The organism is Rhizobium sp. NZLR1b (genome assembly GCF_019685155.1).
In the GTDB taxonomy this organism is placed as follows: Bacteria; Pseudomonadota; Alphaproteobacteria; order Rhizobiales; family Rhizobiaceae; genus Rhizobium.
In genome coordinates, this window is the sequence record NZ_JABDWC010000006.1 from 224,303 (window position 1) to 280,609 (window position 56,307).

A 56,307-nucleotide genomic window follows, 5' to 3' on the forward strand; every position below is an offset into this window, starting at 1 on the left:
CGGGCTGATTCCGTCGCTCAATGCCAAGAAGTTCGACGCCATCATGGCCTCGATGATCGTTACCGAAAAGCGTCTGGCGGTCATCTCGTTCAGCAAGCCCTACGCCCCGACCGCCGCCGCATTCATGGTCGACAAAACCGGTCCTCTGGCAGATTTGCCGGGGACGGGGACGACGGTCGACCTTGCCGCAGACAAGGCGAAGGTCGAGCAGGAATTGCAGCCGCTTCGAGACGCCCTCAAAGGCAAGGCCGTGGGCGCCCAGGTTTCAACGGCGAACGCAGCTTTTCTCGACGCCTATTTCAAGGGCGTTGTCGATCCAAGAGAATACAAGACCGTCGAGCAACATGACCTGGACCTCCAGGCCGGTCGCATCGACGCCGTGGTTGCCCAGAAAACGTCATTGACTGCAACCCTCGGAAAGGACGACTTCAAAGACTACAAGATCGCCGGCCCGACCTTCAAAGGCGGAGTCTTCGGACAGGGGATCGCGGCGGGTATCCGCAAGGACGATACAGTCTTGAAGTCGATGTTCGACGCTGCGATCGACGCGGCGGAAGCGGACGGCACGATCAACAAGCTTGCGCAGAAGTGGATCAAGACATCTCTTGATTGATTAAGCAGTCAAGCTCCCATTCCGGCAGCGATTGGCGGCCGGTGCACCGAGAGGTCGCACCGGCCGCCGGGCAAAGCTTTGCCAAACGTCGCCGTCGAAACACACCTACATCTGGAGAACCATTGTGACCATCCTTCTCAACTCCGTTGAATCCCGCGACGCCGCGTTTGTTCTTCATCCCTATACCAACGCCTCGCAACATCTGAAGGACGGCCCGCTGGTGATCGCCAGGGGTGAGGGGATCCACATCTTCGACAACGAAGGCAATAAGTACATCGAAGGTCTTGGGGGGCTGTTTTGTGCGTCGCTGGGCTTTAGCGAACAACGTCTGGTCGACGCGGCAACCCGCCAAATGAAAGAATTGCCGTTCTATCACAGCTTCGGCGGCAAAACGCATGAGACCGCCGTCGAGCTTGCCGAACGGCTCATTCAGCTTTCACCGGTGCCGATGTCGAAAGTGTTCTTTGCCAATTCGGGTTCCGAGGCCAACGACACGGCCATGAAGCTTGTTTGGTATTATCACAATGCGATAGGCATGCCGGAAAAGAAGAAGATCATCTCACGCATGCGGGCTTACCACGGTGTCACCATCGCTTCGGCGAGCCTGACCGGACTCCCGAACAACCACCGCGATTTCGATCTGCCGATCGATCGGGTACTGCATACGGATTGCCCGGAGTTTTATCGCTATGGCCGCCCGGGCGAAACGGAGGAAGAATTCGCGACGCGCTGTGCCACCGCGCTTGAACAGATGATCCTTGCCGAGGGACCGGAAACCATCGGCGCATTCTTCGCCGAGCCATTGATGGCTTCCGGCGGCTGCATCGTTCCGCCGCCAACCTATTACGAGAAGATCCAGGCGATCCTCAAAAAATACGACGTACTGCTGATCGCCGATGAAGTCATCTGTGGCTTTGGAAGGCTGGGCACGATGTTCGGGTCCGAAAGCTTCGGGCTTCAGCCGGATATGATCGTCATGGCAAAGCAGCTTTCGGCGGCCTATCAGCCGATATCCGCACTGATGATCAACGAAAAGATCCACTCCGCAGTCGTTGCCGAGAGCGAGAAAATCGGAACATTCGGCCATGGTTTCACCTATAGCGGCCATCCCGTTGCGACTGCGGTGGCCCTGGAAACCTTGAAAATCTACGAGGAACGCGACATCGTTGGCCATGTCCGGAACATCGCCCCGCTGTTCCAGCTGCGGTTGAACGAACTTGGCGACCATCCGCTCGTCGGCAACGCCCGCGGTCGCGGCCTCATCGGAACCCTCGAACTGGTTCGCAACAAGGAAACGAAAGAGCAGTTCAAGCCAACGGACGGCATCGCCATTCACGCAGGCAAACAGGCCCAGGTCCATGGCGTCATCACGCGTGCCCTTGGCGACAATTATTCACTTTGCCCGCCGCTTATCATCACTGAAGCACAGATCAACGACTTGTTCGACCGCTCCACTCGGGCGTTAGATGACACGTACACCTGGGCGAGGGCGACCGGCCTCTATTGAGTGAAGGAACCGACGATATGCGAAACTTCGAATTGCCTGGACGATCGATGGCTGTCGGCCGCAGCGGAATGGCGGCAACATCCCACCCAATGGCGACCTTGACCGCCATCGACATACTCAAAGCCGGCGGCAAGGCGATAGACGCTGCAGTGGGTGCCTGCGCCGTGCAATGCGTCGTCGAGGCTGGTTCCACCGGCATAGGCGGCGATTGCTTTGCGTTGCTGTCATCAAACGGAAATGATGATGTCGTTGCCTATAATGGCTCGGGACGCACACCGGCGGCGGCGCATTTCAACTGGTTTCGGGAAAACGGGATCGCTTCGATCGAGCGATCGTCGCCGCATGCAGTGACGGTTCCTGGTGCGGTGGACGCGTGGACGCGTCTCGTTGCCGATCACGGAAGAATGTCGCTGTCAGAAATCCTCGCACCCGCAATTGCACTGGCTCGCGACGGTTATGCAATCACACCGCGGGTCGCCGCCGACCTCTCGAAGCAAACTGATTTGCTGCTGCGCGATCCTTCGACACGCCGCATTTTCCTGGTCGACGATCAGGCTCCGCAGGTCGGATCGGTTCAACGTCAGCCGGAACTGGCACAGACACTGGAAACGATTGCAGCTTCGGGCCGGGACGGCTTCTATCGCGGCGCGGTGGCCGACGACATGGTGACACGGCTGAATTCGCTTGGCGGCCTTCATACACGCGAGGATTTTGCGTCTGCGGCTGGCGAATATGTCAAGCCTGTCAGCGCAACATATCGAGGATGGACGGTGCATGAATGTCCGCCGAACGGGCAGGGCATCGTCGCACTGATGATCCTGAAGATCCTGGAGCGCTTTGAACGCAAAGGCGATCCGCTTGATGTCGACAATCTGCACATCGAAGTCGAGGCCACTCGGCTGGCTTATGCCGCCCGTGATCGTTGGGTCGCCGACGCTGCGGTCTCGGATGTTCCCGTCGATTTCCTCTTGTCCGAGGAACTTGCCGACAGTCTTGCCGCCGAGATCGACATGAATAGGGTCGCCGACGCCGGGGCGGCCATCGACGGCGTCGAGCATTCTGACACCGTTTACATATCGGTCGTCGACAAGGACCGAAATGTAGCCAGCTTCATTAACTCGATCTTCCATCCCTACGGAAGCGGCTTGATGGCTCCGAACTGTGGCGTCTTGTTCCACAATCGTGGACAGAGTTTCAGTTTGAAGCAAGGCCATCCGAACGCGATAGGGCCGCGCAAGAGGCCCATGCACACGATCATCCCAGGCCTGGTCACACGCCATGGCAAAACTGTTTTGTCATTCGGCGTCATGGGGGGACACTATCAGGCGATGGGCCACGCCCACTTCCTCACCAAGCTTTTTGATTTCAATTTGGACATTCAAACGGCAATCGATTTACCTCGTCTCTTTCCGCTTCCTGGCACGGCGACGATCGAGGCCGAAGCACTTCTCCGTACTTCGATCGGTCCTGATCTTGAAGCGCGCGGTTTCAAGGTTACCGCTCCGAATTGGGCGATCGGCGGCGCCCAGGCAATCTGGATTGACGATCAACACAATACGCTGTTGGGCGCCTCCGATCATCGAAAAGATGGCTGCGCGCTCGGCTACTGACAGCAATGGAGAACGAGTATGGCGGCATATCCGGATACCCAACTTTATATCAATGGCCACTGGAGGGACGGCTCTGACGAGAGTCTGACCATCGTCAATCCCGCCTCGGGCGAGGTCATCGGCCGCGTTTCAAATGCCAGCAAGGGTGATCTCGACGAAGCGCTTTCGGCCGCCACCGCCGGGTTTGAACACTGGCGGCAAGTCAGCGCGTTCGAGCGGTCAAAGCTCATGCACGACGCCGCCAAGATCCTGCGGGACCGCTCCCAGGCGATCGCGCGCGTAATGACGTTGGAGCAGGGCAAACCGCTAGTTGAATCCAAGGCGGAAACCGCGGGAGCTGCAGACACCATCGACTGGTTTGCCGAAGAGGCGCGTCGTGCCTACGCCGTTTGATCCCGCCACGGGCGACCCATATCAGGCAGATGGTCGTCAAGGAGCCTGTCGGCCCGGTGGCGGCCTTCAGTCCGTGGAATTTTCCGTTGAATCAGGCCGTACGGAAAGTTTCGGCGGCCCTTGCAGCCGGCTGCTCGATTATCTTGAAGGGGCCGGAGGAGACGCCGGCAAGCTGCGCTGAACTCGTTCGCGCCTTTGCTGATGCGGGCCTGCCCGCGGGCGTGCTCAATCTCGTTTTTGGAGTTCCCGCCGATATTTCGAACTATCTTATTCCGCACCCGGTTATCCGGAAAATCTCCTTCACGGGATCGACCGTCGTCGGAAAGCAACTGGCCTCGCTGGCCGGCGCCCACATGAAGCGCGTGACGATGGAACTCGGGGGCCACGCGCCCGCTCTCGTTTTCGATGACGCCGATATCGACCTGGCGGTCAGATTGTTGGCCGCTGCGAAATTTCGAAACGCCGGGCAGGTTTGCGTGGCACCGACACGGTTCCTCATCCGGGAAAGCGTCTTTGAAAGATTTCTCGCTGGCCTGGTACAGGCGGCCGAGGCAATCAACGTCGGCGATGGATTGAGCGACGGTGTGACCATGGGGCCGCTTGCCAATGCGCGAAGGGTCGAGGCCATGGAAGCGCTGACAGCCGACGCGGTTATGCGCGGCGCAAAGATCGCAACCGGCGGCAAAAGGATTGGCAATCTCGGCAATTTCTTCCAGCCGACAGTTCTGACCGACGTTCCACAAGATGCGCGCGTCCTGAGCGAAGAACCGTTTGGTCCGCTTGCGATTGTCAGTGCCTTTTCAGACTACGCTTCTGCCGTTGCCGAAGCCAATCGCTTGCCATACGGGCTTGCGGCATATGCCTACACGACCTCTGCAAAGACCAGTGCCGGCCTTGCGCGCGAAATCGAAAGCGGCATGCTGTCGATCAATCATCATGGACTGGCGCTGCCAGAGCTACCCTTCGGCGGCATAAAGGATTCCGGCTACGGTTCGGAAGGCGGTACCGAAGCGATGGAGAGCTATTTCAATACAAAGCTCGTAACCGAGGCGGTTGGTTAGCGGACGCCGACCCACGCGGTAACGTTGGGCGCGGGAAGGGCACGCCGCTCGGCAAACCTTCCGCCCCATAACTCGGTTCAGCTTTGCACAATTGCCTTTCGGATGAGCCGGTCTTTGACGATTTCAAACACCGCTCAGTCGGCCGATCGCGCCTTATGCCGCATCGACGCTGCGCCGCCAGTCCGGATCCGATCCAGCAGCCGGCGCGCACCTGCCGCTCGCTCAGGTCGAGAACATGCCCGGCCGACACCATCGTCATGCGGCCGGACATCACCTTCGACAGAATCTCGATCCGCTGCAGATCGCGCTCGCTCATCGCAATCAGTTCCATCTGCAATCTCCCAAGCGTCAATCAGACCCGGGGAGTGTGACATTCCAACTTTGCAAAAACAGGACACTTCAACTTTGCGGCTACATACGAATATCGCATAAGATGGATTATGGAACAAAAATATGCCGTTTGATTACAATGGTATACCGTCGTCATCCATCTCAACGTCCCACTCTTTCAAACCAATCCTCGCGAATTTGCCTTTTGAAGCACATCTTCGATTTCATCTCCGGACCTTCCCTCGTAAAGCGGCGAAGCATTGCCCACAGACTGTTTCGAGACCCATGTCTCTGACGATGCGCGCTTGGCGACAACGGGGTCAGCGATTGCTTCGATAGCATTCGATGGAAAGCCGCCCGTGGCTCAACGCGGTTACTCCTCAGGTGTTGGGATGACTTTTGATGGCCGTTGTAGTTCCGCGGCGGCGGCGGAGGCTATTGCATCTCCCGTCCCGCTGGAAACATGAACCGTCGGAGTTGCAAACTGGATGCCTTTTTCCGCGAATGTCTTCCTGAGCATGGCAAGGGCCTTCCGGCGAACGCCGAATTGTTCGCCGGGTTTCGCCATGAACTTCAGCCGAATTTGCACACCGTAATCGGCCATCTGCTCGATCCCCTGCATTTTCAAGGGCTCGATGATGTTGGGCCCGAGTTCGGCATCCTCCAGAAGCTCGACGCCGATGCGCTTGATGGTCTTGCGGACCTCCTCAAGGTCGCTGTCATAATTCAGGGTAAGAGTAATGATATCGATCACCCAGTCGCGGCTCAGATTTTGCACCGCGCCGAGTTCGCCGAAGGGAACGATGGTGACTGGACCGCGATGATGTCGCAGGCGGATGGATCGTAGCGAGAAACCTTCGACCGTCCCTTTGTATTTTGCTGCCTGAATGTACTCACCGATGCGAAAGGCATCGTCGAACAGATAAAAGACGCCGGAGATGATGTCCTTGACGAGTGTTTGTGCACCGAAACCGACGGCTATACCGACGACGCCAGCGCCCGCCAGCAACGGTCCGATCTGAATGCCGACCGCATCCAGGATCATCAGGAAACCGACAGCACCGATCGCCAGAAACAGCACATTGCGAAGGATCGGAAGCAGGGTATTCAACCGCTGACGCCGGCGCACTTCGGGTCCGTCGTGATGCCCAGCCTCCGCACTTCGCGACGCCACCGCCATCTGACTGTCGATCAGCGTGCTTGCGAGCTTCCAGATGACATCGGTCACCAGCAGCACGATAACGATACGGATTCCTGCACGGATCAAACGTGTGGTCACCGTCTCGGCTGCGGCAAGGTCACTGAGATTGACATCCCACGAACGGGCAATGAGCAGCGCGGCGACCACGATGAGGCCGTTACGCAGCGTTTGCATGATGACCACCGACCATCCGACGATGGCCGGATCTTCGACGGCGTGCTCGCCGCCGGATCGTATAATGCGACCAATGATATCACGAGCCACGGAAACAGTAAGCGGCAGAAGCGTCATGACGATCACTGTCCAGAATGCTCCGCGGAGCCCGGACACCCATAACAGCCACGACAGCATGATGCTCGCGCTGAAGCCGACACAGACCAGCCGGTTCACCGGCGGCCCATCAGAACGGAAATGCCGAAACCAAATCATGACGATCAGCGTGATTGAAATGACACCGAGCCACGCCGCGGTAAAGAGGTCGACCAGGATGGGTAAAGCCCCGATGGTCTGAAACACTTCAATGATTGCCCACCCAGCCGCCAGCATCGCGACGATTGCGAGGAGCCAGTAATACCAGAACCACGCAAGCGAGGTGACAAGCGTCAGAAGCCGCATATGCGGCAGCCGTGCGCCGGGCGCGATGACGATGCGGCCCACAAGCACGCCGAGGCGCACTATCAGCGCCGCTGATAGCAGAATGAGCGCAATATCGCGAAAGACGACCGGCCAAGGAAAGAGGATAAACGCGCCGAGGCTGCCGATCAGGTAACCGACCAACGCAAGAAGACCCATTGAAAGCCGGCTGGCATGCAGCTTGATCCGCTGCCGGACAGTGTCGGCAGGCGCGGTCAGGACAAAATGAAGAAGCCCTCGCCCGGACCACCAGGCAAGGCGCTGCGCAGCGAATCCGCCTGCAATGAAGAGGGTAACCGCCAGGATCAGTCCGACGGCATCGATACGATCATCCGTTTGGAAGACCCGGATCGCCGTTTGGATCTGTCCCGGAAGGGTCGGGACTGCATCGACGAGTATGAGCAACCTTTGGCGCAAATCCTGTAATGCAGTGGCAATCGACGGCGGTGCCGCCTCCTGCGGTGCCGCTGCCGGTTGCGCCGGTTCCTGAGTGCCGGGGACGATCCGATTGACCAGCGCGCGTCCGGCATCATCATTCGGCAATTCGATGATAACCCGGATCGGTCCCGAGGAACCGGTCGGTTCGGCCGCTGTGGCGGCCGTTACGCTCGCGAGCAGAAGCGTCGAAAATACCACCGTCAGGACTATGGACACTCTGCCGAAAAAATGACGGTTGTCGTTGATGCGCATGTAGCCGTGGTCCCCGCGACGTTGGCGTCGCTTCTGCTTGGTTGGTAGAAACTTCGGACGTTGTGAAGCGTTGCACAATCAACGTCAATCGACGAACCCGTCTGACGGACGAAAGCCTAACGTTTGCCCCCGCGCGCAAATGGCCGCCGTTACCCGGAGATCCCTTCGACGGTGGCCTAAGCCCATGTTTTCAGGCTTGCAGAGGGGTGATGCGAGGATCAGCCACTGGCCGTCCGTGAACTCGTCGCATGATCACCGGCGATCAACGTTCCCTCGCCCCATCGGCGGCTCATGACCGCACCGTCTTGAACCCTGCCCTGATCTCCTGACTGAAGAGTTCCGGTTCTTCCCAGGCAGCGAAGTGGCCGCCCTTGGCGACGCGGTTGTAGTAGACCAGCTTCGGATAGGCTTTCGACAACCAGTGCTTGGGCGGCTTGTAGACCTCTCCGGGGAATACGGTGACGGCGACCGGTATTTTGACCTCCGTGAGCTTCGCGCCCGCCATCGCATTTTCCCAATAGATGCGGCCACTCGAGGGGCCCGTGTTCGTCAGCCAGTACAGCGTGATGTTGTCGAGGATGGCATCTTTGCCGAGCGCCTGTTCGGGGTCGCCTGGGGTGAACACCCAATCGGCGATCTTGTCGTAAAGCCAGGCGGCGAGGCCAACGGGAGAATCCGCAATGCCGTAACCGACCGTCTCCGGACGTGTGCTCATGATTGCGGCGTAGCCGAAGCCATTGTTGAGGAAGTCCCGCGCCTCGTCGAAGACCACTTTCTCGTCCGCAGACAGGGTACCGGGAGCCGGTCCTCCATTTTTGAGAGCTTGGGCTGCGTCCGATGGGAACGTCGTGGCGCGCTCGACCCTGTTGACGTGGATCGCGAGCAGCCCGTCGGGCGCCTGGCGACCCAGGGCGTCGCTGATGATCGCGCCCCAGTCGCCGCCTTGCGCGACGTAGCGGTCATAGTCGAGCCGCTTCATCAGCACGTCCCAGGCAGCCGCTATTCGCTGCGGGTTCCAACCCGTCGCCGGAGGTTTCCCGGAGAAGCCGAATCCCGGAATCGAAGGGATCACCAGGTGGAAGGCGTCCTCCGCCGAGCCGCCGTGCGCCGTCGGATCCGTGAGTGGTCCGATGACATCAAGCAGTTCGAACACCGAACCCGGCCAGCCATGGGTCATGATCAGCGGCAGCGCGTTTTCATGGCGGGAACGGGCATGGATGAAATGGACGTCCAGTCCTTCGATATTGGTGAGAAATTGCGGAAAGGCATTCAGCCTGCTCTCTGCCTTGCGCCAGTCGTAGGACGACTGCCAGTAGGCCACCAGCTCCTTCAGCCTCGCGGGCTGGACGCCCTGCGAACGATCCGTGACGGTTTCGCCGTCGGGCCATCGGGTCTCGGCAAGTCGCCGCCTGAGATCGGCGAGCGCTGCCTCGGAAACCTCGGCCTTGAACGGTCGGATCTCCGCCGCTGCGGCGGTGACATCGGCAGCCTCTGATGCGAGCGGAAGGAGAACCGCGGATATGCCGGCGGCGGCACTTCCCCACAGCAGCGAGCGTCGCGACATAGGCCTGTGGTTCAAAGAGGTCAGCAGCGCCATGACGTGTGTCCTTTCCTGACATCGAGGGTCAACGGACAGGTTCGACAAGGGCTGTTCCCTTGATGGGTTCAATTCGGTCAGTCATATCAGTTCTTCCTCATGCTGTCGCCCGACGCTCTGCCTCCCGCCTCGATACGCTAACGAGCTTTCTCAAATCGGCGGCTGGTAGCGATTTGGGTCGGTCGAAGCAGACCCAGCACCTTGAGAAATTAAGAGGCAGCCTCTCGATCGAAAAAGCATTGCGCAGCGGCGTCGCAGCGACATCGAGAGGGTTCCTCTCATTTTCCCCGGCTACCGCGCGGCGACGGCGTGGCCACTTAATTGCGCAGACAGAACCATTGACCCGTCGTTCAGGAAAGGACCTCCTATGTCTGAGAACAAAACCGCAAATAGCGCCGCATCGGTCGCCGCAGCTTCATCCATCCCCCTCGGAGAAGTCTTAGCGTCCGCGGAAACCCGGCACGGCGCCGTCGACTTCATCGAGATCGACGAGATGCTCACGCTGAGGAGAATGATTGTTCGCGCCCCGGCGCCAAAAGGCACCGTGCTTTTCCTGCATGGGTTTCCGGAAACGCTGACGGTCTGGAAGCATATCGCGAGCACGCTTGCTCGCGACTATGACGTTCATGCCTTTGATTGGCCGGGCTACGGCCGGTCGTCGCGCCCGATCCTGCAACGGTTTTCCTACGCGCCGCAGGCCTACGCGGCGGTGTTGAAGGCCTATATCGAGAGGGCCGGCATCGACCGGTCGAACCTCGTGATCTATGCGACCGATATCGCCGCCCTCCCCGTTCTGCTGCTTGCTCTCGATGAGCCGGCGATCGCCAGGCGGATCATCGTCGGAGACTTCGCGCCGTTCGACCGGCCGCAATACATGTGGGAGAGCCTGCAGAACCTCAAGGCCGAGCCGACGGCCTCGCCGACCCGAGCGTATATGAACAAGACAAGCGACGAGATCCTTCAGAACGTGCACAGGCGCGGCCTGTCGCCCGCTGAGCAATTCGATTTGCCGACCGACGTCCAGCGGGACATGGTCCGTTCGTGGAGCCTCGATGGGATGACGTCAGCGGACGCCTTTGCCCACTACTACGCGAGTTTCACGCGCGACCAGAACGTCCTCGAGGCCAACCTCGAGCGACTGAAGACGCCGGTCAAGCAGATCTGGGGCGAAAAGGACGTCTACATAAGAAAGGAAATGGGCATCGAGTTGGCCGCCAAGATCGGTGCGAAAATCGATATCCTGCCGGGTATCGGCCACTTTCCACATCTTCAATATCCTGAACATACAGTTGAAGAAATTCGCGCATCATTCAGATAAAGCTGGATTACCTTCTTTCTTCGATCGCGCGCCTAATCTTGGCGAAGCCCAGTCGACAAAAGCGCGTACCTTCAGCGCCAGAATCCTCTGGCGCGCGTAAACGATATGAATCGGCTGTGGTGCTCCATCGAAATCCCGCAGGATGGGCACGAGCGCGCCAGACGCCAGCTGGTCCGGAACCTGGTAGTCGAAGAGCCGCGCGATCCCCGCTCCGCCGACGGCTGCTGCGACGCAGTTCGCCGCTGTATTCACTTCTAGCCGGTTGCGGGGCGCCGCCTCCATCGGCCTGCCGTCGACGTCGAATGTCCAGAAGAATGTCCGCTTGTTGAAGAATATCCCCTCGCGATCGATGAGATCGCCCGGACCCTGAGGTTCGCCATGTCGCGCGAGATAGGCAGGGCTCGCGCAGGTCAGCAAACGGAATTCGCCGATTTTGACCGCATGGAGGAAGCTGTCGGCGAGGTCGCCGAGGCGAATGGCGATATCCACCTGCTCGGACACGAGATCGACCGTGCGATCGAGCGATAGAAGGTTCAGCGACACCTCCGGGTATCTGTCCATGAAACCGAGCGCAACGGGCAGCACGTACCGGTTCCCATATTCGATCGGCATCGTGATCGTGAGCACGCCTCTGGGCGTCTGGTATTCGCCGGACGCCCTTCGCTCCGCCTCCTCGAGATCCGCTATGATCTTTCGGGCGGCGTCGACATAGTCGCGGCCGGCATCGGTGAGCTGAAGATTGCGGCTGGTGCGGACAATGAGGTTTGCGCCAAGATGGCGTTCAAGGTCGGTTACCTTGCGGCTGACGCTGGGCAAAGGCGCGTTCAGCCTCCTGCTGCCGGCCGAGATGCTTCCGGCGTCGACAACGGCCAGCAATATGCGCATCGCTTCGAAACGATCCATTGGCCACCGCCCGCAAGATAGCGCTTCTGCTCATCATCGGCCAGCAGACTATGACGTTGCCCTGAACCGCAGGCAATCCTAATCCAGCAGTTTGCGTATGGCCATGATCCCCTTTGCAGCATCCGACCAGGATTGCCGCCAGATCAAAACGCCGACGCTGAGGACGGTCGCGACAAGGAAGGGTATTGGCCCAATGAACCAGAATGCGGCAGCGACGGTGAAGTAGTAGGATCGGACGCCGACGCTGAACGATCGAAGAGCCGGGTTCAAGACCAGGGTCAGGGCGTTCGTCCAGCTGACGATGTCCCTGTCTTCATCGCGCGACGGGCTCGCCCCGATCGCCGCAAGGCAATAGTTGATCTGCCGGACCGCCCATATGAAATCGGACAGGCCGCGCAACAGCGTCGCCATGATCAAGAGCACCTTGCATTGGAAGAACCAGGCGGGATCCTGCGCCGCAAACATCGCGATCAGCCCGCCGCCCGATCCGTAATTCGGCTCCATGAACAACGCACCGCTGAGCCCGACGATGACGATGAGGTTGGCCGATCCGAAGAAGGATGCCGAATTGATCGTGTGCCCGAGGATCGCCGCGTCGCCGATGAAGTTGTTGTCTCGAGTCAGCACCTCGCGCATCCAGGCCGCGCGAATGCGCACCATGTCGACGGAAAGACTGTCGTTCCGCCGCGGCCATCCCATTGCCATCAAAGGCTCGAGTGCCATCCAGACGAGAAGGAAGAATACGATCGCCGCGACGTTCAAAAAATCCATGGTGTCCCCCGAACTGAATGGCGTTTTTCCAGACACTACTTCGAGGGAACGGCGGCTCCAAGCGTCTATCGTCGTCCCCGGGTTCCTTCGGTGCGCACAAGCGCCAAGGCGCTACCAGCGGCGCGTCGCGAGCTTCTATGGCAGTCTCGGGCCTCGTGCACGAGGAAGATCAAAAAAGTCGATATTGCGTCCGGTCGAAAGGCGACTAAGATTGAGTGGCACCAGCCGCGTGACGTGGTCAACCGGCAGCGCTGGCGGTCAGACTGGGGATACGGAATGGACCTTGCCGAAGAGCCTGGCATCTTCACGTGGGACTTGGCGACCGACACGGTTTATGCGGATTCGGCGCTGGCAAACCTCTTTGGGCTTGATCCGGAGCAGACCATCTCGGGGCTGCCGATCATAAAATACCTCGACAGGATTCACCCGGACGACAAGCCATCCGTGGCCAAGGCGATTTCAGACTCTGTGATGACAGGAGATCCCTACCGCCATGACTATCGGGTATTTGATGGAAGCGGGCAAATGGTGGCCGTGGCCGCTTTCGGCCGCTGCTTCCGGGATCAAGCCGGAAACCCATCGCAGTATGCGGGCATCGTATTTCGGACGACTGATCACGTCCAGCAAGACGAATTGTATGCTCACTGCAGGGAAGCGCTGAAAATCGCGCAGTCATCCGGCCTGCAGACGACGGCCGATGCGCTTGAAGCGATTCTGAAAGAGCTTGCCAAGCCGATGCCTTCGGACGTTGTACCGCTTCATTGACTTCCTTCCAAGCCATGGTGTCGATGGGTCTGCTCTTGCCGCGCTGACCGCTCGTCCCTCAGCCGGTCACCGCCGCCTCGCCTCCCAGGCATGGCCGGCAGAGCCCGCAAGCAGCACGTCGAACGGCAGGCGCCGAACCAGCCTGGCGGCAACGAAGGTCGCGCCGATCGCCGCGGCTAGCTTTGCCCAAGGGTAGTCGCCGAGCTGAACATGGGCGTTTGCATCGACCGACGTGGCCTTGGCTTTGAGTGCCGCTTCGGCATCCTCGCGCAGCGCGGATATTCGGACCCGCAGCAGCCTTAGCTCCTGCCGCAGGGCGTTCAGGTCCTGATCGGCTTTTTCACGCGCGGTCTCGGCGGCGGCATCCGCAAACGGCGGCTCACCTTCGGCGATCAGTTCATCGGGGTCGAGCGGAAGGTGGCCGTCCCGGTTGATGGATGATTGCATGGACATGTCCTCCAATGACAGGCGAGAGAAAATAGGGCCCGGCATCGCCACCGGGCCGTGGGTTACGGCAGGTACTCATCAGTGGTCGCGTCGGAAACCCTGGCTCTGGTTGGATCCGCCTTGCGACTGGGTTTGCGATTGGCTATTGGCATCTTCCGACGGCGCGGCATCCCTGCCGCTCAATGTGTAGGCACGCACCTTGGCGCTTCCATGCGCGCTGTCGCGCATTGCGACCGGGCGTGCATCATCAGAAGCCGACGCCTCGAAGGCACTTTCGGACACAGCGAGGTCTTCTGACGCTTTGCCGCCAGAGGACTGGCCGGCAAAACCGGTATTGGATGCGCCTTGCTGCCGGTCCTCTAACGACCAGAGGTCCGCCCGGTCATCCATATCGATGCTGCCCTCGTCGTCGAGAATGTCGTGGACGGTCTCATAGAGCGCGTCATCGATATCATTGACCTGGACGAGGAAGCCGCCTCGCCGCAGCCCTTCTGCGTATACCGCACGATCCTCATCGGGAAAGAAGAAGTCCGCCAGCGCGTCGAAGAAACCGCTGCGGTCGTCGCCCATCGTGCCGGCGGTTTTTCCATCCGCCTGATTTCCCGGCATCAACCTGATTCTGGCAACCGGCACACCCGCGTCCTCAAGACGAGACACGGCGGATTCGGCTTCCGAGCGGCTGTCGAAAAATGCGGTGAGGCTGCCGCCCCCTGTCGGGCCTGAGAAGGCCGGATTGGTATCGTTATAAATGCTGCTCATGGGATTGTCCTCTCGATGCATAGACCCACGCCGTCGATCCGCCGGCTGGTTTCCTGTTCAGAAAAACAGGTGGACGACAGGAATGTTCCAAGCGAATGCGGAGGATGTAATGGCGGCTCCCCGATATCGAAATGAGGAACGTTTTGGCATCGAGGATCGTTGTCCGGCGCCGCCGCAATTCCAAGCGCTGTAGCGGTTGACGTCAAACCTTCGAGACGCTAGCACGGCTCTTGACGCATCGGGGATAATTCATATGGACATCTTTACGGCAGCCGGTCTCACGGCTTTGCTGCAGGTCATTGCTATCGACCTCGTTCTCGCCGGCGACAACGCCGTGGTTATCGGTCTTGCCGCTGCCGGCCTCGAGGCCACGCAACGCCGCAAGGCGATCATCGTCGGCATTCTGGCAGCGACCGTCCTGCGTATTCTCTTTGCCAGCGTCGCGGTCTATTTGCTGGCGGTTGTGGGCCTGCTGCTTGCCGGCGGCCTGCTGCTCCTGTGGGTCTGCTGGAAGATGTGGCGCGAGATTCGTGCCGGCCATGGCGACAATCACGATGCGGCGAGTGCCGAAGGCGCGCCGAGAAAGACCTTCTTTCAGGCGGCGACCCAGATCGTCATCGCCGACGTCTCGATGTCGCTCGACAACGTGCTCGCCGTTGCCGGTGCCGCGCGCGAACACCCGAGCGTGCTGGTCATCGGTCTTGCCCTGTCGATCGCGTTGATGGGCATCGCTGCCAACCTGATCGCCCGGTTGCTCAACAATCACCGCTGGATCGCCTATGTCGGCTTGCTTATCATTCTCTACGTTTCGCTCGACATGATTTATCGCGGCGCCGTCGAGGTTATGCCCTACGTATAGTGGCCCTGGAGCAGAATGATTTTAGGCCGGACCGGCCTGAAATCTGAATTCTGTTCGAGGTGTTCAGTCCCGGCAGCGTGCTCTGGAGGCGGGGCTCAAGCCCCGATCCTCACTTCGATTTCGAAACTCATCTGGTCATAGGCCGGCACCACGTGGTCTGGCGTTTCAGCCATCACCGTGTCGTAGTCGAGCGGCGTGTGCATATGCGTGAGGATCGCCCGTTTCGGCTTCAGCCGGCCGATCCAGTCGAGCGACTGTTCCAGCGACAGGTGGCTCGGATGGTAGGTATACTGCAGTGCGTCGATGATCAGCACATCGAGATTGTGAAGCTTGTCGACGGTCTGCGGCGGAAAATCGCTGATATCGCTGCAATAAGCCACATCGCCGATACGGAAACCGAGCGAATGAATATCGCCGTGCTGCTGGATATGCGGATGAAACTGTATCTTGCCGCCGGGACCGCGGATTTCGACGGGTTCGTCGAGGTTTTCGATGACAATGGGCAGCACGATCGGCGGATAATTGCTGCCCGGCGGCGTTTCCAGGCAATAGCCGAAGGCCTCCCGCAGCCTGTCCATCGTATATTGGTCTGCAAAGATCGGCACCCGGCGGCGGGTGTTGTGAAAATAGCCCCGCAGATCGTCGATGCCATGAATATGGTCTGCATGTGGATGGCTGTAGAGCACGGCATCGACATGGTCGGCCCCCGCCCTGATCATCTGCTCGCGAAAATCCGGTCCGGTGTCGACGACGACGGTGGTGACACCGCCATCCGGCGCAAATTGCTGCACCATGAAGGCGGCGCGCGTGCGCCGGTTCTTCGGATTGTCGGGATTGCAGGCGCCCCAGTCGCCGGTAATACGTGGCACGCCGGGTGACGACGAACAGCCGAGAATGGTGAAGCGCCGCCGGTAGAGCACGCGCTAGACCCTCGGCATCTTCGTAAACAGGCGCAAAGCGTTCTCCGTTGTGATCCGTGCGACCTCTGCGTAGGAAAGGCCGATCGTCTCGGCGAGCACCTCGGCGGTGTTGACGACATAGGACGGTTCGTTGCGTTTGCCCCGCCAGCGCTTCGGCGCCAGATACGGCGCGTCGGTTTCCACCAGCAGCCGATCCTGCGGGATTGTCTTGGCGATCTCGCGCAGCTCTTCCGACTTCGGGAAGGTCAGGATGCCGGAAAAGGAAACATAGCCGCCGAGTTCGACGCCGGTCCGTGCCAGTTCCGCGCCTGCCGAGAAGCAGTGCAGGATGAAGGGGAAGGCCCCCTTCCCCGTTTCCTCGGTCAGGATCGCTGCCATGTCCTTATCGGCGCTGCGGCTGTGGATGACGAGCGGCAGCTGCGTCTCGCGCGCCGCCGCGATATGGCGCAGGAAGCCGGTCTGCTGGTCCTCGGGGTTCTGCGTGTCGTAGAAATAGTCGAGACCGGCCTCGCCGATCGCCACCACCTTCTCATGGGCATTGGCAAGCCGCACCAGTTCTTCCGTCTGGATATCCAGCTCTTCGTCGGCATTGTTCGGATGCGTACCGACCGAGCAGAACACCGATGGATATTTTTCGGTGATCGCCAGCAGCCCGTCGAGCTTGCGCACCCGCGTCGAGATCGTCACCATCTGCTTAACACCGGCCTGGTGGGCGCGCGCAACGATTTCGTCACGCTCCGCCTCGAAGTCGGCGAAATCAAGGTGGCAATGCGTATCGATCAGCACGGCCTCAAGCCTCCGGAGCCACGTAGCGCGGGAAGACCGGCGTCGGCGCTTCGAGCGGCGTTCCGGCAACGAGACGGCCGGCTTGCCCGAGAGCAGCGAAGTCGCGCTTGTCTTCCGATGCCGCGACGAGATCGAGCAACTTGCCTGATGAATCAGGCATGAATGGCTGTAGCAGGATGGCGATCTGGCGTACGACTTCGGCTGTGACATAGAGCACCGTGCCCATACGCTCGGGATCGGTCTTCTTCAGCGCCCACGGCGCCTGCCCGGCGAAATAACGGTCGGTTTCGGAAACGACCGAAATGATCGAGGCGAGCGCCCGGTGGATCTGCTGCTTGCCCATGTCGTCGCGTGTCGAGGCATGCAGCGCGTCGGCCTGCGCCAGCATTGCCTTGTCCTCGTCGGTCAGCGGCCCGCATTCGGGGATCTTGCCGTCGCAGTTCTTGACGATCATCGACAGCGAGCGGCTGGCGAGATTGCCGATGCCGTTGGCGAGGTCCGAATTGATGCGGATGCCGATCGCCTCTTCGCTATAACTGCCGTCCTGGCCGAAGGACACTTCGCGCAGGAAGAAGTAGCGCACCGGGTCGAGGCCGAAATGGTCCACCAGATTGACGGGATCGACGACGTTGCCGAGCGACTTCGACATCTTCTCACCCTTGTTGAGCAGGAAGCCATGGGCAAAGACCCGCTTCGGCAGCGGCAATTTCGCCGACATCAGGAAGGCCGGCCAGTAGACCGCGTGGAAGCGGATGATGTCCTTGCCGATAATGTGCACGTCGGCCGGCCAGTATTTTGCCAACGGACCGTTCTTGTCCTCGATATAGCCAGTCGCGGTGATGTAGTTGGTCAGCGCGTCGACCCAGACATACATGACATGGGCGGGATCGTTCGGCACCTTGATGCCCCAGTCGAAGGTCGTGCGCGAAACTGAGAGGTCCTTGAGGCCAGACTTGACGAAGGAGATCACCTCGTTGCGGCGCTCGGCCGGGCCGATGAAGTCGGGATTTGCCTCGTAATGGGCAAGCAGCTTCTCCTGATATTCGGAGAGCTTGAAGAAATAACTTGCCTCTTCCACCCACTCGACCGGCGTGCCCTGCGGCCCGTAACGCACGCCGTCGGCGCGCAGCTCCGTCTCGTTTTCCTGGTAATAGGCCTCGTCGCGAACCGAATACCAGCCGGCATAGCTGTCTTTGTAGATGTCGCCATTGTCGGCCATCAGGTTCCAGATGTTGCGCGATGTCTCGTGATGACGCTCCTGCGTGGTGCGGATGAAGTCATCGTTCGAGGCATTGAGCAGCTTGGCCATTGCCTGGAATTCGCCCGAATTGCGATCGGCGAGCGCCTGCGCGGTGATCCCTTCTGCGCGCGCCGTCTGCTGCATCTTCTGCCCGTGTTCGTCGGTGCCGGTCAGGAAGAACACGTCCTTACCGTCAAGGCGCTGGTAGCGCGCCATCGCATCCGTCGCGATCAGCTCATAGGCATGGCCGATATGCGGCTTGCCGTTGGGGTAAGAAATCGCGGTGGTGATGTAGAAGGGTGTCTTGTCTATCATGGCGGCCAATGTCCGGCTAAGTCTATAAAAATGGTCAGCCGCTCTTAGCGCATGTCACCGCCAAGCGAAACATCAAGTTTTACCGCCGCCAATGATTTCCGGGACGTTAGCGTGGTGAACTTGACTCAGCTTCTGCCGCAATCTACCCGTCATGGAAAAGAGGGCGGGACAGAACGAAGTGCCAATTTTCATCTATCCGGTTTGTCGTGGCCGCGCGCCGTCGGAGGCGCTTGATTGACATTCGAACCTCTCTATTCACTTTCGGGCCTGTTTGTCGGCGCGCTCGTCGGCATCACCGGCGTTGGTGGCGGTTCGCTGATGACACCGTTGCTGGTGCTGCTCTTCGGCGTCCATCCCGCAACCGCCGTCGGCACCGATCTTCTCTATGCGGCGATCACCAAGACCGCCGGCACCGCCGTTCACGGCATGCACGGGCGCGTCAACTGGAAGATCGTCGGCAGCCTCGCGATCGGCAGCGTGCCGGCCGCCTTGCTGATGCTCTGGATGCTGGCAGGCGTCGATCGCAAAAGCATCGGCGTCACCAATACGATCACCACGGCGCTTGGCTGGCTTCTTGTCATGACCGCGATCATGCTGGTCTTCCGAGGCCCGATACTCGAGCTGGCGCGCCGCGCCATCGGCGACCGTACGCCGCCGCAGCCGAGAACCATCCTCGCCCTCACCGTCGTTCTCGGATTCCTCCTCGGCGTCCTTGTCACCCTGACCTCCGTCGGTGCCGGCGCCCTGGGCGTGACGATCCTGCTGGTCCTTTATCCCAGGCTCGACGTGCGCGAGATCGTCGGGTCCGATATCGTCCATGCGGTCCCGCTGACCCTGATCGGCGGCACGGGCTATTGGTTGATCGGCGAAATCGACTGGCCGATGCTGTTTGCCCTGCTCATCGGCTCTATCCCCGGCATCATCATCGGCAGCTTGCTGGCGCCGAAGTTGCACGAACGCACCATCCGCATCGTCCTTGCCTTGACACTCGCCGTCGTCGCCTGGAAGCTGTTGACCGGCTGACCGGAGCATCGGCATCCCAAGGTTAGCGGCCCGGCTGCTTGATGTCGGCGAGAATGCTGATGATCGTCTGTTTGCGGTCGAGGTTGTAGGCATCCGAAATGGTGAGCCGCTCGGTGATCTCGGAATAGAGCCGCGCCAGCCGTTCCGCAGCTGCGATCTGTCCCTCGCCTGCCGCTACGCGCGCCCGGTTCATGATGTCGTCGCCGACATGGCTGACGAAGAAATCGAAGATCGTGTCACTTTCCCTGCCCGAAAGCGCGTCGGCCAGCCGATGCATGGCCTTGCGGGCCGTCGCTCCTTCGGCCGCCAGCATCTCGTCGTAGGCGGCGATAATCTCGCCGCCGCCGTAATTCAACAGTTTCAGCGCCTCGCCGACGCTGCCCTTGGCGGCCGAAAGCACCGCCCCACCCTCGCCTGACATGCCGAGATGGGCAAGCGCCGCCATGAGCGCATCGTCGGCCAGTGGCGCCAGTTTCAGCGGCAGGCAGCGCGAGCGGATCGTCGGCAGCAATCGTCCAGGCGCATGCGAGAGCACCAGAAACAGCGCCCGCTTCGGCGGTTCCTCCAGGATCTTCAGGATGGCGTTGGCCGCATTGCGGTTCATGTCGTCCGCCGGATCGATGATGACGATCCGCCAGTTGCCGGTGCCTGATGTCTGCGAGAAGAATTTGCCGGCGCGGCGCACTTCGTCGACGGTGATCGACGACTTCACCTTGCCGGTCTTTTCATCGACCGGCCGGGCAAGATGCAAGAGATTATGCGAGGCGCCGGAGGCGATCTGCCGGCTGACGGGAGAGGCTGGATCCGGATCGCCGATCGTCTCCGGCGCCCTCTCGGGATCGGGATGCGAGAGCACGTGATTGGCGAAGCGGAAGGCGAGCGTCGCCTTGCCGATGCCTTCCGGCCCCTCGATCAGGATGGCGTGGTGGCCCTTGCCGGACCGATAGGATTGCGCAAGGAAGGCTTCCGCCTCCTCATGGCCGAACAGCCTGGTATTTTCCCCCGGCCAAATGGCGCCGTCGAGCAGTCCGGGCCGGTCTTCACTCATAACGGGCTTCACTCATGATGGGCGGCTTCCGGCGTCCGGGCACGGTCCGCAGGCGACATGAGCTGCCGGACGATCGCCAGAATCTCGGCGGCGATCGCCTCTTCGCCCTGCATGGCGTTGATCACGTGACAGCGCTCCGGCTCGCGGGCGGCGATATCGAGAAAGGCTTCGCGCCGTTTCTCGTGCGTTTCGAGGCGCTCTTTCTCGAAGCGGTCGGGAGCGTCGGCGGCGGCGCGCTTCTGCGCCCGCTCCAGCCCGATTTTGGCGGGGATATCGAGGATCACTGTGCAATCCGGTATCACGCCGTTGATGGCGATGCGCTGCAGGGTTTCGATGAAATCGGGCTCGAGATTGCCGGTGATGCCCTGGTAGACGCGGGAGGAGTCAATAAAGCGGTCGCAGAGCACGATCTTGCCGGTGGCAAGTGCGGGCCGGATCACCTCTTCGACATGGTCGTTTCGCGCCGCTGCAAACAGGATCGCCTCCATCCGCGTGCCGAAGGCTTCGGCAGCCCCTGACAGCAGCACGTGGCGTACGGCCTCGGCACCCGGCGATCCGCCGGGTTCGCGCGTCATCAGCACGTCGCGACCTTCGCCCTTCAGTGCCTCGGCGAGGCGGCGGATCTGCGTGGATTTCCCAGCGCCTTCCCCGCCTTCAAACGTAACGAATAATCCCGTACCGGATGACAATGACAACTTCCCGCATTCCGGGCGCCGCGCGCGCTCCATCTCTTCTATCTATCCGAAGATATCAGGGAGGAAAACCTTTCGCCGCGGCGACATATTCACCTTTCCCGGCAAATTGTATCAGAATGCCGGGTGTTCAAGCCCAGGCGTTCAGCCGGGCGCGGACTTGTCCCAGAGCCAGGAGAAAAACAGCGATTCGCCGAGTTCCAGCATGGCATCAACCGCCCGGCTGCTGAGCGAACCCTCACCGACCGCCTGCATGGTGTAGAGCGGCACTTCCCTGAGCAGCCGGCTGCCCGCGAGAATCCTGAGCGTGCCTGCCTGGGTATTCGCCGTCACCGGCGCCGTCAGCGGCCAACGATAGACGATGCGTGCCGACAGCCTGTCGGGATTGCTGATCGGAATGTAGACGCTGACCGGCGCCTTGGCGATGAGATCGACGGTGCGCGCCGTGCCGCCATAGACGCTGGCGGCTCCAATCACTTCCTTGTCGGCGAAGATCTGCCGGCTCTCGAAGGCGGTCAGCCCCCATTCGAGCACCCGCTTGGCCTCCTCCGTCCGCTCCTTGTCGGAAGCGATTCCGGCAAGCGCCAGAAACAGCCGCCTGCCGTCGCGCTCAACCGACGCGACGATCGAGTAACCCTCCCCCTCGGTAAAGCCGGTGGCCAGCCCGTCGGCGCCGAGATCGAGCCCGAGCAGTGGATTGCGGTTGCGCTGGAAGATCTTGTTCCACTCGAAATCCGGCTGCGCGAAATAGGGATAGAGCTTCGGATAGGATTGCTGCAGGGCCGTGGCCAGCGTGACCATCTCGCGCGCCGTCACCTTGCTCTTTCCATCGGGAAGGCCGGTGGAATTGCCGAACTCGGCCTTCTCCATGCCAAGCTCACGGGCGCGCCGCGTCATCGACACGGCAAATTGCTGCTCGCTTCCAGCCATGCCTTCGGCGAGGATGATGCAGCTGTCATTGGCGCCCTGGATGGCGATGCCCTTGATCAGATCCTCGACGCGCACGCGCGATTTAAGGCTGGCAAACATCGTTGCCGTCCTCGACGGAGCGCCACCGGTTCTCCAGGCATACTCGGAAACCGGATATTCGGTATCGAACGTGATCTGGCCCTTTGTCACCGCCTCGAAGACGAGATCCATCGTCATCAGCTTGGCGAGCGAAGCCGGCGAAAAGCCCTGGTCTTCGTTTTTGGCGAGAAGCACCGTGCCGGTGGCGGCCTCGATCATATAGGCCTGCGTCGCCTTGGTGACGAAACCGGCAGCACCGCTATCGGCCGCAAGCGCCCCGGTGATGAACGGCATAAGGCATGCCAGAGCAATTCCAGCAAAAGTGCGTAGCGAAAAGGTTAGAGCGGTTCGGCGCTTCGATGGGAAGCTGAACCGCTCTAAAAGGCAAAGCACAGGCTTCAGCATCAACAGTTTCCATCGATCGAGCGGCGTGTCGTGAGGAAGTTAGAGCGAGAGGAAATCCGATGCAATTGCCGCGCTCAGCGCGCGGCGAATTTGGCCTGCTGGCGCTTGGCCGAAGCAAGGATCGACTCCTGCGTCAGCCCGTCGTTGCGCACCATCACCGCGTCGAAGGCGAGATCGACGGTTACCGTCTTCACGTCCTCGTTCTGGTAACCGAGCGCGAGAGAGCCAAGCGGCCGTTCGTAGGGCATGGGACCAATCTCCGGCAGCACGACCATCTGGTCGAAGGCCTGCGGGGCATTGTTGACGGACGGTGCCGGCGGCGCCACCAGAATATGCGCACCCGGAGCAAGAGCGGGTGCCGCATTATAGCGCGCGCTCGGCGTCGAGCCGGCATAGGAGGTCGCCGACATCGGTACCGGCACGTTGGCCGGCGTCTCGTAATCTTCCGAACTCTGCAACTGGTCGCGGGTGATCTTGCGGTTGTTGGAGGCGACCATCACGCCGGTTGCGATCTGACCTTCCGGATTGACGCCGGGAATACGGCTGCCCTTCGGCGCGTAGGAGGCCATCAGATAGGGCATGTCGTGTCCGTCCATGCGGGCGCGACCGACATATTGCACGCGCACCTTGCCGGTGCCGCTGTGCTGCAGATCCAGCATGTCGGCTGTCTTGTTCGAAAGGTCGATAATGCGGCCCTCGTGATAGGGGCCGCGATCGTTGACGCGCACGATGACGGAGGAACCGCTTTCGAGATTGGTGACGCGCGCATAGCTCGGCAATGGGAAAGTCGGATGCGCCGCGGAAAGATGCATCTGGTCGTAGACTTCGCCGTTCGCCGTCAGGCGCCCATGAAAAGCCGAGCCATACCAGGAAGCGACGCCGACTTTGCTATAGGCAAAGTCTTCCTTCGGATAATACCACTTGCCCTTCACCTCGTAAGGGTTGCCGACGATATAGCGGCCGCCGCCCTTGGGGATATTGTTGCCGGTGGCGACCCGCGGGCTCGCCTTAACGCCATATTCGGATTCGGAGAAATATTCTTTGCCGTGGGATTTCTTCTTCGGCACCGCCTGCGTCGTGCCGCACGCCGCAACCGTCGCACACATCGCCGATACCGCCAGCCACCGTGCTGTCGTTGCGAAAGACGCCGCCCCGTATCCCAATGTCATATGCCCCACGCCGCTCAACGATCGTTATGGTTAAGGAACTTTGCCCCATACTGGGCCAATAACGCCTTATCCCCACCCGCCTAACGAGGATTTAATCTTGCTAAGTTCGTGGCAAATTTACGAACGATTTCGCAGCGATAGCGACAATTCTAATGATTATGGTTTATAAATCACTAACGCGAGCCTTGCCGCCCCGCCCTTCCGCTGCCGCAAAGAGGCCTGAAATTCCCGTGCCGATGCGGTGAATATGGTAAACATTCGGCCGCTTCAAAACGCTCGAAAAGCTTTATATTGAGACGCTGTCGGCGATATGACGCTATGCACACGCAGTGTCTCGTATTGACCCTCCGCAACTGCGCGGGAACGAAATGTCCGCCACCGGCTTTGAAGGTTTATGCCTTTGGAGGATCACCATGAACGATGAAATCATTATGCAGCTCGAGACGGTCAGCCAGCAGTTGCATGCCCGGTCTCGCGCGCTTTCTCAGCCAGATCAAGACAACGACATCGCAATCCTGATGTCGGCACTCGCGGTGACGATGGCGGCAGTTCGATCTCTTTGCGAGGATATGAACCAACTCAACGGTCCAAAGGGCCTCGGATCTGACGGACGTTAGATCTGATGTCTCCGGCGCAATTCACACAGAGCTTGCAGCGGCAACGAAATATGCGCCAAACGCAAACTCCCACCGGCGTCCAAAGCTTGCCGGCAGTATCTGAAAGAACAGCGCTTTCTTCCGTTGGATTGTCGCGCGGCGTTCATCGAAAAGTAGATTTTAGCCGCTATTCCAACCCCGCTTCTCATCTCATATCGGGTTCCGGCAATGGATCTTGCGACAGTCCTTCTTCTACACAAGTCTTCCTTCATCGTGGGGGCAATCTGCTTCTTTTACGTGAGATGGCGTTCTGGAGCGACGCCAGGGCTCGGCGTACTTGCCGTCGGTTTCTCCTTGCTCGCGATCGCCTCAACGCTCGCCGGTCTGGATGAGCGCCTTCACATGTCCAATGATGCCAGAACATTCTGGAGTTTTTCGCTTGGCGCCAATGGTTACGGGCTGATGGCGGTGGGTCTTTTCGGCCTCAGCCGGCGTCATAGCTCTCTTCGAGACTGGTGGCCGTTGCTCCTGCCCGTCGTTCTGACGCTGAGTGCCGCGATCACGCCGTGGTATTTGGACAACGGGCTCAGAGCATCCGTGTTCAACGGCAACGCCGCCATTCTGCTTGCCTTGTCAGGGTTCGTGATCGCCCGCGACTTCTTCGACGAGCGTCTGACCGCGCGGCTCGGTCTTTCCGCGGCTATTTTTGTAGCGACGTCTCTCTCCGCGTTGGTCGTGGTCGGTTTCATCTTTCCCAACGATGCGCCTCTTCCCCCGCGCTACGCATTCTTTTTGCTGATCATCTGTCATTTCGCAGTGGCTCTATTCGTGCTCGTGCTCGTGCAGGAACGAGCCGAAGAGAAGCTAACCAGACTTGCCAATACCGATATGCTGACCGGCGTTCCCAACCGGCAGCATTTCTTCAATTCGCTTCCTAAAGGCCTCGGACCCGGAGACGCATTCGTCCTTATCGATATCGACTTTTTCAAGAGTGTGAACGATCGGTTCGGACACGACAAAGGTGATGTTGTTCTCGTAAATGTTGCTCGGACGATTGCTGACAGCATACCCCAGTCCAGCGTCTTTGGTCGGCTGGGCGGCGAGGAGTTCAGCCTCTTCCTTCGCGGCGAAACCGAGGCCTCTGCTTTCGCACTCGCGGAGCAGATACGTGAGGCGGTCAACGCCTTGAGTCTCGTCTTCGACGGAAAACAGGTCTCACTGACCGTCAGCGCAGGTGTGGCGCTGTGGGAAGCGGGCCTCACGGAACAGGACGTCCAGAAGCGTGCGGATCAGGCGCTTTACAGTGCCAAAAATAACGGTCGCAACCGGGTGGAGTTGTTCACCGGCATCGGGTTGACCAATAGCACCCCTGCACTGGAACTGCGATCGGCCCGCGCAGGCTGACAAACACTGGAGCTCGGTCACGCTCAGACTGACTGGCACGCCATAGCGGAATGCCGGCATATGCTACAGAGCAAGTTGACGCTGCGATCAAAGCTGCTAAAACCCAGCCATCGAGTGATTGGGTCGCAAACCGGCACTAACAGCCGGTTGGAAGAAATCAACGAAATGTGATTTCTTAACCTTTCAATCAGATGGAAGAGTGTCCGAGTGGTTTAAGGAACCGGTCTTGAAAACCGGCGTGCGGGAGACCGTACCGTGGGTTCGAATCCCACCTCTTCCGCCATACCGCCAGTCGGCAGGATTTTACTCCCTCGCATGATCTCAGAATGACGGTCCATCCGGCCTGAAATCATAGATTGCTGGAAAAGCTTGCAAGCTGACGGCCGGCAATAGCTCTTACAATGCCGGAGGGCGTGTCCGAGATGTTTTGTAGGGTCGCGGTGCGACCCGATTAAAGGGTTTACGGCCTGGATATAGCGTGACCGGCAGCTGAAGACGCCGCCCCACTCACGAAAACAGCGAGTAGACCCAGAGGCCAACAGAACCCCAGAAGATAACCGGCATCAGTATCATTCCCAAAACGAAAATCTTCGTCACCGCAAAACCCCGCAACTCCACCAATGCCGCAAAATCTATTACGGTGACCGTGAGTTGCCATGGGCACGAAGTCCGGGATCGATCGGACCTTGGTCTAAGTTTCGATCGCTTATTGCATAGTTAAATCGGAATTGGTTCGGCGCCGGTAGGTCGCCGCCGCGATGGCAAGCGCCGTAGCGATCAATGCCGCTGCGACAGCGAAGGTGATCTGCATGCCTGAATGCACGGCCTCGGGACGCGCCGCGGCGATCTCGGATGCTGCCGATCCGTACGCGAACACGGCTCCCATGACGGATGCGCCGGTGATCAGCCCGAGATTGCGCGACAGGTGGAGCACGCCGGAGATGACGCCGCGCTGGTCGGCGCGGACATCCGCCATAACAGCCGTGTTGTTGGCTGCCTGGAACAGCTGATAGCCAGGCGTCAGCACAGCGATGGCGGTGATGTAGCCGGCGATTCCGGGCAGCACGGCGAGAGCGATGGAACCGGCGGCCATGGCGACGAGCCCTGCGGCAATGACGAAGGGCGCGTCCAGACGATCGACCAGGCGACCGGCCGGGACACCGCTGAGGATGGAGATGACGGGACCGATCGACATGACGGCTCCGACCAGCGCTTCGTTGAGCCCGAGCGCACGGGAGAGATAGAAGGGCGCGACCACCAGCGTCGCCATCATGACCGTCGAAACGAGCGCGTTCATCACCAGACTGGCGGTGAGCACGCGATTGCGGAATAGCGCCACCTGGATCAGCGGCGATGCCGTTCTGACCTCGGCGAAGACAAAGAGAGCGGCGCCGAAGCCGGCGGCGAGCAGCAGTGCCAGGTTCAACAGGCCAAAGCTGCCATGCCCGACCGTCATTGCCAGCGCATAGGCCGAAAGCGTCAGGGCAAGCAGTAGCGTGCCCAATGTATCGAAGCCGGCCCGATCCTTCTTCTTCTGTCCGCCGATCTCGTCCGGCAGATAACGATAGGCGAGAACGAAGGTCGCAATGCCGAGCGGTACGTTGACGAGGAAGATTGCCGGCCAGCCGAAAGAGGCGATCATGAGCCCGCCGAGCGACGGCCCAAGAGCCGTGCCGACCGCCGACATCGTTCCGAGCAGCCCCATGGCGCTCCCGGTCCTCGCCTTCGGCACCGTATCACCGACAAATGCCATGGTGAGCGCCATCATGATGGCCGCGCCCAGACCCTGTAGAGCGCGCGCCGCAATCATCAGCCACAGCGTCGGTGCAAGGCCGCAGACGACCGAGGCCAGCGTGAAGAGCAGGATGCCGATGAGCAGCAGCCGGCGGCGGCCGGTAATATCGCCGAGCCGCCCGACGCTGACGATCAGCGTGGTGATGGCAAGGAGATAGGCGAGCACGATCCACTGGACGTCCTGGAAGGAGGCGTTGAACGCCCGCGCCAGGCTCGGCAGGCCGACATTGGCGATGCTGGTGCCGAGCGATGGCAACAACATGGAGAGGGAAAGACTGGTGAGTGCCCAACGGACGGAATATGTGCGTTCGACACCGGCCTCGCCTGGCTCTGCAATGATCGGCTTCACCGTGAACTCCTCGTTACTGCTCCCGAAACGGAGCGAAGGAAACATAACGCTCCGGCCGATATGGCGAAACGCGCAGCATTTGCATTGTATTGATGCGTTTGGCGCCACATCAAACAGTGTTATATCGGATGTATGTCGACACCCGATCTCAACCTGCTTGTCACCCTGGATGTGCTGCTTGCCGAAGGCAGCGTTGCGCGTGCGGCCCAAAGGCTGCGGCTCAGCCCGTCGGCGATGAGCCGGGCGCTGGCGCGATTGCGCGAAACGACGGGCGATCCGCTGCTGGTGCGCGCCGGCCGCGGCCTCGTCCCCACGCCCCGGGCGCTCGAACTGCGCGAACGGGTCGGCCGGATCGTCGAGGAGGCGCAAACGGTCCTGCGCCCTGCCGAGGCGCTCGACCTTCAACGCCTGGTCCGAACGTTCACGCTGCGCGCCAGCGAGGGCTTCGCCGAGAGCTTCGGACCCGATCTTATCGCCCGCCTCGGTGGTGATGCGCCCGGCGTGCGGCTGCGTTTCGTGCAGAAGCCAGACAAGGACAGCGCCCCATTGCGCGACGGAAGCGTCGACCTGGAAACCGGTGTCGTCGGCGACACGATGGGCCCGGAGGTGCGGGCGCAAGCCCTGTTCCGCGACCGCTTCATCGGGGTCGTTCGAACGGGGCATGCGCTTTGCCGGGACGATGTCACACCCTCCCGATATGCGGCCGGCCGGCACATCCATGTCTCGCGGCGCGGGCTCGACAAGGGCGCGATCGATGAAGCCCTTGATGCGCTCGGGCTGGAACGGCAGATTGCCACCATCGTCGGCGGTTTTTCCACCGCGCTGGCTCTCGCCCGCGCGTCGGATTTGATCGCCAGCGTGCCGGAACGGCACACCGGAGCTTTGCGCCAGGGGATGCACAGTTTTCCCCTGCCGGTTCCGACCCCTGAGATCACCGTTTCACTGCTGTGGCATCCCCGGATGGATGCCGATCCGGCCCATCGCTGGCTGCGCGGCTGCGTTCGGGACGCTTGCGCGGCGGGGTGATCGGCGGCCACGTCGAACTGACCGGCGAGTGATCGATCCGTTCGCAATGGTTGACTATCCCTTGTAGACGTGATTTCCCGCGCCCAAGATCATCAGGCGAATTATCAGGCGGAAACATCATGGCCGACGACATCATCGTAAAGGACAGCAACGGAAGCCAGCTTCACGATGGCGATTCCGTGACGCTGATCAAGGACCTCAAGGTCAAGGGAACCTCCGAGACGCTGAAGCGCGGAACGCTGGTCAAGGGCATTCGCCTGACCTCCAATCTCGGCGAGATCGAGTGCAACACCAAGCAGGTCAAGGGTCTGGTGTTGAAAACGGAATTCCTCAAGAAGGCATAGGATCGGCCTCGCCCGCCCCGTCCTGCGGCACTTCCTCGGTGATCACCTCGAAGCGGGAGAGCGTTGCCGGGCCGAAGGCCGTCGACATCGCGACGTCGGTGGCGTCGCGGCCGGTCCCCATCAGTATCCTGCCGATGCGCGGCCTATTGTGGCGGGCATCGACCGTATGCCAGTGGCCGCCGAGAAAAACCTCGAACCAGGCGCTGAAATCCATTGGATTGGGATCGATCGGGACACCGATATCGCCGAGATAACCGGTGCAGTATCGGGCTGGGATATTCATGCATCGGCAAAGCGCGATGGCGAGGTGGGCAAAGTCGCGGCAGACGCCGGCCTTGTCGGTGAAGCCGCCATGCGCGGTTCGCAGCAAATCGGCCTTCTGGTAGTCGAAGGTGATGTGGTCATGAACGAAATCGCAGATCGCCTGGACGCGCGCCCAGCCGAGCGGCGTCGACGAGAATGTTGCCCAGGCAAAATCGCCAAGCCTGTCGGTGTCGCAATAGCGGCTGCCGAGCAGGAAGACGAGCACATCGTCCGGCAGGTCATTGATCGCATGTTGGATGGCATCGTCGGGAACTATGTCCGGTTGCCCGCTGTCATAGATCTCGAATTCCGTGGAAATCGTTGTAAGGCCTGGCGGGGCGACGATCCGGCTGCAGGCATTGCCGAACACATCGGTATAGCCCCAGGCCTCGATCGGCTGGTCGAATGTCAGCACCTGCTCGCTGAGAAGATCGGCGCGACGGGAGGGATGAATATTGAGGACGAGCAGCATCGGTGTCGGCTGCGTACATTCATAGCCCAAATGAAACCCGGCGCGTATCTTCATTGTGGCTTCCTTGTGTCCCACATAGGTGGCGTGACTATGCAACGTGGATCGCGCTGCCCGGTTCCCGCAGCCGCGGCTGTCGCCGCAAAACTCGGGATGTCCGATATTACTTCGTGGTGACGTTGACCTGCACCGTCATGCTGTCGAAATCCGTCCCATCCCCATCATAGCTGCCGCTCAACGGGACTGCCTGGCGCGGATCGCGGGCAACGGCGACACGAATGAGATCGCGGTTGCCGACGATCCCATTGGTCGGATCGAACTCCGTCCAGCCGGCGCCCGGAAGATAAATCTGGCACCACGCATGGGTGGAACCGCCGCCGAGCACGGTGGAGCCGTCGCGATCGGGAACATAGACATAACCCGTGACAAACCGCGCCGCGAGGCCGAGGACGCGTGCCGCCTCCATCATCAGCAGCGCGAAATCCCGGCAGGTGCCGGAGCGAAGCTGCAAAGTCTGCTGCGGCGTCTGCGTTCCGTGCTCCATCCGGCGCGCATAGACGAAGCTTTCCCGAATGGCATAACAGAGCGTCATCAGCAGATGCCCGGTCTCTGTCGGACGTCCCTGCCGCACGAACTGGCGCGCCCAGCGTCCGACATCGTCGTTGGGGTCGGGATAATGGCGCTGCATCGCCGGCGTCAGATCGGCAATTTCGTCCTTGTCGTAGGAGAATGGATAGGTCAGGGCCTGGTCGTCTACCTTGAGATCAAGGGCGACCTGGGGTGTGTGATCGAGCGTGATCCAGGTTTCGAAACGAAGCTCGGACGCCGGCCTCGAAAAATCGATGAGCGCCACGCAATTGCCGAAAACATCGTGGATCCAGCGCACATGACTTTCCTTAGGATATATCGTCAACGACGCTTCGATCAGCCGCTGGTCAAAACTGTCGCGCGGCCGGAACATCAGGCGATGCTCGCCGAAATCGACCGCCCTGACGTACCGATAGGACGTGATGTGGCGGACGGAAAAAATCGTCATCGGCCGCCGTCCGGTAATCTTTTCACTTCCTTGCTCCAAGACGGCGACGCCGCTCTTCCTCTACGGAGGCGCCCTCGCCGCTTCGCCGCTCATCCCGATTTCTTGTCATATAAGCACATTCGAAAAATTGCTATTCTACATCAAGCGATCGACGGCAGAGCCGTCCAACCTAAGAGGATAAAATGCATATCATCTGGGACGTTCTGACGCTTCTGCTGACAATCGGCTCGCTCTATGGCGGTCGCGAATACCGGATTATTCGCGCCCGTGCCCGCGCCCAGAACTGGGGCAACTTCTGATTGGATTAGACTTGAACGCATCGCTGTCGCCACGGTGGCGGTTACGTCGAATGACGTAAAGCCATACGCTTAAGGAAATGCTTCATTAGCCGAGACGGCGTCTATCCGTCCATTCTCCCTGTTATTGCAAGCCCGCCTCACCCCAGGCGGGCTTTTTTCGCCGTTGACCCTTCTTCGCCTGCCGCGAGAATATTGGCGCGCGTCTCACTTCTTGGCACCTGCCGAAAGCACCCGATGTGTCGCATTGTCCATGGCGTGGCTCGCCTCCTGCCCATCCTTCTTCAGCCCGTATGCGGTATTGCCGCAGCCGGAAAGCGTGAGCAGGCAGATGCAGGCGATGGCGATTGCAGCTTTTGACATCGAGTTTCCCCAGATGGAGTGGCGATCAGGGAAAGATGATGCATTTCCTGCCAAAATCAATCCGCCGGCCTTCGGTGCGGATCGCATATGGAACTCTATGGCGCGAGCGGCGTTTACAGAAGCCATCCAACCGGGATCAACGACATGGATTATCAGATTGCCTTCGCCGCGACCGTCGCGACAGCGTCCTTCCTCGTCTTCATGCTCGTCGTTCACCGGACATAATCGCCCGGAGGTGTGTAGCGGTGCCGGCAGAACCCCATGCATTAAAACAAAGCGCTAAAACGCGTTGCATGAATTATTTTGATGCGACGGACTTCAGACGTTCATAGCACCGACGACACGACGGAGATTAAGGTTGGCACAATAAACGCAGCTTATCCGTCAGTGCACCCCCAAATATTAGACAAGAAACGTTTCAATTTATACAAGCATTTAAACCATTATCGAATGTATTTAATTTTAGTTAAATGTCACGTTTAACTATCCATTAACAATATCCTTGCGCGCCGTCCACTTCCGCTTATGCTTTATGCAAAGGGGAGAGGAACGATGTTTAGCAAAAGCCTGATCATGCCGGTGGGATTTGCAATACTTGCCATTGCTGGCCTCTTGTTTCAGATTGCTATCCACGCGTTGGAGTCCCCTGTTACCATGCTGCAGCCGTAAGTCACATAAGCTGCTGAACGCGCGAGCAATCTCGTAACTGGGAGTGGAACTTCCCTTCGATTCGTGCATTCTGTGACTCGTTTTGCCAGGAGGGAGATAATCATGGAAAACGCAGGCGTGGGTTGGATTGCAGCCATCATCATCGGTGGCATCGCCGGATGGCTGGCGGAAAAGGTCATGAGCAGCAGCATGGGCTTGCTCATGAACATATTGCTCGGCATCGTCGGCGCCATCGTCGCCAACTGGATCCTGGGTCTGCTGCACATCCAGCCGCTTGCAGGTTGGCTGGGTTATCTGATCACCGGCTTTATCGGTGCCTGCATCCTGATTTTCATCGGGCGCGTCATCCGCCGCTGAAGGTCGCGCTAGCCTTCAAACATCGAAAGCCGGGCTATCATTGCGCCCGGCTTTTCATTGTCCTGAATTCTTTCTAGCGGCGGCTCAGCAGGCCGAAAACATAGGCAATGCCTGCCGTCACCGCGAGCGCCATCAGCGGTTCTTCACGAACCTTGTCGCGCAGCTGTTCCGTCATCAGCGATGCCTCGTCGGTCACCGCCGACTTTGCCCCCTGGCCGAGCGCGACCACGCTTTCCGTCAGCCGGGAGAGATCGTTGCGAAGGGCCGCGACCTGCGCCGACAGATCGTCTGCTGCGATATCGGCCTTGACCCGCGCAGCGGTGGATTCGGCGGAAGCGGTTTTCAATTCAGCCATGGTCTGCTCCTGTTTCATGGGATGCGGCTTCAACGAAATGGCGGCCCGAAAGGTTCCGCCGCAACCGATCTTTTGTTCGCCGCAGAGCCGCCACGCCGCCGCCGCCGCCCGGCGCAGCTTTTCGCGCGACAAACCCTTCATTTCCTGTCGCGTTTGTTCTAAGGAACGTCAAATGTCCGCCCGCGCGCGGGTTAATGATACTGCGAGGTTTGCGTTTCTATGTTCCATATCCTGAGAAGAGCCGCTCAGACCTGGGTCGCCAAGCTGCTGATGCTTCTGCTGGTCGCGTCCTTCGGCATCTGGGGCGTCTCCCGGTCGCTGATTACCGGCAGCAACAGCACCACGGTCGTGACCGTCGGCGATCAGCATGTGGACGTCAACGAATTCCACCTCGCCTACCAGCGCCAGGTGGCAAGCCTCAGCCAGCAGTTCGGCACGCGCCTCACGCCGGAACAGGCCCGCGCCTTCGGCGTCGAGCAGCAGGTGCTGGCCCAGCTCGTCGCCGGCGCCTCGCTCGATCAGCTTGCCGAAGAAATGAACCTCGGGCTGTCCGAAGATCGCCTCGCCCAGTTGATCGCCGATGATCCTGCATTCAAGGCTGTCAACGGCAAGTTCGACCGTGAACTCTTCATCTCGCGCCTGCGCAATGCCAATATCCGCCAGGATGATTACATCAAGGAGCGCAGCAAGGTCGCCGTCCGCAGCCAGGTCGTCGATGCCATCTCGAACGGCTTTACCGCTCCGAAGACGCTGGTCGACGCCCTGAAGCTCTATGGCGGTGAAAGCCGCAGCGTCGACTATTTGCTGCTCACCAACGCCAATATCGAGCCGATCAAGGCGCCTGCCGACGACGTGCTGGCGGCGTGGTTCGAGGGTGTGAAGCAACGCTACCAGGCGCCTGAGTACCGCAAGCTCGTCTATCTCAAGCTGCAGCCCGCCGATATCGCTGACGCAGCGACGGTCGCCGACGACCAGATCCACGAAGCCTTCGACAAGAGCAAGGATACCTACCGCACGCCGGAAAGCCGCACCATCGAACAGCTGACCTTCACCAGCAAGGATCTTGCCACCGCCGCCGAAACGGCCCTGAAGGGCGGCACCAGCTTCGATCAACTGGTCTCCGACCAGGGCAAGACGGCAAGCGACGTACTGCTCGGCGAGTTCACCAAGGACAAGGTTCCCGACCAGGCTGTTGCCGATGCGGCCTTCGCGGTTTCGCGCGATGGCGGCACGACACCTGTGGTCGAGGGCTCCTTCGGTTCCGTCATCCTGCGCATCACCAACATCAAGCCGGAAACGACCAAGAATTTCGACGAGGTGAAGGAGGACATCCGCAGGCAGCTGGCGCTTTCCAATGCCTCTCAGGAAGTGATCAACGTTCATGACCGCATCGAGGATCTGCGCGCCGGCGGCGCCACGCTCGAGGATATCGCCGGCCAGTTGAAGCTGAAGGCCGTGGCCGTCGACGCCGTCGATATGACCGGCGCAGACAAGGACGGCAAAGAGGTCAAGGATATTCCCGTCAAGCAGCAGCTGCTCGGCGAAGCCTTCAAGACCGAGGTCGCCGTCGATGCGCCGCCGCTGCCGATCGGCAATGATGGCTATGTCTGGTTCAACGTCCGCGAAATCACGCCGACCCGCGAGCGCCCGGTCGCCGAGGTGCGCGAAAAGGCGGTCGAGGACTGGACGGCGGAACAGCAGAAAGCCGAACTTGCCAAGAAGGCCGACGAATTGAAGGCCGCAGCCGCCAAGGGCACCGCGCTTGCCGATATCGCAACGCCGCTCGGCATCGCCGTCGAAAGCAAGAGCGGCGTCACCCGCTCAACCGATGATCCGGTGCTTGGCCGCGCCGGCGTCACCGCCGCTTTCTCCGGCCCCATCGATACGGTCGCGAGCGCTGTCGGCGCCGATCCGTCGACGCAGATCCTGATGAAGGTCACAGAGGTCAACAGCGAGCCGACCAGCGATGCGCTGAACAACCGCGATGCCCAGATCACCGCCATGGCCAATGCCGCCGGCGACGATATTCTCGATCAGATGGTCAACCTGCTGCAGACGCAGTACGGCGCGCAGATCAACCAGACGCTCGCCGAACAGGCGACGCTTCGTTAGGAGGCCTTTATGACCGATCTGAAGCCGTTCCTGGCCAAGGCCGCAAGCCGCGAGCCGCTGACGCGTGACGAGGCTCGCGCCGCCTTCGACATCCTGATGTCGGGCCAAGCGACGCCCTCGCAGATCGGCGGCTTCCTGATGGCGCTGCGCGTGCGTGGCGAAACCGTCGACGAGATCGTCGGCGCCGTCACCGCGATGCGCTCGAAGATGCTGACCGTCGAGGCTCCGGCCGATGCGATCGACATCGTCGGCACCGGCGGCGATGCCAGCGGCACCTACAATATCTCGACGCTGGCGGCGCTGATCGTCGCCGGCGCCGGTGTCCCCGTCGCAAAACACGGCAACCGGGCGCTGAGTTCGAAGTCGGGTGCGGCGGACAATCTGGCGGCACTCGGCGTCAAGCTCGATGTCGGCCCCGAGATCATTTCCCGCTGCATCACTGAGGCCGGCGTCGGCTTCATGTTCGCGCAGCTTCATCATTCCGCCATGCGCCATGTCGGCCCATCCCGGGTCGAACTCGGCACCCGCACCATCTTCAACTTGCTCGGGCCGCTCTCCAGTCCGGCCGGCGTCCGCCGCCAGCTGCTGGGGGTCTTCTCGCCGCAATGGCTGGTGCCGCTTGCGGAAGTCATGCGCGATCTCGGCTCCGAATGCGTCTGGGTGGTTCATGGCGACGGCCTCGATGAGATCACCACGACCGGCATCACCAAGGTAGCCGCACTCGAAAACGGCAAGATCCGCACCTTCGAGCTGTCGCCCGCCGATTTCGGCGTCAGCCCCAGCGTGCTTGCCGACATCAAGGGCGGCGATGGTGTCGCCAACGCCGCAGCGCTTCGCGAGGTGCTCAGCGGCGCGAAGAACGCCTATCGCGATATATCGCTTGCCAATGCCGCCGCCTCGCTGGTGATCGCCGGCAAGGTCGAAACGATTCGCGACGGCATGACGCTCGCGGCGCAGTCGCTCGATAGCGGCGCCACCGCGCTCGCTCTCGACAAACTCATCGCCGTTTCCAACGATATCGACTAGGATTACCCCGATGACCGATATCCTGAAGAAGATCGAACTTTACAAGCGTGAGGAGATCGCCGCCGCCAAGGCTGCGGTGTCGCTTGCCGACCTGAAGGCGATGCAGGCCGGCCAGTCCGCCCCGCGTGGCTTCCATCGCGCCCTTGCTGCCAAGCGTGACGCCGGCAATTTCGGTCTGATCGCCGAGATCAAGAAGGCGAGCCCGTCGAAGGGGCTGATCCGCTCGGATTTCGATCCGCCGGCGCTGGCAAAGGCCTACGAAGCCGGTGGCGCGGCCTGCCTTTCCGTGCTGACCGATACGCCGAGCTTTCAGGGTGCGCCGGAATTCCTGACGACGGCACGGGCCGCCTGCGGTCTACCCGCTTTGCGCAAGGATTTCATGTTCGAGACCTATCAGGTGCATGAGGCGCGCGCCTGGGGTGCTGACTGCATCCTGCTGATCATGGCCTCGCTTTCTAATGACGAGGCCGAGCGTCTGCAGGACGAAGCTTTCTCGCTCGGCATGGACGTGCTGGTCGAGGTCCACGACGCCGAGGAGATGGAGCGGGCGCTAAAACTGTCCTCGCCGCTCATCGGCATCAACAACCGCAATCTGCGTACTTTCGAGGTCAGCCTGACTGTCAGCGAGACGCTGGCCGCCATGGTTCCGGCAGACCGGCTCCTCATCGGCGAAAGCGGCATCTTCACCAATGCCGATTGCAAGCGCCTGCAGGCCGTCGATATCAGCACCTTCCTTGTCGGCGAAAGCCTGATGCGAAAGGATGACGTGACGGCCGCCACCCGCGCGCTGCTCTTTGGCGAAGCCCCCATCGCGGCCGAATGATATGAGCGGCGGAAAGGCTAACCTAACGCATATCGATGCCTCCGGCGAGGCGCATATGGTCGACGTTTCCGACAAGGCCGAGACGCTGCGTATCGCCACGGCCGAGGGCTATGTGAAGATGGCGCCGGAAACACTCGCGCTCATTCGACAAGGCAATGCCAAGAAGGGCGATGTGATCGGCACGGCGCGCCTTGCCGGCATCCTGGCGGCAAAACGTACCGCCGATCTCATCCCGCTCTGCCATCCGCTGATGCTGACGAAGGTGACCGTCGAGATCGAGGAAGACGCCGCCCTGCCTGGTCTGCGCGTCACGGCAACCGCCAAGTTGACCGGCAAGACCGGTGTGGAGATGGAGGCGTTGACCGCCGTCTCGGTCGCCTGCCTTACGATCTACGATATGGCCAAGGCCGCCGACAAGACAATGGAGATCGGCGGCGTCAGGCTGCTCGAAAAATCCGGCGGCAAGTCGGGCAATTTCCGTCATCCGGAGGCGAGATGAACCTTCTCCCGGTCGCCGAGGCGCAGAACCGTCTCCTGTCCCGCGCCAAGCCCGTCGAAGCCTCTGAAACGCTGCCACTTATCGATGCCGAAGGCCGCGTCCTGGCCGTCGATCTCAAGGCAGGCCTGACCCAGCCGCCCTTCAACTCCTCCGCTATGGATGGTTACGCCCTACGTCGCGAAGACGCGCCGGAGCCGGGCGCCTTGCTGAAGCTGATCGGCACCTCCGCCGCCGGCCATGCCTTCCAAGGCGAGGTCGGCAAAGGCGAGACCGTCCGCATCTTCACCGGCGCCCCAGTTCCCGCAGGCGCCGACAGCGTCCTTCTGCAGGAGGATGCCGAGAAGACTGAAGGCGGCATCCGAACCAATTTTCCTGTGCGGCAGGGCCAGCATGTGCGTCCCCGCGGCCAGGATTTTGCCGAAGGCGAAGCCGTGCTGTCGGCCGGCACAGTGCTTGATTTCTCGCGGCTGACGGTCGCTGCCGGCATGAACCGGCCCGATGTCGAGATTCTCAAACGCCCGCTGATCGCCATCCTTGCGACCGGCGACGAATTGCTGCCGCCCGGAAGCGCGCCCGGCCCGTCGCAGATCATCGCATCCAATACATTCGGTATTGCAGCCCTTGCCCGCAAAGCCGGCGCAGAGGTGCTCGATCTCGGCATTGTCCCGGACGACAAAGCCAGGATCACCGCGGCGATCGACGCGGCGCGAGACGCCGAGGCCGATGTCATCGTCACGCTCGGCGGCGCTTCGGTCGGCGACCACGATCTGGTGCAGGCGACGCTGATCGAGGCCGGCATGCAGCTGGATTTCTGGCGCATCGCCATGCGTCCCGGCAAACCGCTGATGGTCGGCAGCTTCGGCGAGACCCATGTGCTCGGCCTGCCCGGCAATCCGGTATCGAGCCTCGTCTGCTCGCTGCTCTTCCTGGAGCCGCTGATCCGCAAACTCGCCTCCCTGCCGCCGGTGCGGCGCGAGACAATGGTGGAGGCAGCCGTCACGCTGCGCGTCAATGACCACCGCCAGGACTATATCAGGGCGAAACTCTCGAAATCCGCCGCCGGGAACTGGCTCGCCGAACCCTTCGACAAACAGGATTCGTCGATGATGAAGGTGTTTGCGCAAGCCGATTGCCTGATCATCCGCCCGCCGCATGCACCGGAGCTACCGGCTGGAGCGCCCTGCCCGGTCATGCTGTTGCGGCCGGATCTTCTGGCATAGTCGCAGCCTTTCAGCCATCTCCGGCAAGTGAAAAGACGCCTGCCGGCACCACCTTGCCCCCCGTACCCGCGCCGAAATCTGCGACCGCATGGGTCGCGATTCGCCTAAGGTGTCCCTGCGGTAGATAAGCGCGCTCGGGATCGCCGATCAGCACCTCGATGCCGCTCGCTTGGCAACGCTGCAAGAAATCCATCACCCGCAAGGCAAGTGCGGGATCGTAGAACAGGTCGCCGACAACGACGAGATCAGTCTCCTCCGGCGGCGGCGCCTCGATGATATCGGCGGCGACGGCTACGATCTTCACGCCGTTGATCGCCGCGTTGAGACCGATTGCGGCGATGGCATTGGCATCGACATCGACCGCCGTGACCGTAGCAGCTCCGGCCTTCGCCGCCGCGATGGCGACGAGCCCGGAGCCGGCGCCAAGGTCGAGGACGCGGCGCCCCGCGACCACCTCGGGGCGATCGAGCAGATGGCGGGCAAGCACGGCGCCGCCGGCCCAGGGATAAGCCCAGTAGGGCGGCGGATCGGTTTCTCCCCGGCCGGCAAGTCGCCAGAGCCCGCTCGCAGGGCCTGCCATATAGAGCAGGATTTCGGAAATGGCCGGAACGGGGGAGATTGGCAGATTGGCCTGGATGAAGGCGGCCGGATCGGGACGCGGAATGCCGGAGCGTTTCATCGTCGTCCTGCTCCTGGCCCGCTATAAAACTAACGATTCAATAGTTCTTCATGGCGAGATGCGGCATGCCGCCGTCGAGAAATTCCGCTTGCGGCTAGCCGTCAGATAAAGCCCTCCGCCTGAACCGGCGAAGGGCCTGCGGCGCAATCAGCCGGGCTTCTTCTTCGAAAACTTGCCCTTCGGCCCGGCGCCGCCCTTGCCTTCATATTTCGGGCGTTCGGATTTGGCGCCTTCGGATTTCCCGCCTTCGAATTTCGGCTTGTCGTATTTTGGCTTGTCGAATTTCGGCCCATCAAATTTAGGCTTATCGGATCTCGGGCCATCGAAGCCGGGCTTGCCCGGTTTCTTGCTCCAGGGCTTGGTGTCCTGTCTTTGCTGGCCGCTATTGTCAGCTGCAGCATATCCGCCGCCCGGAGCCTTGCCGAACTTGTTGTTCGGGCGTTCCTCGCGGAATGTGTCGCCCGGTCGCTCGTCACGCGACGACTTGCCGGCATAGGGCTTTGGCGACGGCGCCCGGCTGAAATCCGGCGTGCCGGAAAGCTTTGTCACACGGATGCCGCGTTCGAGCGCCTTGTTCGGTCCGATCGCTGCCAGGAAGCTTTCGGCACTCGCTGCTGCGATCTCCACAAAGGTTTCCTCAGGCTGCATCTTGATCGCACCGATCTCGCGCTTCGTGACATTGCCGTTGCGGCAGAGCATCGGAATCAGCCAGCGCGGCTCGGCATTCTGCTTGCGTCCGACCGAAACGGAGAACCAGACGCTGGCGCCGAAATCCTCGCGCGGTCCCCTCTGTGCCGGCTCGAACGGCTCGGCATTGTCGCGGCGCTTGCGGCTGCGATCGTCCTGCACGGTAACCTCGAGGAGGTCTTCCGGCGCCGAATGATTGGTGCGGTAGAGGCGCAGGAAGGCGGCGGCTAGCTTCTCGGCTCCGTGGCTGGCGAGTAGCTGCTGTACCAGCCCCTGTTCTTCTTCCTGCGGCGCTTCGCTGAAGATCGGATCGGCGAGCAGCCGCTCGTCGTCGCGCTCATTGACCTCCTCGGCCGACGGCGGCCGCGCCCAGGCAGCCGAAATTCCGGCATTCTCGAGCAAGCGCTCCGCCTTGCGCCGTGCATTCAGCGGCACGATCATAGCGCTGATGCCCTTGCGTCCGGCACGGCCGGTGCGGCCGCTGCGGTGCAGCAGCGTATCCGGATTGGTCGGCAGATCGGCATGGATGACGAGATCGAGGCCCGGCAGGTCGATGCCGCGAGCGGCGACGTCGGTCGCGATGCAGACGCGGGCGCGCCCGTCGCGCATCGCCTGCAGCGCGTGGGTGCGTTCGTTCTGCGTCAGCTCGCCGGAGAGTGCCACGACGGCGAAATTGCGGTTGTTGAAGCGCGCGGTCAGATGATTGACGGCGGCGCGCGTCGAGCAGAAGACGATGGCGTTGGTCGCCTCGTAATAACGCAGCACGTTGATGATCGCATTCTCGCGGTCGCTGGGGGCTACCATGAGCGCGCGATATTCGATGTCGACATGCTGCTTTGCCTCGGCCGCGGTGCTGATGCGCACGGCGTTGCGCTGATAGCTTTTGGCAAGCTTGGCGATCGCCGCCGGCACCGTTGCCGAAAACATCAGTGTCCGGCGCTCGTCCGGCGCCGCATCGAGAATGAATTCCAGGTCTTCGCGGAAGCCGAGATCGAGCATCTCGTCGGCCTCGTCGAGCACGGCGGCCTTTAGGTCCGACATGTCGAGCGCCCTGCGACGAATATGGTCGCAGAGCCGGCCGGGCGTGCCGACGACGATATGGGCGCCGCGTTCGAGCGACCGGCGCTCGCTGCGAATGTCCATGCCGCCGACACAGCTGGCGATCACCGCGCCGGTCATCTCAAACAGCCAGTCGAGCTCACGCTTTACCTGCAGAGCAAGCTCACGTGTCGGGGCGATGACGAGCGCCAGCGGGGCGCCGGCATTGCCGAAACGCTCACTATCCTCAAGCAGGGTCGGTGCCAGCGCCAGGCCGAAGGCGACGGTCTTGCCGGAACCGGTCTGGGCCGAGACCAGCGCGTCGGAAGCGGCAAGCGCCGGATCGAGCATCGCCTTCTGCACCGGGGTGAGTTCGGCGTAACCGCGCTTCTGCAACGCCTTGGCGATCGCCGGAACGACGCCGTTGAATTCTGTCATGAGTTCGATCTTTCGGAGCTGTCAGGCGCGAAATGCGCCATGGCCGGAGCCAGCCGGCGGGTATTTGCGCCGTTCCTAGCCGCTCCCGCCGCGATTGTCAAAGCGTGCGGCTGCGCCACAGCCACGCGTCGATATGCCTTGCCCGGCCGCGCAGCGTCGTTTCCAACGGACCCTCCATGCGGCCCGCCTGCAGCAACGCGCTGTCGGGGCCCGCCGCGCGGACGATTTCGGCGCTCAGCGCCAGCTCGACGCCATGGCGGGCGGCGACCTCCATCAGGCGGCTGCCGACGTTGATGGTGTCGCCTGCCGCGGTGATCTGTTGCCGGTCGCCGGTGCCAAGGCGCGAGGCGACGATCGGGCCGCAATGGGCGCCGACCTTGAAGCCGATCCTCTTCTCCGCGAAGCCTCCGTGCGATCCAAGCCAGGCCCGCGTGCGCTCGCACAGGCTGACGGCGCAGGCAGCGGCCCGGGCGGCATCGTCATCGGCAGGCTCCGGCAGGCCGAACAGGATCATCGCCCCGTCGCCCATGAAGCTGGTGATGGCGCCGCCGTGGGCGCGCGCCTCCTCATCGACCAGTTCGAAGAATCCGCTCAGAACCTCGCTCACCTTGACCGGGCCGAGGTTTTCGCTGAGGCCGGTGAAACCCGAGAGATCGATGAAGATGACGGCAGCGTTCTGGCGCACCGGTGCGGCGAGGAAATTTGGATCGCGTGCCAGCCACTCGCCGAGGCCGGGCGCCTCGATGCGCTGCAGCAACGCGCTCTGCTCGGCAAAATGGCGGGCGCGGCCGCGGTCGCGCCAGAGTTCGGCTGCACCGAAGATCAGCGCCGGCGGCAGCGCTGCGGCGATCGGCAGCGCCGCGCTCAGCCAATAACCATGCGCAAAGGCCGAAAGATTGAGCAGCGCCCAGACGATCAGCGTCAACACGATGATGAGGTAGCCCATAGCACTCCGTCGCCAGGCAATCAGCGAAACGAGCACGATCGGCAGGCCGAGGGCGATGCCGGCATCGATCAGCCTTATCCGGTGGTCGCGCACCATGCCATCGCCGCTGACGAGATGGGTGATCGCCGTCGACATCACCTCGACGCCGGGCATAACCGGATCGAACGGCGTCGGGAAGACGTCGCCGCCGCCGGTGACCGTCGAGCCGATGACGACGATGCGGCCGGCAACCGCATCGGCCGAAAGCGTGTCATCCAGCCCATCGGCCGCGCTGAAGGTGGCGATGCTGCCGTGCCCGCCATAGAAGGTCACCGGCAGCCGCTGGCCGATATCGGTGGGGATACGCAGCTTTCCGAGCATGATGGCATCGGGTTCGATGCTGGGGTCGACGCCGAGCGCCACCGAAGCGGCGCGCAGCGGAAAGGCCGGATCCAATCGATCCGCGGCGCGTGAGATCAGCGGAATGTAACGCGGCGTGCCGGTCTGGTCGGTTGCGACATTGACGATGCCGACGGCGGCGGCCTCGGCAAAGCGGGGAAGCGGCAACAGAAGCTGACCTGCCTCGGGGATGGCGGCGAGCGGATCGTTGGCGGCATCGGTGACCTGCTGGCTGCTTCTGGTGAAGGTGGCTGCGGCCGCAATCACGCTCGGCCCCTGGGCAAGGGCGGTAGCCAGCGCCGCATCGCCCTCCTCCGGCCCGGGATCGACCAGCAGAATGTCGAGCGCCAGGGCCTTCGGCTTCAAGGCGTTGATTGCGCTGACAAGGCGCGCAAGTGTGGCCCGATCAAGGGGGTAACCGTGGGACGCCGCGGTGCGGTCGTCGATGGCGACGATCGAGACGCCGGGAGGCGGCGTTTTCGCCCCGACGATAACGCTGCGGATATCGGTGAGCGAGGCCTCCATCCGGTCGAGAAGGCCGCTTCCGGCAGTGAGATTGGCATAGCCGAGCGCAGCTCCCCAAAGGCCGGCGAAAAACAGCGCGATCACCGTCTGCAGGCGATGGTTCATCGATTACTGGCCGAGGCGGGCAAGGAGAGCGGCGGCGCGCGGCGCCGGCCAGCGACGCACGATGAGGGGTTCCGTTCCGGCACTGACATCGACGCCCTCGCCCGGCGACAGCACCACCTGCTCGCCAGCCGGTCGGCGGACCGCGACGCTGCCTCGCACGACCAGCACCGAGGTCTTGCCGCCTGCGACGTCGACGGCCCATTGCGTGCCGCGCACGGCGGCGATCGCCTGCGGCGTCACCACCTCAAAACCACTCGCGTGCTGGCTGCTGTCGACATCGACGAGGATGGCCTTGCGCCGCAGCGACGCTGAATCGGGGCTGCCGTCACGGTTGCGGTCGGCAAGGCGGAAGGAGGCGCCAGCCTCCGCCGTGATCTTTACTCCGCCGGGACAAGTGAACACCTGGCGGGCGCCGGCGTCGCGCGAGATCGTGCAGCCGGCAGACTGCGCAAAGGCCGCCTCATGTGGAATGAGGCCGACAGCGAGTGCGGCGGCAAGCAGGCTGCGAAGTTTCGTATTCATGGAAAGGCCCCCATGACCGTGCGGGCAGCTTTTTCCAAAGCGTCCGCCAACCGTCTTCTTCCATGGCAGGCATGATAGCCGAATTCGGATAATTCCCTAGGTAAAAAAGCAAACCGCCACAATCGCCAGCATTAGCGGCTGGTGTTGGTATCCGGCGCTGGTCCGGCATAACGCGCCCGCGGCCGGATCAATTCGCCGCTGTCGATCTGCTCCATCGCATGCGCAAGCCAACCGGCGGAACGAGCGAGCGAGAACATGATGATCGGCGCCTCCTTTGGAAGATCGAAGGCGGCGGCCATCGCGGCAAGCGCGAAATCGAGATTGACCTTCTCGCCGACCATTGCTTCGCCCGCATCACGAAGGTCTGCAAATTCCAGCGGCAGGGGGAAATGCGAGAGCAGCGCAATAGCCCTGATATCGCCGTCGGGATAGAGCGGATGGCCAAAGGCCGACAGGCGATGGCCCTGAGCAAGCGTGCGGCGGATCGCCTGCTCGGCCCCGAGGGTGACAGCGGCTTCGATCAAGGCGTCGACACCCTGCCAGGCGGCGCCATGCAGTGGCCCGGTCAGCGTCGCCAGTCCGGAAAGCACGGCGGCCGAAAGCGCGGCACCCGTCGATGCCGTGACCCGCGCCGCAAAAGTCGAGGCGTTGAGTTCGTGATCGGCAAGCAGCACCAGCGCCCGACGCAGGCAATCGGCAGCATCCGGCCGCTGCCAGCTTTCCGCAAGCCGCAGATGCAGCGGCCGATCCGATGGCCCCGGCGCCAGAGCATCGGCGACGGTGGAGAGGACTCCCTGCGCCTCGCGGCGAAGTACCGCCTGCGATCGGCCGAGCGACGGCAGATCCGATGTCACCCGCCCTGCCAGCGCCAGGAAAGCAGCCTGAAGCGACGGAGCGGCGTACCCGGCGCCGGCGCCGGAGAACACCGCTTCCGCACCGTTCCAAAGCAGTGCCGCCGTCTGCTCCAGCGTCGCTGCCTCGGCAAAAACGGCCGCATCGAGTCCGCGATAGGAAAGCCGCCCATTGATAATGGTGGAGATTGCCGACGAGAGAACCGGATCGCCCCACTTTATCGCCTCGGCGGCAACGGTTTCGGTCTTGCGGCGGCCGGCATGACGCTCGGCAAGCCGCTGCACGTCGGTCGCCTGGTAGAGGCTGCGGCGTGGGTCGGTGGGATCGGCCTTGGCACGGATGCGACCGCGGCTGACATTGGCGTAGAGCGTCTGCGGCTTGGTCTTCAGCGCCCGTAGCGCCTCCTCGGCGGTCAGCCACGACATCGGAGCCTCATATTGATCAATTGCGTCAAGATTGACGTCAATGAGACTAGGTCGGATCATCCAGTCCGTAAAGGAGAAAACAATATGAAAAACGGCTTGGAAGATGTCATTGCCGCCGAAACGCAGCTCTCGGATGTCGATGGCGAAGCGGGGCGGCTGATCATCCGCGGCATATCGCTGGATCATCTGGTCTTAGACGGCACCTATGAAGGTGTCGCCGCGCTATTGCTCGACGGGCTGATGGAACGAAGCTTCGGTGAAACAGAATTGCGCGGCTGGCTGGCGAAAGCCCGAACTGGGGTGTTCGATCATATCAAGGCTGCCGATACCGCCCTGCTCGCCCTGCCCCCGGTCGATGCGATGCGGGCACTGATCGCCCGGCTGCCAGACGGTGAGGATTTCGATACAGCGCTCAGCCTTCTGGCAGCGCCCGCCGTCTTCCTGCCGGCTGTTCTGCGCCTGCAGCGCGGCGAAAAACCGATCAGGCCCGACGCCTCGCTGCCGCAGGCGGCCGATATCCTGCGCATGCTGACCGGCAAATTGCCGACCAGGGAGCAGACGGCGGCGCTCGACGCCTACCTCGTGACGATATCGGACCATGGCCTCAATGCCTCGACCTTCGCATCGCGCGTCATCGCCTCGACCCAAGCCGGGCTCACCTCTTCGGTTCTGGCGGCGCTGAGCGCGCTGAAGGGGCCGCTGCATGGCGGCGCGCCCGGTCCGGTGCTGGACATGCTGGACGCGATCGGAACGGCCGAGAATGCCGAGCCATGGCTAGGCGAAGCGCTTGATCGCGGCGAACGGCTGATGGGCTTCGGCCACCGCATCTACCGCGTCCGCGATCCGCGCGCCGATGCGCTGAAAGACGCCCTGAAGCCGCTGATATCAACCGGGCAGGTCGACAGCGCCCGCGGCGCGCTGGCGGAAGCCGTGGAAGCTACCGCCTTGGCGATCCTGAAGCTGCGCAAGCCCAACCGGCCGCTCGACGTCAATGTCGAGTTCTACACGGCGCTGCTGCTGGAAACGCTCGGCTTCCCGCGGCAAGCCTTCACCGGCGTCTTCGCGATCGGCCGCACAGTCGGATGGCTGGCGCATGCCCGCGAACAGGCGCTCGACGGTCGGCTGATTCGCCCGCGCTCGATCTATATCGGCCCGCTGCCGGCCGCTGCTTGACGGCAAACTTTGGCGGCGGGGCGTGTCCCCGCCACCAACCGTCAACCGCCGACGAAAGCAGCCAGGTTGTCTAGCGTCAAACGGCACCCTTCCTCATTGTCTTCAAGGCGGATGCCGGAGGGAATGTTGTCGCAGGCCATCGTCACATCGGTGCCACCATCCACCGGTGACAATGTCGTGCTGACCATCATCTCGCCGGAAAAGCCTTCATCTTCGGAATCGAAGACCGTGGCCCAGACGATCCGCTCATCAGGCACGAGTCTTGCGAAACGGCCTTCGAACCTTTCGGTCTTGTCGGAGGTCTTGCCCGGCTGCGACGCCTCGTCATCAGGATAGACGAGCGACATGCTGAATGCGCCGCCTTCCCTGCCTTCGAAAGCATGGACGATCCCGCGCATCGAACCGGGCGGAAGCCAGGTGGCGACCGCCTCCGCATCCAGGAAGGCACTGTAGATGCGCTCAGGCGGCGCGGCGATGAAGCGTGAAACGGTCGTGCTGCGTTGGGTGGCCATGCCGGCAAAATAGAGCACCACAAGCACTTGCCCAGATCGCGCTTGAAATCGCGCGATCTGGATCATCATTGTGATTAGACGAGACGGCTCTGTTCCGTCGCCGCTTCGATGAAGCTGGCAAACAGCGGATGCGGGTCGAGCGGCCGGCTCTTCAGTTCCGGGTGATACTGCACGCCGATGAACCAGGGGTGATCGGCATATTCGATCGTCTCCGGCAGCACACCATCCGGCGACATGCCGGAGAAGACGAGGCCGCAGCTCTCGAGCCGGTCCTTGTAGTCGACATTGACCTCGTAGCGGTGGCGATGACGCTCGGAAATATCGGTAGAACCGTAGATATCCGCGATCTTCGTGCCCTTTTTCAGCGCCGCCTTGTAGGCGCCGAGACGCATCGTGCCGCCGAGATCGCCGGCTGCCGTGCGCTTCTGCAACTCGTTGCCCTTGACCCATTCGGTCATCAGGCCGACCACCGGCTCCTTGGACGGGCCGAATTCGGTCGAGGACGCGCCGGACACGTCGGCGAGATTGCGCGCCGCCTCGATGACGGCCATCTGCATGCCGAAGCAGATGCCGAAATACGGCACCTTGCGTTCGCGGGCGAAGCGGGCTGCGTGAATCTTGCCTTCCGAACCGCGCTCGCCGAATCCGCCCGGCACGAGGATGCCATGCACTTTTTCGAGATAGGGCGCCGGATCTTCCTTTTCGAAGACCTCGGACTCGATCCATTCGAGCTTGACCTTGACGCGATTGGCGATGCCGCCGTGATGCAGCGCCTCGATCAGCGATTTATAGGCATCCTTGAGGCCGGTATATTTGCCGACGATCGCGATCGTCACCTCGCCCTCCGGCGTGCGGATGCGGTTGCAGACCTCTTCCCACGGGTCGAGACGCGGCTTCGGCGCCGGCTCGATGCCGAAGGCAGCCAGCACTTCGTCGTCCAGGCCTTCCTTGTGGTAGGCAATCGGCACATCGTAGATGTTGGCTACGTCGAGCGCCTGGATGACGGCGGACGGGCGCACGTTGCAGAACAGCGAGAGCTTACGGCGCTCTGCTTCCGGAATTTCGCGGTCGGCGCGCACCAGCAGGATATCGGGATGAATGCCGAGCGCCTGCAGTTCCTTGACCGAATGCTGGGTCGGCTTGGTCTTGAGTTCGCCGGCGGCCGGAATGTAGGGCATCAGCGTCAGGTGGACGTAGACGGCGGTGCCGCGCGGCAGGTCGTTGCCGAGCTGGCGGATCGCCTCCATGAAGGGCATCGCCTCGATGTCGCCGACCGTACCGCCGATCTCGCAGATGACGAAGTCGTAGTCGTCATTGCCCTCGATGACGAAATCCTTGATCTCGTTGGTGACGTGCGGGATGACCTGCACCGTCGCGCCGAGATAGTCGCCGCGCCGTTCCTTGTCGATGATGTTCTTGTAGATGCGGCCGGTGGTGATGTTGTCGGTCTTGGTCGCCGAACGCCCCGTGAAGCGTTCGTAGTGGCCGAGATCGAGATCGGTTTCCGCGCCGTCGTCGGTGACGAAGACCTCGCCGTGCTGGGTCGGGCTCATCGTGCCCGGGTCCACGTTCAGATAGGGGTCGAGCTTGCGAAGCCGGACCCGATATCCACGGGCCTGTAGCAACGCTCCGAGAGCCGCGGCCGCAATTCCTTTTCCGAGAGAGGAAACCACGCCGCCAGTGATGAATACGTATCGCGCCATGGGATTCACCGGATACCTTTTCAAAAACGATTCCACCAGCCCCAAAAATTCTTTTCCGGAATTTTCGAAGCGTGGCGAAGGAATCTGAACAAAAGAAAACCGGCAGACCCGAGGGCCTGCCGGCGGTTTATGTCGAAGACCGGCTTACTGTCCCGTCGGGACGCCGGCGGGCTGAGCCGGTGCCGGCGCGGTTGCGGCCGGAGCCGTCGTGGAAGGTGCGGTAGCCGCGGGGGCCTGCGCTGCCGGAGCCTGAGTTGCCGGCGCTGGTGCGGCAGGCGTTGCCGCCCCGCTGCTCGGAACGCCGTTGCCGGCCGGCTGACCTGCCGGCGCCTTCGCACCGCCGCCGAGCGAATCGAGAATGCCGTTGCCCTGCCCGCCCGTTGCCGGAATGCGGTCCAGAATATCGCTCGGACGGCCTTGGTAACGCGTCAGTATCCCGAGGCCGAGCGAGGTCAGGAAGAACAGCGTCGCCAGGATCGCGGTGGTGCGCGTCAGCGCATTGGCCGTGCCGCGGGCCGACATGAAGCCCGAACCGCCGCCGATGCCGAGGCCGCCGCCTTCAGAGCGCTGGATGAGCACGACGCCGACGAGCGCGAGCACGATCATGAGATGAATGACAATCAATACGGTCTGCATGGGTCCAGTCCTGCCCGCCTGGAGACGGACATAAGTAAGAATTCTGGCGGCTCTTTACATGAGGCTTTGATCTATTCCAAGCCCTTCGGCCCGGAATAAACTTGGGAATTCACAATGCCTCAGGCGAGCAGCGCCTCATAGGCCCGGTAGATGGCGAGGAAGTCGGCTGCTTTCAAGCTCGCCCCGCCGATCAGCGCACCGTCGACATTGGCGATGCCCATCAGCTCGCCGGCATTGGCCGGCTTGACCGAGCCGCCGTAGAGAAGGCGCATCTTGCGGCCTTCATCGCCGAAGCGGGCCACTAGCTCGGCGCGCATGAAGGCATGCGCCTTTTCGACATCGCCTGATGTCGGCGTCACACCGGTGCCAATCGCCCAGATCGGCTCGTAGGCGATGACCGTGCTCTCGGCGATGGCGCCGTCCGGAACCGAGGCGGAAAGCTGACGCTTGATGACGTCGAGCGCCTGGCCGGTCCGGCGTTCATCCGCCGTCTCGCCGATGCAGATGATCGCCGTCAGCCCGGCGGCGAAGGCAGCCTCCGCCTTGGCGCGGACCAGATGATCCGTTTCAGCATGGTCGGTGCGCCGCTCGGAGTGGCCGACGATGACATACGTGCCGAAACAATCGGCAATCATCTCGGCCGAGATGTCGCCGGTATGCGCGCCTGACGGGTTCTGATGGCAGTCCTGGGCGCCGATCGCCAGCGGGCTGTCGGTGCAGAGCGCCGTCGCCACGTAAAGCAGCGTCGTCGGCGGGCAGATCAGCGCTTCGACCTTGTCGGCCAGCGGCGAGGAAACACCCTCGGCGATCGTCTTGATCTGATCCAGGGAGGCACGCATGCCATTCATTTTCCAGTTTCCCGCCACGAGCGGGCGCACGTCAGGTGTCATGCCAGCCTTCCAAATTCTGCATATGCCCAAATTCTGCATATGCATTGGGCAATATCAAAAGCGCGCGGCAAAGAAAAGCATCATGCCCTTGACGTAAGGGGAATCTCGGCGATCCAGCCTATATTTCTGCCGAAAAATGCTAGGGAGCCCGCTTCAGCCGGCGAGAATCCAGTTCAAGACCCGGCGCCAGTCGATCATCCGGATCGGCGTGCCGTGATTTCCGGTCTCAAACAGCGTGAACCGTGTCGGATATTTTGCCTTGTGCAGGCTTTCGAACAGCGCCTGCTGGTCGCTGGCGGCATAGACCGGGTCGCGGCTGCCGTGCGCGAACCAGAGCGGCAGCTTCGCCTTGTAGAAGGCGCTCCTGGTGAAATCGGGATCGGCGACGCCGCTCATAACAAGCATGCCCTTCAGCCGCTTGACGCTGTCGCCGTCGCGCGCAATGCCCCAGCAGACCTGGCTGCCCATTGAGGCGCAGGAAAGGATGACCGGCCGGCCCGGCGATTGGGCGCTGGCATAACGGATGAGGCCGGTGATTGCCGCAACGCCATTGCTGTCGAAACTCCTGACCGTCGGCGAATAATAAACGCCGCCATTGCCGGCGACGAGGTTCTTCAGCCGGTTGAAATTGCCGCCGAAGCTGTAATCGTTGGCGCCCAGCCGGCGATCGCCGTCGCGGCCATGGATGAAAATTACCGTGAAGGCGGCATTTTCGGCCGGTCCCACCCTGGTGACATCGAGCCTGATGCCGACGAGAGGCAGCGTCTCGTCGGCTTGAGCCTTGCGGATGCCAAGCGCCACATATTTCTGCTGCACTCGCTTTTGCGGGATCTGGTCTCGACCGTTGATATCGCGCATCTCGTTATAGTCGATGACCTCGAATGCACCGTCATCGCCTGTCTGCAGCGTGGCCTGCTTCGAAAACAGATCGTCCTTGAAAGGCGGCAGCGCATCGGCCGCCCGCGCCGGCCCGACAGCAGACAGGATGGCCGCGGACAAGAAAAACGCCGCAATTGCGGTGATGATGGTGCAATCACTTGTGGACATTCGCATTCGGATGGCTCCTGAAGCCTGCCGCCGCTTGCCATTCCGCGCCCGGCAACGCAAATCATTTGGGAAAAGCCGCCAAAACCGGCGGTGTCGCGTATAGAGGTGCTTTCTGGCAAAATCTGCCTGATTCGCAAACGTGACATGAAATGCGGTGATTTTGGGTCGGCGGCGGATGCCCGCCCAAGACAGGATGAAGATCTGAACGGATCCATGGACGATAGCAACGACCTCTTTTCCGGAATGCCCCTCTCTGAAAAACGCGAGGAGGCGCAGAAGCCTGCCGCGCCGGCCGAGCGGCCACCGGTCACGGCTGCGCCCGCCCCTGCCCCACCCGCCGCCGCACCCCCTACTGCCGGAGCATCAGCCCGGCCGGCGCCCGCTGCGTCGAATTCGGACGAATACGGCGCCTCGTCGATCCGCGTCCTCGAAGGCCTCGAGCCGGTGCGCATGCGCCCGGGCATGTATATCGGCGGCACCGATGAAAAGGCGCTGCATCACCTTTTTGCCGAAGTCATCGACAACGCGATGGACGAGGCGGTCGCCGGACACGCCAATTTCATCGAGGTCTATCTTGACCTCGAAGGTTATCTCACCGTCTCCGACAACGGCCGCGGCATCCCGGTCGAGAACCATCCGCAGGTACCGGGCAAGTCGACGCTCGAAGTCATCATGACCAAACTGCATGCCGGCGGCAAATTCGACGGCAAGGCCTACGAGACCTCGGGCGGTCTACACGGTGTTGGCGTCTCGGTCGTCAACGCCCTTTCCGACGACCTCGAAGTCGAGGTGGCCCGCAACCGCAAGCTCTACCGCCAGCGCTTTTCCCGCGGCCTGCCGCAGGGTGGCCTCGAAGAGTTGGGCGACGTCCACAATCGCCGCGGTACCCGCGTGCGCTTCCATCCCGACCCCCAGATCTTTGGCGATCATATGAAGTTCGATGCCGCCCGCGTCTTCCGCATGGCGCGCTCGAAGGCCTACCTATTCGGCGGCGTCGAGATCCGCTGGAGCTGCGAGGCGGGCGTTTTGCCTGAAGGGTCCGAGGTCCCTGACAAGGCCGTCTTCCACTTCCCCGGCGGCCTGAAGGACTATCTCCAGGCGACGATGGGCAAGGAATTCACCGTCACCCGCGAGATCTTTGCCGGCAAGACGGAGAAGGTGAGCGGCCACGGCTCGATGGAATGGGCGATCACCTGGTACGGCGGAGATCCGCAGGTTCATTCCTATTGCAATACCATTCCGACGCCCGATGGTGGCACGCACGAGGCGGGCCTGCGCATCGCGCTGACCAAAGGCCTCAAGGCCTATGCCGAGCTGACGCAGAACAAGCGCGCCGCCCAGATCACCACCGATGACGTGATGATCTCGGCCGTCGGCATGCTGTCGGTCTTCATCCGCGAGCCGGAATTCGTCGGCCAGACCAAGGACAAGCTCGCGACCGTCGAGGCTCAGCGCATCGTCGAGAACGCGCTTCGCGATCCCTTCGACCATTACCTTGCCGATAATCCGAACGAGTCGGCCAAGCTGCTCGACTGGGTGATCGAGCGCGCCGAGGAGCGCCTGCGCCGCCGCAAGGAAAAGGAAGTCAACCGCAAGACCGCGGTGCGCAAGCTGCGCCTGCCCGGCAAGCTCGCCGACTGCTCGCAGAATACTGCCGAGGGCGCCGAACTCTTCATCGTCGAGGGTGACTCGGCAGGCGGCTCGGCCAAGCAGGCGCGCAACCGCGCCAACCAGGCAATTCTGCCGCTGCGCGGCAAGATCCTCAACGTTGCCAGCGCCGGCCGCGAAAAACTCGGCGCCAATCAGCAGCTCGCCGATCTCATTCAGGCGCTCGGCTGCGGCACGCGCTCGAAATACCGCGACGAAGACCTGCGCTACGAGCGCATCATCGTCATGACCGATGCCGACGTCGACGGTGCCCACATCGCCTCGCTGCTCATCACCTTCTTTTATCAGGAGATGCCGGAGCTGGTGCGCGGCGGCCACCTCTTCCTCGCCGTGCCGCCGCTCTACAAGATCACCCAAGGGTCGAAATCCGCCTATGCCCGCGACGACAATCATCGCGCCGAGCTGATGCAGACGGAATTCAAGGGTAAGGCCAAGGTCGAGATCAGCCGCTTCAAAGGTCTCGGCGAGATGATGGCCTCCCAGCTCAAGGAAACCACGATGGATCCGTCCAAGCGCACCTTGCTGAAGGTCATGATCGACGAGGTGGATTTCGAGGGCACCCGCAGCGCCGTCGACGATCTGATGGGCACCAAGCCGGAAGCCCGCTTCCGATTCATCCAGGATCGCGCCGCCTTCGCCGAAAACCTCGATATTTAAAACATATGCGAGCGGGATAGACGTGGGTTCGGCGCGGCCTGCATTTTAGCATCTGCGATTTCACGGAACTGACGAAGAACCGTAACAAGGCCTTCAAACAACCGGCGCATGAAGCGGTCGGCGCGCCTTCCCCTCTGGGGAGCAGCTGCGCCGGTTCGAACCGTTTCAACCCCCTGCCGGATCTTTGCCATGACCAAGCGTTTTCTCGCGGCTGCCGCTTTCATTCTTCTTTCCAGCACCGTCATCGCCAGCGCCACAGATATCCGCGCGACTGAGATCGGCGCCACCTTCGAGACCGCCTGCCCCTTCGGCGATTGCGCCGCCGGCATTTCGCTCTCCTATCTCGGTGAATTCGTGATCCCCACAGGTCACATGGAAAACGGCGTCGAATTCGGCGGCATTTCCGGCCTCGATTTCGATGCCGTCACCGGCCACTATCTCGCCATCAGCGACGACCGCTCCGAACGGGCGCCGGCCCGCTTTTATGAACTCGACGTCGATGTCGGCGCGTCCGGTCTCAAGGGTGTATCGGTCGTCAGCCAAGTGACGTTGAAGGACAAGAACGGCGAGCCCTTCGCCGCCAGGACCGTCGACCCAGAGTCGATCCGTCTCGGCAAGGACGGCATCTATTGGGGCAGCGAAGGCGACGGCAAGGCGCTGCTGCCACCCTTCGTCCGCGTGACAGCACTGGACGGCTCATTCGTGCGCGAATTCAAGCTGCCGCAGGGCTTTGCTCCCACAGCCGACAAGTCGACCGGCATCCGCGACAATCTCGCCTTCGAGGATCTCGCCGTCGCGCCCTCCGGCTATGTCTTCGTCGGTGTCGAAGCCGCGCTCTATCAGGATGGCCCCAACCCCTCGCTGACGTCGGGCAGCCTGTCGCGTATTATCCGCTACGACGGCGCGAGCGGCGAGCCGAAGGCCGAGTATGTCTACCCGGTCTCACCGATCCCGCAGGCCGCCACCAAGGCCGATGGCGGCAATGACAATGGTATGTCTGAAATGCTTGCGCTCGACGACCATCGCCTGCTCGCCGTCGAGCGCAGTTATGCCCAGGGCTACGGCAACACCATCAAGATCATGATGATGGATCTGGCCGACGCTACGGATGTTTCCGCCATCGCTTCGCTCGCCAAAAACGACCAGCGCGTCGTCCCGGCCCGCAAGAGCCAGGTCCTAGATTTGAGAGCGATCGGGCTCGTCCCCGACAATATCGAGGCCATGTCGCTGGGAAAGGCCAAAGACGGCACCGACGTTCTCATTCTCGGCTCCGACAACAATTTCTCGACCGGCCAGAAGACGCAATTCTACGCCTTCAAGGTTGTCAGGCGTCTGCAGCAGTAAGACGCTCGGTCTGGCGGCCGATTGGCGACGCTTTGTATACGCTTTCACGGTGCGGACCTTGAAACCGCCGGGTTGATGGCCCATAACCAGAGTACAAGAAAAAGAAGAGGCGCGCGTGGGTGTGTTCGACCGTCAGAAAAGCAATCATGAACCGCGATGGCTCGGGTCGTCGGCACCGACACGCACGCCGCTGATTCCCTCCATTTCGGCTGCGCGCTGGCTGCTTGTTCTGATCGTCGCGGCCGGTGTCTACTTCTTCTACGGCTTCCTCGTACCGGTGCTGGCGTCGCTGGTCATCGGGTTCGCCAGCTGGCCGCTCTACCGCAAGCTTCTTGCCCGCGTCGGCGGCAATACGACGATCGCCGCGACCATAGCCATCATCATGATCATCACTTTCCTGGTCATCCCGATCGGCCTTGCCGTCACCTATACGACGGGTGAAGTGCGCACCTGGGTTGCCTGGGCAATCCACGCCAACCGCGCCGGCGCCCCGACACCGGCCTGGATCGTCGCGCTGCCGTGGGCAGGCACCTATCTCGATGAAGTCTGGACCAAATATATCGGCAGCCCCGGCGCCCTGGGCGAGGTTATCCAGGCGGTCAGCGGAGCCAATATCGGCAATATCTACCGTGCCGTGCTTGCGGCCGGCGGTGGCGCCTTCCATCTCCTGCTGACGCTGCTCTTCATGCTGATCGCGCTGTTCTTTGTCTATCGCGACGGTTTTTCATTTTCCAAGCAGATCGACATGCTCGGCGAACGCATCCTGCCTAACCGCTGGGAGCGCATTTCCCGTGTCGTGCCGGCGACAATCAGCTCGACAGTCATGGGTATGACGCTGATTGCGATCGGCGAAGGCATCGTGCTCGGCCTGGCCTACTGGATAGCCGGCGTACCGTCGCCGGTGACACTCGGCGTGCTGACTGGCGTGATGGCGCTGATCCCGGGCGGTGCGCCGCTCTCCTTCACGCTGGTCTCAAT

General features: G+C 61.7%; 50 protein-coding genes, 1 tRNA gene and 2 pseudogenes (2 of these 53 only partly in view). 24 read left to right on the forward strand and 29 right to left on the reverse strand.

Annotated features, from left to right (window positions below; all coding sequences use genetic code 11):
- The 4 genes and pseudogenes from HJB84_RS11680 to HJB84_RS11695 all read left to right on the forward strand — a co-directional run.
- On the forward strand, window positions 1-613 hold the 3' portion of the coding sequence (locus HJB84_RS11680; RefSeq protein ID WP_207584314.1) for a transporter substrate-binding domain-containing protein. It extends 230 nt beyond the left edge of the window; the window shows 613 of its 843 coding nt (coding positions 231-843); the start codon falls outside the window, past its left edge; its stop codon occupies window positions 611-613.
- Between the two features lie 124 nt (window positions 614-737).
- Window positions 738-2,120, forward strand: coding sequence for an aspartate aminotransferase family protein (locus tag HJB84_RS11685; RefSeq protein WP_221115992.1), 1,383 nt, complete (start codon window positions 738-740; stop codon window positions 2,118-2,120).
- 17 nt (window positions 2,121-2,137) lie between these two features.
- Window positions 2,138-3,730: a gamma-glutamyltransferase gene (ggt, locus tag HJB84_RS11690; protein ID WP_221115993.1), complete on the forward strand. Its 1,593-nt coding sequence runs from the start codon at window positions 2,138-2,140 to the stop codon at window positions 3,728-3,730.
- An 18-nt stretch (window positions 3,731-3,748) separates the two neighbouring features.
- A pseudogene (locus HJB84_RS11695) lies at window positions 3,749-5,184 on the forward strand (NAD-dependent succinate-semialdehyde dehydrogenase).
- Window positions 5,185-5,333: 149 nt separating this feature from the next.
- On the opposite strand, the pseudogene HJB84_RS11700 reads toward HJB84_RS11695, so the two are convergent.
- The 3 genes and pseudogenes from HJB84_RS11700 to HJB84_RS11710 form a co-directional block, all read right to left on the reverse strand.
- A pseudogene (locus HJB84_RS11700) lies at window positions 5,334-5,515 on the reverse strand (helix-turn-helix domain-containing protein); the annotation flags it as partial.
- 372 nt (window positions 5,516-5,887) lie between these two features.
- Window positions 5,888-8,038: a mechanosensitive ion channel family protein gene (locus tag HJB84_RS11705; protein ID WP_221115994.1), complete on the reverse strand. Its 2,151-nt coding sequence runs from the start codon at window positions 8,036-8,038 to the stop codon at window positions 5,888-5,890.
- A gap of 289 nt (window positions 8,039-8,327) precedes the next feature.
- Window positions 8,328-9,635, reverse strand: a complete 1,308-nt coding sequence (locus HJB84_RS11710) for an epoxide hydrolase family protein (RefSeq protein WP_207580502.1) — start codon at window positions 9,633-9,635, stop codon at window positions 8,328-8,330.
- A 367-nt stretch (window positions 9,636-10,002) separates the two neighbouring features.
- Between HJB84_RS11710 and HJB84_RS11715 the strand changes: the two genes are divergently transcribed.
- Window positions 10,003-10,953, forward strand: coding sequence for an alpha/beta fold hydrolase (locus tag HJB84_RS11715; RefSeq protein WP_221115995.1), 951 nt, complete (start codon window positions 10,003-10,005; stop codon window positions 10,951-10,953).
- Here HJB84_RS11715 and HJB84_RS11720 read toward each other — a convergent pair.
- Together HJB84_RS11720 and HJB84_RS11725 are read right to left on the reverse strand one after the other, a co-directional pair.
- Entirely contained in the window at window positions 10,942-11,856 is a 915-nt protein-coding gene (locus HJB84_RS11720) for a LysR family transcriptional regulator (protein ID WP_207580504.1), read from the reverse strand. The genes HJB84_RS11715 and HJB84_RS11720 overlap by 12 nt on opposite strands.
- A 78-nt stretch (window positions 11,857-11,934) precedes the next feature.
- On the reverse strand, window positions 11,935-12,627 hold the full coding sequence (locus HJB84_RS11725; protein ID WP_207580505.1) for a DUF599 domain-containing protein: 693 nt from the start codon (window positions 12,625-12,627) through the stop codon (window positions 11,935-11,937).
- A gap of 276 nt (window positions 12,628-12,903) precedes the next feature.
- On the opposite strand from HJB84_RS11725, the gene HJB84_RS11730 reads away from it, so the two are divergent.
- Window positions 12,904-13,392 (forward strand): PAS domain-containing protein, encoded by a 489-nt coding sequence (locus tag HJB84_RS11730; RefSeq protein ID WP_207580506.1) that lies wholly within the window; start codon window positions 12,904-12,906, stop codon window positions 13,390-13,392.
- A 66-nt stretch (window positions 13,393-13,458) separates the two neighbouring features.
- On the opposite strand, the gene HJB84_RS11735 is transcribed toward HJB84_RS11730, so the two are convergent.
- Complete coding sequence (locus HJB84_RS11735) at window positions 13,459-13,839, reverse strand: hypothetical protein (protein WP_207580507.1); 381 nt, start codon at window positions 13,837-13,839, stop codon at window positions 13,459-13,461.
- Between the two features lie 78 nt (window positions 13,840-13,917).
- The gene (locus HJB84_RS11740; RefSeq protein ID WP_221115996.1) at window positions 13,918-14,598 is read right to left on the reverse strand and encodes a hypothetical protein; all 681 of its coding nucleotides are present in this window, start codon (window positions 14,596-14,598) and stop codon (window positions 13,918-13,920) included.
- Window positions 14,599-14,851: 253 nt separating this feature from the next.
- Here HJB84_RS11740 and HJB84_RS11745 point away from each other — a divergent pair, with 253 nt between their 5' ends.
- On the forward strand, window positions 14,852-15,457 hold the full coding sequence (locus HJB84_RS11745; protein ID WP_207580509.1) for a TerC family protein: 606 nt from the start codon (window positions 14,852-14,854) through the stop codon (window positions 15,455-15,457).
- Window positions 15,458-15,552: 95 nt separating this feature from the next.
- Here the strand turns inward: HJB84_RS11745 and HJB84_RS11750 are convergent, their stop codons facing one another.
- Genes HJB84_RS11750 through metG form a run of 3 tightly spaced genes read right to left on the reverse strand, consistent with a single transcriptional unit; the run spans window position 15,553 to window position 18,718 of the window.
- The gene (locus HJB84_RS11750; RefSeq protein WP_221115997.1) at window positions 15,553-16,377 is read right to left on the reverse strand and encodes an MBL fold metallo-hydrolase; all 825 of its coding nucleotides are present in this window, start codon (window positions 16,375-16,377) and stop codon (window positions 15,553-15,555) included.
- Window positions 16,378-16,380: 3 nt separating this feature from the next.
- Window positions 16,381-17,163 carry a TatD family hydrolase gene (locus HJB84_RS11755; protein ID WP_221115998.1) on the reverse strand — a complete coding sequence of 261 codons (783 nt, stop codon included), beginning with the start codon at window positions 17,161-17,163 and terminating at the stop codon, window positions 16,381-16,383.
- A 4-nt stretch (window positions 17,164-17,167) separates the two neighbouring features.
- Window positions 17,168-18,718 carry a methionine--tRNA ligase gene (gene metG / locus HJB84_RS11760; protein WP_221115999.1) on the reverse strand — a complete coding sequence of 517 codons (1,551 nt, stop codon included), beginning with the start codon at window positions 18,716-18,718 and terminating at the stop codon, window positions 17,168-17,170.
- 234 nt (window positions 18,719-18,952) lie between these two features.
- Between metG and HJB84_RS11765 the strand changes: the two genes are divergently transcribed.
- Window positions 18,953-19,741, forward strand: a complete 789-nt coding sequence (locus HJB84_RS11765; protein WP_221116000.1) for a sulfite exporter TauE/SafE family protein — start codon at window positions 18,953-18,955, stop codon at window positions 19,739-19,741.
- 22 nt (window positions 19,742-19,763) lie between these two features.
- Here the strand turns inward: HJB84_RS11765 and HJB84_RS11770 are convergent, their stop codons facing one another.
- The 4 genes from HJB84_RS11770 to HJB84_RS11785 all read right to left on the reverse strand — a co-directional run bounded on the left by HJB84_RS11770 (window position 19,764) and on the right by HJB84_RS11785 (window position 24,063).
- Window positions 19,764-20,789, reverse strand: a complete 1,026-nt coding sequence (locus tag HJB84_RS11770) for a DNA polymerase III subunit delta' (protein WP_207580514.1) — start codon at window positions 20,787-20,789, stop codon at window positions 19,764-19,766.
- Window positions 20,790-20,797: 8 nt separating this feature from the next.
- Window positions 20,798-21,478, reverse strand: a complete 681-nt coding sequence (gene tmk, locus HJB84_RS11775) for a dTMP kinase (protein ID WP_207580515.1) — start codon at window positions 21,476-21,478, stop codon at window positions 20,798-20,800.
- Between the two features lie 147 nt (window positions 21,479-21,625).
- Window positions 21,626-22,783 carry a D-alanyl-D-alanine carboxypeptidase family protein gene (locus HJB84_RS11780; protein ID WP_221116001.1) on the reverse strand — a complete coding sequence of 386 codons (1,158 nt, stop codon included), beginning with the start codon at window positions 22,781-22,783 and terminating at the stop codon, window positions 21,626-21,628.
- A 185-nt stretch (window positions 22,784-22,968) separates the two neighbouring features.
- A complete protein-coding gene (locus tag HJB84_RS11785; RefSeq protein WP_221116002.1) occupies window positions 22,969-24,063 on the reverse strand; it encodes a septal ring lytic transglycosylase RlpA family protein in 1,095 nt (364 codons plus the stop codon).
- Window positions 24,064-24,476: 413 nt separating this feature from the next.
- On the opposite strand from HJB84_RS11785, the gene HJB84_RS11790 reads away from it, so the two are divergent.
- From HJB84_RS11790 to HJB84_RS11800, 3 genes are all read left to right on the forward strand, one after another.
- A complete protein-coding gene (locus HJB84_RS11790; RefSeq protein ID WP_207580518.1) occupies window positions 24,477-24,680 on the forward strand; it encodes a hypothetical protein in 204 nt (67 codons plus the stop codon).
- A 207-nt stretch (window positions 24,681-24,887) separates the two neighbouring features.
- Window positions 24,888-26,063 carry a GGDEF domain-containing protein gene (locus HJB84_RS11795; RefSeq protein WP_221116003.1) on the forward strand — a complete coding sequence of 392 codons (1,176 nt, stop codon included), beginning with the start codon at window positions 24,888-24,890 and terminating at the stop codon, window positions 26,061-26,063.
- Between the two features lie 193 nt (window positions 26,064-26,256).
- Window positions 26,257-26,346: transfer RNA gene (locus tag HJB84_RS11800), tRNA-Ser, on the forward strand.
- 423 nt (window positions 26,347-26,769) lie between these two features.
- On the opposite strand, the gene HJB84_RS11805 is transcribed toward HJB84_RS11800, so the two are convergent.
- Window positions 26,770-28,206, reverse strand: coding sequence for an MFS transporter (locus HJB84_RS11805; protein WP_221116004.1), 1,437 nt, complete (start codon window positions 28,204-28,206; stop codon window positions 26,770-26,772).
- A gap of 132 nt (window positions 28,207-28,338) precedes the next feature.
- Between HJB84_RS11805 and HJB84_RS11810 the strand changes: the two genes are divergently transcribed.
- Window positions 28,339-29,232, forward strand: a complete 894-nt coding sequence (locus tag HJB84_RS11810) for a LysR family transcriptional regulator (RefSeq protein WP_221116005.1) — start codon at window positions 28,339-28,341, stop codon at window positions 29,230-29,232.
- A gap of 119 nt (window positions 29,233-29,351) precedes the next feature.
- Entirely contained in the window at window positions 29,352-29,576 is a 225-nt protein-coding gene (locus HJB84_RS11815) for an alkylphosphonate utilization protein (RefSeq protein WP_207580522.1), read from the forward strand.
- Here the strand turns inward: HJB84_RS11815 and HJB84_RS11820 are convergent.
- The 3 genes from HJB84_RS11820 to HJB84_RS11830 form a co-directional block, all read right to left on the reverse strand.
- Complete coding sequence (locus HJB84_RS11820) at window positions 29,563-30,405, reverse strand: transglutaminase family protein (protein ID WP_207580523.1); 843 nt, start codon at window positions 30,403-30,405, stop codon at window positions 29,563-29,565. The genes HJB84_RS11815 and HJB84_RS11820 overlap by 14 nt on opposite strands.
- A gap of 106 nt (window positions 30,406-30,511) precedes the next feature.
- Window positions 30,512-31,384 (reverse strand): transglutaminase family protein, encoded by an 873-nt coding sequence (locus tag HJB84_RS11825; protein ID WP_207580524.1) that lies wholly within the window; start codon window positions 31,382-31,384, stop codon window positions 30,512-30,514.
- 503 nt (window positions 31,385-31,887) lie between these two features.
- On the reverse strand, window positions 31,888-32,043 hold the full coding sequence (locus HJB84_RS11830; protein WP_018495827.1) for a hypothetical protein: 156 nt from the start codon (window positions 32,041-32,043) through the stop codon (window positions 31,888-31,890).
- Between the two features lie 87 nt (window positions 32,044-32,130).
- Here HJB84_RS11830 and HJB84_RS11835 point away from each other — a divergent pair, with 87 nt between their 5' ends.
- Complete coding sequence (locus HJB84_RS11835) at window positions 32,131-32,268, forward strand: hypothetical protein (RefSeq protein WP_207580526.1); 138 nt, start codon at window positions 32,131-32,133, stop codon at window positions 32,266-32,268.
- 546 nt (window positions 32,269-32,814) lie between these two features.
- Window positions 32,815-33,069, forward strand: a complete 255-nt coding sequence (locus HJB84_RS11840) for a GlsB/YeaQ/YmgE family stress response membrane protein (protein ID WP_207580527.1) — start codon at window positions 32,815-32,817, stop codon at window positions 33,067-33,069.
- Window positions 33,070-33,142: 73 nt separating this feature from the next.
- On the opposite strand, the gene HJB84_RS11845 is transcribed toward HJB84_RS11840, so the two are convergent.
- Entirely contained in the window at window positions 33,143-33,424 is a 282-nt protein-coding gene (locus tag HJB84_RS11845) for a hypothetical protein (protein ID WP_026188395.1), read from the reverse strand.
- A 219-nt stretch (window positions 33,425-33,643) separates the two neighbouring features.
- Between HJB84_RS11845 and HJB84_RS11850 the strand changes: the two genes are divergently transcribed.
- The 5 genes from HJB84_RS11850 to glp are packed head-to-tail and all read left to right on the forward strand — an operon-like array spanning window position 33,644 to window position 39,104.
- On the forward strand, window positions 33,644-35,536 hold the full coding sequence (locus tag HJB84_RS11850; protein ID WP_221116006.1) for a peptidylprolyl isomerase: 1,893 nt from the start codon (window positions 33,644-33,646) through the stop codon (window positions 35,534-35,536).
- A 9-nt stretch (window positions 35,537-35,545) separates the two neighbouring features.
- Complete coding sequence (gene trpD / locus HJB84_RS11855; protein WP_207580529.1) at window positions 35,546-36,562, forward strand: anthranilate phosphoribosyltransferase; 1,017 nt, start codon at window positions 35,546-35,548, stop codon at window positions 36,560-36,562.
- A 10-nt stretch (window positions 36,563-36,572) separates the two neighbouring features.
- Window positions 36,573-37,385, forward strand: a complete 813-nt coding sequence (gene trpC / locus HJB84_RS11860) for an indole-3-glycerol phosphate synthase TrpC (RefSeq protein ID WP_221116007.1) — start codon at window positions 36,573-36,575, stop codon at window positions 37,383-37,385.
- 1 nt (window position 37,386) lies between these two features.
- Window positions 37,387-37,884 carry a cyclic pyranopterin monophosphate synthase MoaC gene (gene moaC / locus HJB84_RS11865; protein ID WP_221116008.1) on the forward strand — a complete coding sequence of 166 codons (498 nt, stop codon included), beginning with the start codon at window positions 37,387-37,389 and terminating at the stop codon, window positions 37,882-37,884.
- Window positions 37,881-39,104 carry a gephyrin-like molybdotransferase Glp gene (gene glp, locus HJB84_RS11870; protein ID WP_207580532.1) on the forward strand — a complete coding sequence of 408 codons (1,224 nt, stop codon included), beginning with the start codon at window positions 37,881-37,883 and terminating at the stop codon, window positions 39,102-39,104. Before moaC ends, glp begins: the two co-directional genes overlap by 4 nt.
- A 10-nt stretch (window positions 39,105-39,114) precedes the next feature.
- Here glp and HJB84_RS11875 read toward each other — a convergent pair whose 3' ends face one another.
- The 5 genes from HJB84_RS11875 to HJB84_RS11895 form a co-directional block, all read right to left on the reverse strand.
- Window positions 39,115-39,783, reverse strand: coding sequence for a methyltransferase (locus HJB84_RS11875; RefSeq protein WP_207580533.1), 669 nt, complete (start codon window positions 39,781-39,783; stop codon window positions 39,115-39,117).
- A 147-nt stretch (window positions 39,784-39,930) separates the two neighbouring features.
- Window positions 39,931-41,946 (reverse strand): DEAD/DEAH box helicase, encoded by a 2,016-nt coding sequence (locus HJB84_RS11880; RefSeq protein ID WP_207580534.1) that lies wholly within the window; start codon window positions 41,944-41,946, stop codon window positions 39,931-39,933.
- Window positions 41,947-42,043: 97 nt separating this feature from the next.
- Complete coding sequence (locus HJB84_RS11885; RefSeq protein WP_221116009.1) at window positions 42,044-43,900, reverse strand: CHASE2 domain-containing protein; 1,857 nt, start codon at window positions 43,898-43,900, stop codon at window positions 42,044-42,046.
- Between the two features lie 3 nt (window positions 43,901-43,903).
- Window positions 43,904-44,422, reverse strand: coding sequence for a FecR domain-containing protein (locus HJB84_RS11890; protein ID WP_207580536.1), 519 nt, complete (start codon window positions 44,420-44,422; stop codon window positions 43,904-43,906).
- A gap of 131 nt (window positions 44,423-44,553) precedes the next feature.
- Window positions 44,554-45,699: a citrate synthase gene (locus HJB84_RS11895; protein WP_207580537.1), complete on the reverse strand. Its 1,146-nt coding sequence runs from the start codon at window positions 45,697-45,699 to the stop codon at window positions 44,554-44,556.
- Window positions 45,700-45,783: 84 nt separating this feature from the next.
- Between HJB84_RS11895 and HJB84_RS11900 the strand changes: the two genes are divergently transcribed.
- On the forward strand, window positions 45,784-46,872 hold the full coding sequence (locus tag HJB84_RS11900; RefSeq protein WP_221116010.1) for a citrate synthase/methylcitrate synthase: 1,089 nt from the start codon (window positions 45,784-45,786) through the stop codon (window positions 46,870-46,872).
- Between the two features lie 41 nt (window positions 46,873-46,913).
- On the opposite strand, the gene HJB84_RS11905 is transcribed toward HJB84_RS11900, so the two are convergent.
- The 5 genes from HJB84_RS11905 to HJB84_RS11925 form a co-directional block, all read right to left on the reverse strand.
- A complete protein-coding gene (locus HJB84_RS11905; RefSeq protein ID WP_221116027.1) occupies window positions 46,914-47,384 on the reverse strand; it encodes an SRPBCC family protein in 471 nt (156 codons plus the stop codon).
- 74 nt (window positions 47,385-47,458) lie between these two features.
- Window positions 47,459-49,087 carry a CTP synthase gene (locus tag HJB84_RS11910; RefSeq protein ID WP_007629126.1) on the reverse strand — a complete coding sequence of 543 codons (1,629 nt, stop codon included), beginning with the start codon at window positions 49,085-49,087 and terminating at the stop codon, window positions 47,459-47,461.
- Between the two features lie 144 nt (window positions 49,088-49,231).
- Entirely contained in the window at window positions 49,232-49,723 is a 492-nt protein-coding gene (gene secG, locus HJB84_RS11915) for a preprotein translocase subunit SecG (protein ID WP_221116011.1), read from the reverse strand.
- A 119-nt stretch (window positions 49,724-49,842) separates the two neighbouring features.
- Window positions 49,843-50,613, reverse strand: coding sequence for a triose-phosphate isomerase (tpiA, locus tag HJB84_RS11920; protein ID WP_207580540.1), 771 nt, complete (start codon window positions 50,611-50,613; stop codon window positions 49,843-49,845).
- A gap of 153 nt (window positions 50,614-50,766) precedes the next feature.
- Window positions 50,767-51,666 carry an alpha/beta hydrolase gene (locus HJB84_RS11925; RefSeq protein WP_221116012.1) on the reverse strand — a complete coding sequence of 300 codons (900 nt, stop codon included), beginning with the start codon at window positions 51,664-51,666 and terminating at the stop codon, window positions 50,767-50,769.
- Between the two features lie 207 nt (window positions 51,667-51,873).
- On the opposite strand from HJB84_RS11925, the gene parE reads away from it, so the two are divergent.
- The 3 genes from parE to HJB84_RS11940 form a co-directional block, all read left to right on the forward strand.
- Window positions 51,874-53,985, forward strand: coding sequence for a DNA topoisomerase IV subunit B (parE, locus tag HJB84_RS11930; RefSeq protein WP_207580542.1), 2,112 nt, complete (start codon window positions 51,874-51,876; stop codon window positions 53,983-53,985).
- A 189-nt stretch (window positions 53,986-54,174) separates the two neighbouring features.
- A complete protein-coding gene (locus HJB84_RS11935; RefSeq protein ID WP_221116013.1) occupies window positions 54,175-55,329 on the forward strand; it encodes an esterase-like activity of phytase family protein in 1,155 nt (384 codons plus the stop codon).
- Between the two features lie 115 nt (window positions 55,330-55,444).
- Window positions 55,445-56,307, forward strand: partial view of an AI-2E family transporter gene (locus tag HJB84_RS11940; protein ID WP_221116014.1) — the 5' portion only. Its footprint extends 355 nt past the window's final position; the window shows 863 of its 1,218 coding nt (coding positions 1-863); it begins with the start codon at window positions 55,445-55,447; its stop codon lies off the right edge, out of view.

Excerpts from the sequence above, each read along its gene's own strand:
- ggt (WP_221115993.1), top strand. The coding sequence starts at position 2,138 with ATGCGAAACTTCGAATTGCCTGGACGATCGATGGCTGTCGGCCGCAGC.
- HJB84_RS11720 (WP_207580504.1), bottom strand. The coding sequence starts at position 11,856 with ATGGATCGTTTCGAAGCGATGCGCATATTGCTGGCCGTTGTCGACGCC.
- HJB84_RS11745 (WP_207580509.1), top strand. The coding sequence starts at position 14,852 with ATGGACATCTTTACGGCAGCCGGTCTCACGGCTTTGCTGCAGGTCATT.
- HJB84_RS11875 (WP_207580533.1), bottom strand. The coding sequence starts at position 39,783 with ATGAAACGCTCCGGCATTCCGCGTCCCGATCCGGCCGCCTTCATCCAG.
- HJB84_RS11785 (WP_221116002.1), bottom strand. The coding sequence starts at position 24,063 with ATGACATTGGGATACGGGGCGGCGTCTTTCGCAACGACAGCACGGTGG.
- HJB84_RS11795 (WP_221116003.1), top strand. The coding sequence starts at position 24,888 with ATGGATCTTGCGACAGTCCTTCTTCTACACAAGTCTTCCTTCATCGTG.
- HJB84_RS11820 (WP_207580523.1), bottom strand. The coding sequence starts at position 30,405 with ATGAAGATACGCGCCGGGTTTCATTTGGGCTATGAATGTACGCAGCCG.
- HJB84_RS11740 (WP_221115996.1), bottom strand. The coding sequence starts at position 14,598 with ATGAGCAGCATTTATAACGATACCAATCCGGCCTTCTCAGGCCCGACA.
- HJB84_RS11810 (WP_221116005.1), top strand. The coding sequence starts at position 28,339 with ATGTCGACACCCGATCTCAACCTGCTTGTCACCCTGGATGTGCTGCTT.
- HJB84_RS11845 (WP_026188395.1), bottom strand. The coding sequence starts at position 33,424 with ATGGCTGAATTGAAAACCGCTTCCGCCGAATCCACCGCTGCGCGGGTC.
- trpD (WP_207580529.1), top strand. The coding sequence starts at position 35,546 with ATGACCGATCTGAAGCCGTTCCTGGCCAAGGCCGCAAGCCGCGAGCCG.
- tpiA (WP_207580540.1), bottom strand. The coding sequence starts at position 50,613 with ATGACACCTGACGTGCGCCCGCTCGTGGCGGGAAACTGGAAAATGAAT.
- secG (WP_221116011.1), bottom strand. The coding sequence starts at position 49,723 with ATGCAGACCGTATTGATTGTCATTCATCTCATGATCGTGCTCGCGCTC.
- HJB84_RS11905 (WP_221116027.1), bottom strand. The coding sequence starts at position 47,384 with ATGGCCACCCAACGCAGCACGACCGTTTCACGCTTCATCGCCGCGCCG.
- HJB84_RS11780 (WP_221116001.1), bottom strand. The coding sequence starts at position 22,783 with ATGCCGTTCATCACCGGGGCGCTTGCGGCCGATAGCGGTGCTGCCGGT.
- HJB84_RS11925 (WP_221116012.1), bottom strand. The coding sequence starts at position 51,666 with ATGCGAATGTCCACAAGTGATTGCACCATCATCACCGCAATTGCGGCG.
- HJB84_RS11880 (WP_207580534.1), bottom strand. The coding sequence starts at position 41,946 with ATGACAGAATTCAACGGCGTCGTTCCGGCGATCGCCAAGGCGTTGCAG.
- HJB84_RS11840 (WP_207580527.1), top strand. The coding sequence starts at position 32,815 with ATGGAAAACGCAGGCGTGGGTTGGATTGCAGCCATCATCATCGGTGGC.
- HJB84_RS11710 (WP_207580502.1), bottom strand. The coding sequence starts at position 9,635 with ATGGCGCTGCTGACCTCTTTGAACCACAGGCCTATGTCGCGACGCTCG.
- HJB84_RS11730 (WP_207580506.1), top strand. The coding sequence starts at position 12,904 with ATGGACCTTGCCGAAGAGCCTGGCATCTTCACGTGGGACTTGGCGACC.
- HJB84_RS11890 (WP_207580536.1), bottom strand. The coding sequence starts at position 44,422 with ATGAATACGAAACTTCGCAGCCTGCTTGCCGCCGCACTCGCTGTCGGC.
- HJB84_RS11815 (WP_207580522.1), top strand. The coding sequence starts at position 29,352 with ATGGCCGACGACATCATCGTAAAGGACAGCAACGGAAGCCAGCTTCAC.
- glp (WP_207580532.1), top strand. The coding sequence starts at position 37,881 with ATGAACCTTCTCCCGGTCGCCGAGGCGCAGAACCGTCTCCTGTCCCGC.
- HJB84_RS11725 (WP_207580505.1), bottom strand. The coding sequence starts at position 12,627 with ATGGATTTTTTGAACGTCGCGGCGATCGTATTCTTCCTTCTCGTCTGG.
- HJB84_RS11885 (WP_221116009.1), bottom strand. The coding sequence starts at position 43,900 with ATGAACCATCGCCTGCAGACGGTGATCGCGCTGTTTTTCGCCGGCCTT.
- HJB84_RS11715 (WP_221115995.1), top strand. The coding sequence starts at position 10,003 with ATGTCTGAGAACAAAACCGCAAATAGCGCCGCATCGGTCGCCGCAGCT.
- HJB84_RS11895 (WP_207580537.1), bottom strand. The coding sequence starts at position 45,699 with ATGTCGTGGCTGACCGCCGAGGAGGCGCTACGGGCGCTGAAGACCAAG.
- HJB84_RS11790 (WP_207580518.1), top strand. The coding sequence starts at position 24,477 with ATGAACGATGAAATCATTATGCAGCTCGAGACGGTCAGCCAGCAGTTG.
- trpC (WP_221116007.1), top strand. The coding sequence starts at position 36,573 with ATGACCGATATCCTGAAGAAGATCGAACTTTACAAGCGTGAGGAGATC.
- HJB84_RS11825 (WP_207580524.1), bottom strand. The coding sequence starts at position 31,384 with ATGACGATTTTTTCCGTCCGCCACATCACGTCCTATCGGTACGTCAGG.
- HJB84_RS11935 (WP_221116013.1), top strand. The coding sequence starts at position 54,175 with ATGACCAAGCGTTTTCTCGCGGCTGCCGCTTTCATTCTTCTTTCCAGC.
- HJB84_RS11835 (WP_207580526.1), top strand. The coding sequence starts at position 32,131 with ATGGAACTCTATGGCGCGAGCGGCGTTTACAGAAGCCATCCAACCGGG.
- HJB84_RS11770 (WP_207580514.1), bottom strand. The coding sequence starts at position 20,789 with ATGAGTGAAGACCGGCCCGGACTGCTCGACGGCGCCATTTGGCCGGGG.
- HJB84_RS11910 (WP_007629126.1), bottom strand. The coding sequence starts at position 49,087 with ATGGCGCGATACGTATTCATCACTGGCGGCGTGGTTTCCTCTCTCGGA.
- moaC (WP_221116008.1), top strand. The coding sequence starts at position 37,387 with ATGAGCGGCGGAAAGGCTAACCTAACGCATATCGATGCCTCCGGCGAG.
- HJB84_RS11735 (WP_207580507.1), bottom strand. The coding sequence starts at position 13,839 with ATGCAATCATCCATCAACCGGGACGGCCACCTTCCGCTCGACCCCGAT.
- metG (WP_221115999.1), bottom strand. The coding sequence starts at position 18,718 with ATGATAGACAAGACACCCTTCTACATCACCACCGCGATTTCTTACCCC.
- HJB84_RS11830 (WP_018495827.1), bottom strand. The coding sequence starts at position 32,043 with ATGTCAAAAGCTGCAATCGCCATCGCCTGCATCTGCCTGCTCACGCTT.
- HJB84_RS11900 (WP_221116010.1), top strand. The coding sequence starts at position 45,784 with ATGAAAAACGGCTTGGAAGATGTCATTGCCGCCGAAACGCAGCTCTCG.
- HJB84_RS11705 (WP_221115994.1), bottom strand. The coding sequence starts at position 8,038 with ATGCGCATCAACGACAACCGTCATTTTTTCGGCAGAGTGTCCATAGTC.
- HJB84_RS11850 (WP_221116006.1), top strand. The coding sequence starts at position 33,644 with ATGTTCCATATCCTGAGAAGAGCCGCTCAGACCTGGGTCGCCAAGCTG.
- parE (WP_207580542.1), top strand. The coding sequence starts at position 51,874 with ATGGACGATAGCAACGACCTCTTTTCCGGAATGCCCCTCTCTGAAAAA.